The organism is Nocardia sp. NPDC050793 (assembly GCF_040654065.1).
In the GTDB taxonomy this organism is placed as follows: domain Bacteria; phylum Actinomycetota; class Actinomycetes; order Mycobacteriales; family Mycobacteriaceae; genus Nocardia.
Genome location: NZ_JBFAHG010000002.1, coordinates 256,386 through 297,919 on the forward strand (window position 1 = coordinate 256,386; position 41,534 = coordinate 297,919).

The following is a 41,534-nucleotide window of genomic DNA, read 5'->3' on the forward strand; positions in this document are numbered from 1 at the left end:
GATCCGCTGATCTCGGCGGGCCCCGCGCTCGTCTGGACGGTGGTCCTGACTTTCGTCTTCCTGGAATGCGCGTTCATCATCGGGCTGTTCCTGCCCGGTGACTCGATGCTCATCACGGCGGGCATCGTGATGGCCTCGCATGCCAGCGGCGAAGCGCAGGTGTGGGGGCTCTCGGTGGGAGCCATGGTCGCCGCGATCGCAGGCAACCAGGTCGGGTACGTCGTCGGGCAACGTACCGGCCACCGCTTGGTGGCCCGCAAGGACGGCCGATACGTCAACGCCAGGAATTTGCAGCGGGTCTCCGAGCTGTTGCAGCGGCACGGCTTCCTCGCGGTGCTGGTGGCCCGATGGATTCCGTGGGTGCGGACGTTGTGCCCGATGGTCGCGGGCGCCGCGCAGATGGATCACCGCAAATACACCGTCGCGAGCACCATCGGCGCCATCGTCTGGGCCCCGGTGCTGCTGCTCATCGGCTTCTACGCGGGCAGTTTCCTGGAGCGCGTGCCGTGGCTGATGCCGGGCGTGATCTGCACTCTGGTGCTCGGGCTGATCATCGGCACCGTGCTCGGGGTCCGGCACTACCGACTGGAGATGTCGAAGCCCGCGGAGGAGTTCGACGTGGACGTCGACGCGCCGACCGTGGTGCTTCCCCGGGTCGAGTACTGAGAACCTGAGGCGCTCGGCAGCGCGGCCGGATCAGAGCCCGGCCGCGCTGACCTGGTAGGCGGCCTCCATCAGCAGCCAGCCGGACAGCTGCACCGAGAGGTCGCGCTCGGGCACCTTCGAAGAGGTCACCGAGCCGCCCGTGGTGAAGTAACCCGCACCGGCCGTGCCGCCGGGCAGCTGGGCGGGCTTGCTCCAGTCGGCGCCGAACAGCGGCTCGCCCTCGACCTCGAGACGATTCGCCCAGGCCGCCGTGGCCGAGGCACGCACGATCGCCGCCGCGGCCTGCCGGTCGGCGACCTGCTGGCGGCCGTCTCCCGGCAGCATCATCGCGACCACCGCGAGATAGCGGGCGAGGATGCCGTTGAACAGTCCGCCGTCGCCGCCACCGCCGCCCTTGATGACGCCGCCCGCGGTCATGTGGTCCTCCACGGCGACCAGCAGCCGGTGCACCCGCTCCAGGTGACGCTCCTCGCCGGTATGCATCGCCAGCTCGGCCTCGACGCCGAGCACTACACCCTGGCAGTAGGTGAACGTCGGGCGCTCGATCACCCCCGAAGGCAGGTGGATGCCGTCCAGGATCAGGCCGGTACCGGGATCGCGCAGGGTCGCGTCCAGCCAGTCCGCCATCTCCTGCGCGCGGGTGTGACGGCCGAGACGGTTGAGCGCGATGGCCGCGGGACCGTTGGCTGGCGCGTTGTAGTAGTCGGCGCGGACCCGCCACGGGATGCCGCCGCCGACTTCCGGATTCCACGCCTCGTACAGCTTCTTCTCCAGCGCGACCAGCGCGCCGCGCGCCTCGGTGAGGCCCTGAGTCCGCTCGGCCCGCTCCAAAGCGATGGCGAGCCAGGCCATGTCGTCGTAGTAGTTGTTGGTCCAGCCGGTGATGTTGCGAATGCGGTGCGAACGTACGAGTTCGCCGATCCGCTTGCGCCGCACCGATGTCGGCGCGCGGTTTGCCGCGTCCACCGCACAGTCGATCAGGTGCGCCTGCCACCAGTAGTGCCAGGAAACGAAGGCGCGCTCACGCTTGGTGGCGGGCCAGCCGACCACGCCGAGTTCCGTTCCGGGACAAGCCCACAGGGCCCGCAGGTGCCGAGAGACGATCGCGGATTCCGCCATATCCGCCCGCTCCGACCAAAGCGCGGGCGTTGGTGCAGCATCCTGCCCAGTCCGTGGGCTCCGCGAGGTCATAGCTCAATGGTGCCAGTTGGAAGCCGATTCTCGCCGCCGAATTGTTACCCGGCCGACGCCGAATCGTGCACGCCACAAGATCGTTCACCATGCCGTCGCGAGGTCGGCGTGCTGGCGGATCCAGGCGTGCATGGCGATCCCGGCGGCCACACCGGCGTTGATGCTGCGGGTGGAACCGAATTGAGCGATCGAGACCGTCATCGCCGCCGCGTCTTTCGCGTGCGCGGTGACGCCGGGACCTTCCTGGCCGAACAGCAGCAGACAGTCGCGCGGCAACCGCGCGGTCTCCAGCGGCACCGAGCCGGGGACGTTGTCCACGGCGACCACCGTGAGACCAGTGCGCTCGGCGAAGGCGAGCAGTTCGGCTATGTCGGTGTGGTGCTCGATGTGCTGGTAGCGGTCGGTGACCATGGCGCCGCGGCGGTTCCACCGCCGTCTGCCGACGATGTGCACCGCCGCGGCGGCGAAGGCGTTGGCGGTGCGCACCACGGTGCCGATGTTCGCGTCGTGCCCGAAGTTCTCGATGGCGACGTGGAACGGGTGCCTGCGCGCGTCGATGTCGGCGACGATCGCGTCGCGCGACCAGTATCGGTAGGCGTCGACCACATTGCGCCGGTCGCCGTGCGCCAGCAGCTCGGGATCAAGTCGCGGGTCGTCGGGCGGCGGGGCGCCGTGCTCGTCGAGCCACGGACCGACGCCGTGCGGATGCTCGCCCCACTCGGTGGGGCCTGGAAGCTGCTCCCCCGGGGAAAGGCGCGCGGTGTCCGACGACGAGTGACTCACGCCGACGATGCTAGTTCCGGCGCTCCGGCGCCTGTGCTGCGGATATGTGCGGCGAGGACGAGCTTCGCCCGCCCACTCAGTACGACGAGTTGTTCGCGGCGACGATCGAGATCACGATGGCGGCGATGATGCCGACCAGGTAGACGAGCATGATGACCGTGCCGACGATGCCGCAGACGTAGCCCGCCTTGACGTTGCCGCGTCCGCCGATCGCGCCGCCCGACGCATCGATCTCGTCGAGCGCCCGCTTGCCCATCACCCACGCGAACGGCGCGCAGAGCTGGCACAGCACCAGCCCGAGAATGCCGAGCACAAGGACCGTGGTGGACTGTGGGTGGTCCGGCGGCGGACCGTACGGATTACCGTAGGGCTGCTGCGGATAGCCGTACGGCGGTGGGTAAGTCATGCGGGTGATGCTAGTTCCCAAACCCGGCGAGCGGCCCGGGCAACCGCACCGGACACCCCGTCGCGCCGCTGACGGTCGCGCCATGGTGTAGCTGGCCACACCCTCGATTCGGCGGTCAGCTCCATCGAGAACGCCGCCCCCGGCGAGAAACATGGAGCTCATGACCGAGACGCAAACCGAACCCACCCTCGTGCTCGACAGGCAGGCCGCACCGCCCAGCCGGACCGGCGGCGCGGCTCTGTCGGCCGTCCTGCGCGCACCGATCCAAGCCAGGACCTGGAAGGAGCTCGCCTATCTGATCACCGCGTTCGCGCTCGGCTGCCTCGCCGTCTGCTATCTGTTCTTCGGTTTCGGCGGCGGGCTCTACGCATCGATCTTCCTGGTCGGCATCCCGCTGCTCGCGCTCGTGCTGCTCGGCGGACGCGTCTGGGGACGGATCTACCGTGCGCTGTGCCGCGTCCTGCTCGATACTCCGGTGGAAGCGCCGCCTGCGTTCACCCCGCAGCGCGGGCTGTTCGGGTTCCTGAAGAGCGCGTTCACCGACCGGGCGAGCTGGCGGGCGACGCTGTTCCTGCTCGCGCAGTTCGTGCTCGGGGTGGTGATCGGTTATCTGGTGCTGGTCGTCGTGGCGATGGTGATGTTCATCGCGATCTCGCCGATTCCGTGGGCGCTGTTCGATCCGGTCAACGTCGACGAGAACGGGGTCGAACACCATTCGCTCATGCAGTTCGGTTCCTTCTACGTCGACTCGTGGCCGCGGGTGCTCGGCTTCGCCGCGCTCGGCGTCGTCGGCTGCTTCGCGCTGCCCTGGCTGGTGCGCGGCGTCTGCCACCTGCACCGGCTGCTCACCGTCTGGCTGCTCGCGGCCACCGTGCGCGACCGTCAGCTGGTCGAGCTGCGGGCCAGCAGGCGCGCCGCCGTCGAGGACGCGGCCGCCACACTGCGGCGCGTGGAGCGCGACCTGCACGACGGCACCCAGGCCCGGCTCGTCACCATCGCCATGGCGCTCGGCAGGGCCGAGGAGCGCATCGCGGCGGGCGGCGATGCCACCGACCTGATCGCCGACGCGCACGCCAGCTCCAAGGATGCGCTGACCGAACTGCGCGAGCTGGTGCGCGGCATCCATCCGCCCGCGCTGGAACTCGGCCTCGGCCCCGCGCTGGAGACGCTGGCCGCTCGCAGCGCGGTGCCCGTCGAGCTGCGGGTGCACCTGCCGCAGCGGCCGAGCCCGGCCATCGAGGCCATCGCCTACTTCTCCGTCGCCGAACTGCTCACCAACGTGGTCAAGCACGCGCACGCCGACCGGGCATGGGTCTCGGTGCTGCCCGACAGCCTGCGCACCATCGCGGTCACGGTGCGGGACAACGGAATCGGCGGCGTGCCTGCACCGGCCGAAGGCGCACAGGCCGGCGGCAGCGGCCTCGCGGGCCTCGCGGCGCGGGCGCGCGCGGTGGACGGCACCCTCACCGTGCACAGCCCCACCGGCGGGCCCACCGTGGTGACCATCCTGCTGCCGAAGGGAGGCCCGCAGTGAGCGCGCCGCTGCGCATTGTCATCGCCGAGGACAGCGCCATCCTGCGCGACGGCCTGGCGGGCCTGCTCGTGGAGCGCGGCCACGAGGTGGTCGCGATGGTCGGCGACGCGAGCACGCTGAGCGATGTGGTCGGGGAACACAACCCCGACGTGGCGGTGGTGGACGTGCGCATGCCGCCTTCGTTCACCGACGAAGGCTTGCTCGCCGCCATCGAACTGCGCAGGAAGTACCCGATGACGGGCGTGCTCGTCTTCTCGCAGTGGATCGAAACCCGTTACGCCACCGAGCTTCTCGCCGGTGGTGCCAGCGGTGTCGGCTACCTGCTCAAGGACCGCGTCGCCGACGTGCGCGATTTCGTCGACGCCCTCTACCGTGTCGCCACCGGCGGCACCGCCCTCGACCCCGAGGTGGTGAGTCAGCTGATGGGCGCTTCCCGCCAACAGGATTCGCTCGCCAGACTCACCCCGCGCGAACGCGAGGTGCTCGAACTGATGGCACAGGGCCTGTCCAACAACGCCATCGCCGACACCCTCACCGTCACCGAGCGAGCCGTCGAAAAGCACATCGGCAACATCTTCGCCAAACTCGATCTGCCGCCTTCTGATACGCACCATCGGCGCGTGCTGGCGGTGCTGCGGTTGAAGGGTTAGACGCGGCGATCACGGCCCGCGCGGCTACCGCGCCATCGTGCAGGCTGCGGCGATTTCCTTCGTATCCCAGTAGAACGGGCGGATTTCCGCGATACGCCCATCTTCGACGCGAAGGGTCTGCAGGATCGGGAAGCGCAGCTCGCGGCCGGTCGCGCGGGCCCGGCCCCGCACCTCGGTGCGGACGACGGCCGTCTCCCCGGTTGCCAGGAACTCCTGTTCGACCATCTCGAACGACTCCCACACCGCGGCCATCGCCACGAAGAACCGCTCCAGCCCGGCGTGGCCTCGCCAGATGCCGCCGTACGGCATCCCGTCGGCCTGGTACAGCACCACGTCCTCGGCGAAGAACGGAGCCAGGGTGGTCGCGAAGGGGGCGCGGCCTGGGCCGCCCGCGGCGAAGTACGCGGCCTCCGCGGCGTACATTCCGGTCAGGACGTCGGTGGTGGTTGCGATCGGCATGGGAACAGCGTGGCGTGCGGGCGGGGCAGGCGCTGGCGGAGATCGGACGGAACGATCGGGTCCGGCGGGCTCGCGGACGGGACGGCCGTCGTCGCTACGAAACCGATATTCGCAAGGAACCGGATCCGAGCACGGTGGCCGCTTATGCTTGAAGTACGAGGTCAGGAGGGGTGTTGACCGACTGGCACGGCTGGACGAGTCCGTTCGAAGTCCGTCCAGAGATGGCACAGCCGGAAGACGTCCGTCCACGGACCGCACACAGCCGAACGAAGTTCCCACAGACCGCGCACGGCCGGAGCGAAGGCGGGAGGCACGCATGGATCACGCACGGATTCTGCGTACGGTGCTCGGCGTCACCGCCGCGTACCTGATCGTTCTGTGCTTCTGGCTCGGTTGGCTCGTGCACCGCACGCCGCCAGGCACCATCCCGTTCCAGGTCGTCGCCCTGGTCGGTGTCTTCGGCTCCTGCGTCGGCATCGGCATGTTGCTGGCCGCGCGCCCCTCCCGCGCCGACCGCCACCTCTGGCGCCACGGCCTCGAAGGCTGGGCCACCGTCGAAGGCGTGCACCCGCTCGAGCGCACCGACCATTACAGCGAACTCACCGAAATCGACCTCGAGCTCACCGTTCCAGGCTCCGAAACCTACCGTGGCTCCATCGTTTTCGACGTCATGCCTGCCGACAAACCGAAACTGAGCCTCGGCGAGACGATTTCGATCCGCGTCGACCCGGCGAACCGGGACCGCATCATCCTCGTGTTGTGAGGGCGGTGGTCGCCCCGCACAGCCGTGCTCAGTAGGTGGAGATTCGGCGGAGAGCCGTTCGGTTTCACTCGACCACGCCGGGTGCCGCGGATTCCCCTACGAACGGTCGAGCGGCGAGCGGGCGTGGGCTCGGGGGTCGGCCAAAAGGTATTGGGCCGCAGCGTAAGTGGCGAGGATGACGCCCTCGGTAGCACGACGTGAGCGGGAAGTGCGGGCGAAGAGGCGGCGCAAGACGATGAGTCCGTCGGAGAGGGTGAACAGGAGGGCGCCGAGGCCGAGGCGGCTGCGCGGGTCGGCGTCGGGGATGTTCAGGCCCGCAACGTTTTTCGCGCCGGGCGCGAGCCGCGGGTCGGAGGCGAGGACGGCGGCCGTGCCGAGGGTGGCGCCGTAGGCGGTGAGCGGAGCCGCGACGGTCGGAGCCTTGGCGCGCAGCAGGCTGGCGGCGCCGAGCCAGGCGGCGGCCCGGGTCACGGCGATCGGGGCGAGGGGACGCGCGCCGCGCCGCCACCACAGCGTCGAGTAGCCGGCCTGCATGACCGCGAACGACGACGCGCCCGCGATGAGACGCCGATCGTCGTCGGGTTCGATGAGCAGGATGTCGCCGACGGTCGCGGCGCCGAGCGAGCCGAGCAGGATGGTGCGCTCGGTGGGGTCCACGTCGACGCCGCTGGTCGCCACATCGGCGGCGAGCAGCGGCATCATCAGAGGTTTGGCGAGCCATTGAAGCCGGTCGCGGCCGGTGACCGCCCCGAAGACGGTCACGGCGGCGGCGGCGAGGAAACCCGCGCGAAACGGCCGCCCCGAGCCGGGGAACGCCGGAGCTCCAGAGGAATTCATGTCAGAAGCTCGCCTCGGTCGGCGCGGGCGGCAGCGTGACGACCTGGCCCGCGTAGCTCAGACCTGCGCCGAAACCGAGCAGCAGCGCCAGCTGGCCGCCCTTGGCCTTCCCTGTCACCAGCATTTCTTCCATGGCCAACGGGATCGAGGCGGCGGAGGTGTTGCCGGTGTTCTCGATGTCGTTGGCCATCGGGATCTCGTCGGCCAGGCCGAGGTTCTTCTTCATCAGGTCGTTGATGCGGGCGTTGGCCTGGTGCGGGATGAAGACCTCGATGTCTTCCTTGGCCACCCCGGAGGCCTCCAGCGCATCGGACAGCGCGCGTGGCAGCGTGACGGCGGCCCAGCGGAACACCCGCGGACCCTCCATGCGCAGCGACATCCGGCCGACCGGCTCGATCGCGGGATCGGTGCCCTGCAAGGCCTGGGCCTTGTTCATGAACTCCAGGAAATCGACGTCCTGGGCGATCGCCTCGGCGTTCTCGCCGTCGCTGCCCCACACCGTCGGGGAGATGCCGTTCTCCTCGCTCGGGCCGACGACGACCGCGCCAGCGCCGTCGCCGAAGATCATCGCGGTGCCGCGGTCGGTCGGGTCGAGTCCGACGGTCATCGTCTCGGCGCCGATCACCAGCACGTAGTCGGCCGAGCCTGCCCGGATCAGGTCGGCGGCGACGCCGAGGCCGTAGCCGAATCCGCCGCAGCCGGAGGTGAGGTCGAAGGCGGGGATGCCGTTGATGCCGAGATCGGCGGCGACGGTCGGGGCGCCGTGCGGGGTGAGCTTCAACCAGCTGGACGTACAGAGGATGAGCGCGCCGATCTTGGACCGGTCGATGCCGGTGTTCACCAGCGCGCGTTCACCCGCGGCCGCCGCGATCGACCGCAGCGTCTCGTCACCGCTGATCCAGCGCCGGTTGCGAATGCCCGTGCGCTCGTAGATCCACTGGTCGGTCGAATCGAGAACCTCGCACACCTCGTCATTGCTGACGATGCGCTGCGGTCGGTAAGCACCGATTCCGAGCATCGCAACATTTTCGCGACTCTTGTTTACTGCAATGCTCACCACTGGTGACTCACACGTCCCTCAACTGTCGGACAAACTTAACCCGGGTCCAGGCTAACCCAGGGCAAGATCCTTGAGGCCGAGGATCGACCGATACTCCAGCCCCTCGGCCGCGATCACCTGGTCGGCCCCCGTCTCCCGGTCGACAACGGTGGCGACGCCGACCACGGTCGCGCCCGCCTCGCGCAGTGCGCGCACCGCTGTGAGCGGAGAGTTTCCGGTGGTCGTCGTGTCCTCGACGACCAGCACCCGCTTGCCGACGATGTCGGGCCCTTCGATCTGGCGCTGCATGCCATGGCTCTTGGCGACCTTGCGCACCACGAACGCGTCGATCGGGCGGCCCGGCGCGTGCAGTACCGCCAGCGCGACCGGGTCGGCGCCCATGGTCAGCCCGCCGACGGCGTCGAAATCCCAGTCCGCGACGAGCTCGCGGAGCAGTTTGCCGATCAGCGGTCCCGCGCGATGGTGCAGGGTCGCCCGGCGCAGGTCGACGTAATAATCGGCCTCCTTGCCGGAGGAAAGCGTCACCTTGCCGTGCACGACGGCGAGCTCGCGCACCAGCGCGGCCAATTTCTCGCGGTCGGCGCCGAGCGCTGAGTCGTTGGTTGTCGCCTCGTCGATCATGTCTAAGTCCTTCCGCGTGAATTGAACAGGCCCCGATTCATTCGGACCTGCAGGGTTCGCGGGATGAGTCCGACCGCCGCGGTGATCGCCTTGTACTGCGCACCGGGCACGCTGATCACCCGGTCCTTGTCCAGATCACTCAGCGAGCCCGCGACGACCTGCTCTACGGAAAGCCACAGCGGTTTCGGCAGCGAGGACATCTCGATACCGGCTCGCTCGTGGAATTCGGTGTGGACGAACCCGGGGCACAACGCCTGGATCCGGACCCCGGTTCCAGCGAGTCCGCCCGCCAACCCTTCTGTGAAGGATACGACGTAGGACTTGGAGGCCGAGTAGGTCGATCCCCGACCAGGCACCAGACCCGCGACGCTGGCCACGTTCACGATCGACCCCTTGGCCTTGGCGATCATCGGCGGCAGCGCCGCGTGGGTGAGCTGGAGCACGGAGGTGACGTTGACGTCGAGCTGCGCCTGCAACTGCTCGTAGGGCAGCGTCCAGAACTCCCCCGAGTGCGCGAAACCCGCGTTGTTGACCAGGAATTCGATGCCGTCGGCGGCGCGCGCGGCGACCCGCTCCCGGTCGGCGGCCTGCGCGAGATCGGCGACGAGCACCTCGGAGCGGGTGGCGTACTTGCGCTCCAGCTCGGCGGCCAGCGCCTCGAGCCGCTCGGCGTCCCTGGCGACGAGCACCATGTCGTAGCCGAGCGAAGCCAGCCGTAGCGCGAACCCGTGACCGATGCCGGACGTCGGTCCGGTGATCAGCGCGATGGGGCGGGTGGCGCCGGGCAGGCGCGCGGGAACAGAGCTGTCGGTCATCGCGGCACCAATCGAATCGAGCGGGTCACTGCGGCACGGGGCCCTGATACGGACGGAACCCGGGGTGGAAGGGGCCGCCGGGGCGGTCGGCCTCGTCGGCGCGGTCCGCGGAGCGCGGTTCCTCGTCCCAGTCGTCGGCGCGGCCCGGTTCCGGTCGCCAGTCGTCCTCGGGGTCGTCGTCGGACCAGCGTTCCTCGCGCGCCCGGCCCTTGGCGTCGGGGACCACGGCCAGCGAGGGACGGCGCGGCTGGTCGGCCGCCTGCTCGTCCTCGTCGTCGTAGCGGGGCCCGTCGAGGTCGCTGTCGTCGAACTCGCGATCGTCGTAGCCGCGGTCGTCCTCGTCGGCGGAGGGCGGAAGGACGCGGGAGGCTCCGCGGGCAGCGGCTGGTTCCTCGGCGCGACCGCGGGCCTTCGGGCGGCCCGGATCGTGCTCGGCGTTGTCGGCGCCGCGCGAGTCGCTGACCGGCGGCAGCACGTGCAGCAGACCGGACAAGCGCAGCACCGAGTCGATGGCCGACTCCCAATCCTTCGACGCCGTACCGACATTCAGCATGCCGAGGGTCCAGTTGCCCTCGCTCCAGAGCATCTGCACGGTGTCGGGCAGCGTCTCGATGAACGCGACCATCCGCTGATCGACCGCGTGCCTGGCGATCTCCGGGTTCGTCGCGAAGACGACCCGGCCGCCGATGGCGCCGAGCAACTCCAGATCCGCGTCCTTCGGCGGGGACGCGGTCTTGAGCCGCATGTCGACATCGATGTCCGAACCGATCTGGCGGCGCACCGCGACCAGCGTCGCGGCGTCCTCCAGATCGAACAGAACGAACTTCTCGCCCTTGCGGATACCGGAAACCACGTCGACCGCCGACAGATAGCCGAGTTTGGCCAGCGCGCCGCGCCGCCAAGTCGACGGGAGTGCCGGTTCCACCGACACATAGGTGTACCCCTGGGCCTTTGCCCACACCTGGCGCGCGTGACCGGTCCGCCGCCGCTGGACCCGATCGAAATACAGCAGCACGATCGCGCCCACAAGCGCGATCGCCGCCAACCCGAACCACATAGCCGTCATCGCGGTCTACCCTAATAGGCCCGGCCGGTGAAGGGCCTTCTTTGGTGCCGCGCCGGGCCGCACGTCTTGTGCCGGAGCACGATCTCCGGCCGCGCCGCTCATCTTCCGCCGCCGGGCAGCGCGGTGCTGATGATGATCTTGGCGCGGATCGATCCGTCCGATCCTTTGTCGCCCTGCACCATGACCATGTCGCCGACGGGCAGGTCGGCGGGCTTGGCGCCGGACAGCGAGATCACCTGGGTGAGTTCGTCGGTCCGGACGGCGACGCTGTTGCCGGAGACGGTGTCGATGGTGAGCTGGCCGCCGTTGTTTGCGCTGATGGTGCCCATGGTCGCGCCGATGCCGTCGAGGCCAGGCAGGCCGGGCAGGCCGCTCGGCGATGGCTGGCGGGGGTTCTGTGTCGGGAAAGCTCCGCCGGTCGGGAAGGTCGCGGTGGTGGTGCCGCCCGCCGTGGTCGGTGCCGAGTCAGGGCCGCCGAGCACCAGCCCGGCGACCACTCCGGCCACCGCGACGAGCGCGAGGACGCCGACAGCGAGCGCGATCCACAGTCCCGTATTGCGTTTGGGCGGTGGCTCATCCGTCGGCGGGCCGCCCGGCGGTACCGCACCGGGCGGCACGGCCGCGTGGTGTGGATCCGGCATGCCGGGGTACTGGTGGCCGTAGCCGCTTTCGTAAGCGCCCCACTGGCTCTCCATCGGCGGGAACTGTTTGGTGGCGTTCGCGGGCGGCGGGCCCCACCCGAACTGCTCGGTCGAGGGGTATCGGGTGGTGTCCCCGGACGGGTCGTGGCCGGACGCGCCCGGCGGACCGAGGTGTTCGGTCGGCGCATCCTCCGGCCGCTGCCCCCAGTGATCCTTCGGGTTCGTCATGCCTCCAGCGTAGGCGTACCTCCGCCTTCGCTCCGGCCATGCGCGGAGTCAATGGCGGACTTCGTCCGACAGCGCCTACCGTGCGTACTTCGCCTTCGCTCCGGCCATGCGCGGGGTCAATGGCGGACTTCGTCCGACAGCGCTCACCGTGCGTACTTCGCCTTCGCTCCGGCCATGCGCGGAGTCAATGACGGACTTCGTCCGACAGCGCCCACGGTGCGTACTTCGACTTCGGTCCGCCGTGCGCGGGGCCAATCGACTGACTTCGTGCAACAGCAACCGGCGGGGGCCATGTCGAGCCGAACCGATTCGGCGGCCGCAGCGGATACGCGAACGCCCCCGACCCGAGCGGGGGCGTTCCACACTTTTCAGCGGCCGACGATCAGGCCATCACCGTCCTTGCTCACACTGACCGTGCCGCCGTCAGCAACCTCCCGACCAATCAGTCGAAGAGCTGCTCGACGTCGGTGATCGTCACCGCCCGCCGCAGCCACTCGCTCAGCTGGTCCAGATCGGTGCACGAAGTGATCGTGCGCCGAGCCTCCTCGGAGACGGGCAACGTCCGCGCCTCGAGAATCAGGAGCAGCGCGTTGGCTTCACCCTCGGCCTTGCCCTCGGCTTTGCCCTCGGCCTTGCCCTCGGCGATCAGGTTCTTGAAGAACGGGTTCTTGTACTCGTGGTAGGCCGTTTCCACGGCGTCGGCTCTTTTCACCTCCGGATCCCGCACGACGTTCGTCGCGTCCTCGGACGCGACGACCGCCAATGAGTACTCCGGAATCTGAACATCCAGGTAGCGGCGTAGCACGATCGCCGCCAAGTCCGGATTCTGCCGGAAGAGGTCGGTAAGGAATTCATGCTCGAGTGTGTTGGCCACCGCGCGAAGGTACGCGAACAACCGTCCACCAGAAGGCTTTTCGAGCGTGTCGGCGCTCCGCACGGCGTGCCGACCGACGACACGCGGAATTGCCTGGGAACCAGGCAAATTGGGAGGTTCCCGCCAGAAACACGGACGCCTCGGCCCGCGCGGGGCCGAGGCGTCCTGAGCACTCAGTTGCCGACGATCAATCCGTCTCCGTCCGGACTCACGCCGACCTTCACGGTGTCGCCGTCGGTGACCTCACCGGCGAGCAGTTCCTTGGCGAGGGTGTCGCCGATGGACTGCTGGATCAGCCTGCGCAGCGGGCGGGCGCCGTAGGCCGGGTCGTAGCCGCGGACCGCGAGCCAGAACCTGGCCGAATCGCTGACGTCCAGCTTCAGCCTGCGCTGCGACAGCCGCTTCTGCAGCTGGTCGAGCTGGATGTCGACGATCTGCTCGAGCTGTTCCTCGTCGAGCGCGTGGAACATGACCACGTCGTCGAGCCGGTTGAGGAACTCGGGTTTGAACGCCGAGCGCACCGCGTTCATGACGAACTCCTTGTCACCGCCCGCACCCAGGTTAGAGGTGAGGATGAGGATGGTGTTGCGGAAGTCCACCGTGCGGCCTTGGCCGTCGGTGAGCCGTCCCTCGTCGAGCACGGCGAGCAGGATGTCGAACACATCCGGGTGCGCCTTCTCGATCTCGTCGAACAGCACCACGGTGTACGGCCTGCGCCGCACCGCCTCGGTGAGCTGACCGCCCTGGTCGTAGCCGACATAGCCGGGCGGTGCGCCGACGAGGCGGGCCACCGAGTGCTTCTCGCTGTACTCGCTCATGTCGATACGCACCATGGCGCGTTCGTCGTCGAACAGGAAGTCCGCCAACGCCTTCGCCAGTTCGGTCTTGCCGACGCCGGTGGGGCCGATGAACATGAACGAGCCGGTCGGGCGGTTCGGGTCGGCGACGCCAGCGCGCGCCCTGCGCACCGCGTCGGAGACGGCTTGCACGGCCTCCTTCTGTCCGACGACGCGACGCCCGAGCTCGTCCTCCATGCGGAGCAGCTTCTGCGTCTCGCCCTCCATCAGCCTGCCCACCGGGATGCCGGTCCACGCGGACACCACCTCGGCGATGTCGTCCGGGCCGACCTCCTCCTTGAGCATCACCTCGCCGTCGGGCGCGGCTCCGTTCGCCTTCTCGGCCTTGGCCAGCTCCTTCTCCAGCGTGGGGATCCGGCCGTAGCGCAACTCGGCGGCCTTGCCCAGATCGCCGTCGCGCTCGGCGCGCTCCGACTCGCCGCGCAGGCTCTCCAACTGCTCCTTGAGGCTGCGGACCTGATCGATGGCCTTCTTCTCGTTCTGCCACCGGGTGGTCAGCTGGTTGAGCTTCTCCCGGTCGTCGGCGAGTTCCTGACGCAGCTTCTCCAGGCGCTGTTTGGAGGCCTCGTCGGTCTCCTTGGTCAGCGCCACCTCTTCGATCTCGAGGCGGCGCACCGCGCGCTCGACCTCGTCGATCTCCACCGGGCGCGAGTCGATCTCCATGCGCAGGCGCGAGGCCGACTCGTCGACCAGGTCGATCGCCTTGTCCGGCAGGAACCGCGAGGTGATGTAGCGATCCGAGAGGGAGGCCGCGGCCACCAGCGCGGAGTCGGTGATGCGCACGCCGTGGTGCACCTCGTAGCGCTCTTTGATGCCGCGCAGGATGCCGACGGTGTCCTCCACCGAGGGCTCGCCGACCAGCACCTGCTGGAAGCGCCGCTCCAAGGCGGCGTCCTTCTCGATGTGCTTGCGGTACTCGTCCAGCGTGGTCGCGCCGACCAGGCGCAGTTCGCCGCGGGCCAGCATCGGCTTGATCATGTTGCCCGCGTCCATCGCCGATTCGCCGGTCGCGCCGGCGCCGACGATGGTGTGCAACTCATCGATGAAGGTGATGATCTGTCCCGCGCTGTTCTTGATCTCCTCGAGCACGGCCTTGAGCCGCTCCTCGAATTCGCCGCGGTACTTCGCGCCCGCCACCATCGCGCCGAGATCCAGAGCGACGACGGACTTTCCGCGCAGTGATTCCGGGACGTCGCCCGCCACGATGCGCTGGGCGAGCCCCTCGACGATCGCGGTCTTGCCGACACCTGGCTCGCCGATCAGCACCGGGTTGTTCTTGGTGCGGCGGCTCAGCACCTGGACAACGCGCCGGATCTCGGTGTCGCGCCCGATGACCGGGTCGAGCTTGCCGGAGCGCGCGGCCGCGGTGAGGTCGGTGGAGTACTTCTCCAGCGCCTGGTAGCTGCCCTCGGGGTCGGGGTTGGTCACTCGGGCGCTGCCGCGCACCGTGGTGAACGCCTCGCGCAGCGCGTCGGCCGTCGCGCCGTGCTTGGTGAGCAGCATGGTGACGTCCGAGTCACCGTCGGCGAGGCCGACGACGACGTGCTCGGTGGAGACGTATTCGTCGCCGAGTTCGGTGGCCAGCCGCTGGGCCGCGGTGATGGCGCCGAGCGCCTCGCGTCCGAGGTTCGGCGCCGTGGTCGCGCCGGTCGCCCGCGGCAGCCGGTCGACGATGTCCTGCGCCTCGCGCCGGACCGTCGCCGGGTCGACGCCGACGGCCTTCAGCAAGGGGGCGGCGATGCCGTCGGTCTGATCGAGCAACGCCACCAGCAAGTGCGCCGGACGAATCTCCGGGTTGCCCGCGGCCGACGCCGCCTGCAGGGCCGCGGTCAGCGCCGCCTGGGTCTTGGTGGTGGGATTGAACGAGTCCACAAGTCACCTTCCTATCGGTCGATTCCCCAGCATCGAGTGCCCTTCCCGCGCGCGATGACGCGCGGCTCGTGCTGTTCCTATCGGTCTCAACGTGGGAGAGGTTGAGTCTGTTCCGCTCAAGTTCGAGAATTTTCCGACAGCCCGCCGTCCGGCCGATTCGGCGGCTCAACGCTACGCCGCGCCATCGGCGAATGCGGTGAATCGCGACGCCGGTGGTGTAGGGATGCATACAAGCACCAAGACGGTTAGTTGATGCATCCCCCTTCAGCCGAACCGAGGAGCGAAACCGATGCGCGCGATCGTGGTACGGAAGTTCGGAGATCCCGTCGAGCTGGCCGAGATGCCGGTGCCCGAGCCCGGCGCGCAGGCCGTCAAGGTGCAGCTCGACGCCGCGGGCGTCAACCCCTTCGACCTGAAGATGGCCAAGGGCATCCTGGAAGGCAAACTGCCGCACGACTTTCCGGCGATCCTCGGGGTGGACGGCGCAGGCAGCATCGCGGCGGTCGGCCCCGGCGTGACGAAGTTCGCGGTGGGCGACCGCGTCGTCGGCAAGTTCCTCGTCCCGCCCGCGGGCCACGGCAGCTTCGCCGAATATTCGGTGCTGCCGCAGGACGCGACGCTGGTGGCGATTCCGGAATCGATCACCACACTGGCCGCCGCGGCCCTGCCGACCGCGGGCGTCACCGCGCAGGACCTGGTCGACGCGGCCCGGATCCGGCCAGGGCAGACGGTGCTGATCGTCGGCGCGACGGGCGGCGTCGGCTCCTTTCTTGTGCAGCTGGCCAATATCGCGGGCGCGCACGTCATCGCGACCGCACGCGGCGACACCGCCGATCGAATGACCAGGCTCGGCGCGGCCGAGACAGTGGACTACAGCCAGGCGCCCGTCGCCGATTCGGTGCGCCTCACCAATCCCGGCGGTGTCGACGTGCTCTTCGACCTGGTCAGCTCACCCGAAGCACTCGCGCCGCTGACCGAACTCGTGCGCGAGGGTGGCGCGGTGTACTCCACCGTCTTCTCGGCCGACGAGGCCGCACTGCGCGAGCGCGGGCTGCGCGGCGGCAACTTCGAATCCAAGGGCCGCGCACCGGAGCTGGACCGCCTGCTGGCCCGCGTCGCGGCGGGCGACGTGGTGGTGCCGATCGACGCGACCGTCCCGCTGGAGGAGGCGCCCGCCGTCCTCGGCGCCGCAGGCGCGCGCGGCAAGACCGTGCTGGCCATCTGAGCGGGCGCGATGACCACCCGTCCTGTCGAGTTCGGCCTGTTCCTGATCCCCGACGCCGACGACTACCGTCAGCTCACCGAGCTGACCGCCTACGCCGAATCCGCCCAGCTCGACCTGATCGGCATCCAGGACCACCCCTACCAGCGCCGTTTCCTGGACACCTGGACCCTGATCACCGCGCTCGCGGTGCGGACCGAGCGGCTCACCTTCTTTCCCGACGTCGCGAACCTGCCGCTGCGCAATCCGGCGGTGCTCGCCAAATCCGTTGCCTCGCTGGACATCATGACCGGCGGCCGGATCCAGCTCGGGCTCGGCGCAGGCGCGTTCTGGGACGCCATCGCGGCGATGGGCGGCGAACGGCTGAGCAAGGTCGAGTCGGTGCGGGCGCTGGCCGAGGCGATCCACGTCATCCGCGCGATGTGGAGCGACGAGCGCGCGGTCCGGGTGCCCGGCGCGTTCCACCACCTCGCGGGCGCCCACCCCGGTCCGCGGCCGCGGCACGACCCCGGCATCTGGCTCGGCGCGATGGGGCCGCGCATGCTGACCCTCACCGGCACGCTGGCCGACGGCTGGCTGCCCTCGGCGGCCTGGGCGCCGCCCGAGTTCCTCGCCGAAGCGGGCAAGCGTATCGATGACGCCGCCGCGAACGCGGACCGGGACCCGCTCGCGATACGCCGGGTCTACAACGTCTCGGGCACCATCACCGGCAACGGCGTCGACCGCGGTTTCCTGGAGGGTCCGGTGGGCCGGTGGGTGGACGACCTGACAGCGCTGCACGCCGACCAGCGCATCGACGGCTTCGTCTTCTGGCCGACCGAGGGCGATCCGGCGGAGCAGGTCCGCCGCTATGCCGAGCAGGTCGCGCCCGCCGTTCGCGCCGCCGTTGCCGGGCCATCCTGACATCGGGTCACCAGTGAGGCGGTCAACTTGTGCGTAGACGGCGCGCGAGCGGGCCCTGTCCTCCCGTTGCAGGTACCCATCCAGAGAACCACACCGTGAGCAGGTTCACCTGCCCCCGCTATCCTGGTCGGTGGCCCAACCATGGGGCCGAGCGCAGCGAGGCAGCAGCGGGCGCATGAGCGCCGCGAGCCAGCCGGGCCGACATCCCGAGCTGCCGATTCAGCCGAGAGGTAACTCGGAGCGGTCGAGAGCATGCTGCGCATACCCACACGACCACGGACTTTTCGGGGATACTTGTCCGCGAAGGACCGCCGGTTACGGGCATGTCCCTGCGCAGCAGTCGATAGCGGATGCGCAGCTATAAGCGGGAAGAAAGGAAATCTCGTCGTGGATGCGCGTTCGGCAGCGCTGGTCCGCGCCAACTTCCGTTCGGTGACCGAGTCACCTGGCGGATCCGAGCGGTTGATCAGTGCGTTCTATGGTCATCTGTTCGCCGAGAATCCACGCCTGCGCGAGCTGTTCCCACCCGCGATGGACATGCAACCGAAGCGGTTGTCCACGGCCATCCAGTTCGTGCTCGACCACCTGGAAGACTGGGATCGCGCGCAGAGGTTTCTCGAGCAGCTGGCGCGCGACCATCGAAAGTACGGCGTCGAGGCCGCCCACTACGACCAGGCGGGCCGCGCGCTGCTCGCCGCCATCCGCGTGTACAACAGCGCGGCATGGAACCGTCAGCTCGAAGAGGGCTGGCGCGACATCATGATCTTGATCTCGGCTTCGATGGCGATCGGCGCCAACTCCGACAAGTCCCAGCCGTACTGGGAGGCGACGGTGGTCGGCCACCGCAGGGTGCTCGAAGACCTGGCCATCGTGCGCTTGCAGTCCGACAGTCCGGTGCCCTACCAGGCCGGGCAGTACGTCCCGGTCGCCGTGCCGCAGCGGCCAAAGATGTGGCGCTACTTCTCCCCGGCGATTCCGTCGAATCCCTACGGCGAGATGGAATTCCACGTGCGCAAGATCCGCGGCGGCTGGGTCAGCCCGGCCATCGTCAACGAGACGCAGGTGGGCGATCGCTGGATGATCGGCGGCCCGCTCGGCGGACTGCACGTGGAACGCGACACCGGACGCGACGTGCTGCTCATCGGCGCGGGCACCGGCATCGCCCCGCTGCGCGCCCAGCTCATCGAGATGAGCCAGCGCGGCATCAACCCGCGCGTGCACTTCTTCATCGGCGGCCGCTACCCGTGCGAGCTATACGACGTGGAGAACATGTGGCAGCTCTCGCAGAGCAATCCGTGGCTCACCGTGGTCCCGGTCTGCGAGCAGAAGACCAATCCGTGGTGGTACCCGCACCCGGCCACCGACGCACCGTACGGCATGCACCGCACGCTGGTCGGCAATCTGGGCGCGGTGGTGGCCAGCTTCGGCGCGTGGGCCGACCGGCAGATCCAGATCGCAGGCTCGGCGCGAATGATCGCCGACACCCGAAGGGCGCTCATCGCGGTGGGCACGCCGGAACACGTCATCAGCTGCGATCCCGTCTGATCCACCGCGGCCACCCGCCGCGATACCGAACAACAGCAGAGGAGTTCACATGACGGAGCCGGGCGCGCTCGGCAACGAAGTCGCGCAGCAGGAGTGGACCTCGACCGTCGTCGGCCACCACCGTTTGCGCCACGACGTGGCGGTGATCCGCCTGATCGGCGAGTTCGTGCCGTTCGTCGCGGGTCAGTCCGTCGAGATCCGGGTGCCGCAGCAGCCCGGTGTGCGCCGCAGGCTTTCCCCCGCGCTACCGCCTTCGCTGGACGGCAAGCTGGAATTCCACGTGCGCACCGTGCCGGGCGGCTGGCTCAGCGGCTCGTTGGTCGCCGACACCCAGCAGGGCGACGAGTGGCGCATCTCCGCGCCGCAGGGCGCGTTCACCGTCGATCCGGAGGGCGACGAGGTGGTGATGATCGCGGGCGGCACCGGTCTCGCGCCGATGCGCGCGCAGATCCTGGAGCTGGCCAGGCTGCCCGAGCCGCCGCGCACCTATCTGTTCGTCGGCGGCCGCTCCCCGCGCGACCTGTACGCCTCCGACATGCTCGTGCTGCTCGCCGAGGAGCTGGACTGGCTCACCGTGGTCCCGGTGGTGGAGAACCTGGAGGACCCGAGCTGGGAAGACGAGTGGTACGAGCACACTCGCGTCGACATCGGATTCTCCGCCGACGAACTGCTGCAAGGCACCCTGGCCGATGTCATCGGCTCGCACGGCGCGTTCGACGATCACCAGGTGCTCGTCTGCGGCTCGCCCGCGATGACGCGCGCCACGGTGGACCGGCTCGTCGAGACCGGCACGCCCGCCGAACGCATTCAGTACGAAGGACTTTGACCGTCATCGTTCCGGCGAAGGCAGGGATCCAGTCGCAGACTCGCGGATAGTCGTCACCCGCTTGGATCCCGGCCTTCGCCGGAACGACGAAGACCTCAGAACAGCGGATCGTGGCGGATGCTCTTGGTCTGGGTACCCGCCGCCATCAAGCGGAACTTGGTGGTCTGCACCATCGAGGGCGAACCGACGATCTGCACGTCACGATCGGTCCACGAGCCGTAGCTGGCGACGACCTTGCCGATCTGGCCCGTCATGCGCGGCTCCAGGCCCGGCCATATGCGCTCGACCACCCCGGATTCGTCGTACCACCACGGGTTTTCGTCGCTCTCACTGACCGGTGTCACGGTCAGCCAGCGGTTGGCGACGGCCAGGTTGCTCAGCGTCTCCAGATCGTAGAGATCGCACGGGTGATGCCCGCCCACGAAAAGGTGCACCTTCGGATTGCTTCGCCGCAACGCCATCTGCATGAGCTGGGCCCGCAGCGGCGCGATGCCGGTGCCGCAGCCCACCATGAGCATCTTGCGTTTGGTGTTGCGCGGCACGCCGAGCCCGCCGAGCGGCGAGCCGATCAGCCACTGGTCCCCCACTTGCGTCTGGCCGACGATGGCCGGGCTGACCCAGCCGCCCATGACGCCGCGCACGTGGAATTCGATCTCGCCGTTGGCATTCGCGGGCACGGCGGGCGAGAGGTAGCGCCACATCCTCGGCCGCGAGGGAATCTGCACGCTCATGTATTGACCCGCGGCGTACCGCATCGGCTGGTCCAGTTGTAATCGCACGATCGCCAGATTGCGCAGGACGAGCCGGTTCTCCAGTACCCTGCCGGACCAGGCGGCGGGCGTGGCCTCCTTCTCGGCGGCGCCCATCATCGTGTTGCCGATGACGGCCAACCCCTCGTCCCATGCCTTCTCGACCTCGTCGGTCCACATCTCGGTGCCCGCGAAGCGGCGCATCGCGGTCTTCAGCGCGGTGGCCACCGCGACGTAGTGTTCGGCCTGCACACCGTATTTGCGGTGGTCGCGGCCGAGCTGGGCGAGGAACGGCAACAACTTGTCGGGCTCCTCGAGCCGATCCAAGGCGTAGCCGATGGCCTTGACGAGGCGGTCGCGCTGTGAATCCATCGCAGCGGGGAAGAAATCACGGACTTGCGGGTAGTCCGTGAAAAGGATCGCGTAGAACGACCTGGAGAGCCTTTCCGGCCCGCCGTCTTCCGCAGCAACCGCCTTGAACGTTGTTCTGATCAAAGCGACAGTCCGCGAATCCATTTGTGTCACAACCCCATTTCGCACTAGAACGCAGAGCGCGCCGGCGAGTGAAGTGCTGCGGGACACTCGACAGCAGCCGATGCCAAGGAGTGTAGGCGAGGTTTGCCAGCAACGGAACGCAACGATTAAACATCACGCTTGGAATTCCGCAGAAACAAGAAACGGAAGCGAAAAACACGCAAGTAACAGACCGAAAGACCGTACTGGAGTGGTGGATTCGGTCTCGCACTCACCGAATTCGCGCGGCCCGGTTTGCAAGACTCGTCCAGTTGACACGGGCGGAGCGATCTTGTGGCAACACCCTGATCAGAGCCGAGAGTTGCTGCGGGGCAATCTTCTCGCATCGCACCCGGACAAGAAAAGCAGACCGGTCGGTTCCGGCTGTGCCCGGAGGCGACCAACGGAATCCACTGCGCCCCAGCAAACTCGGATAGTCGCATAGCAAACTCCGACCCATCGGTAACAACGCTCGGCTTTCCGCGCAATAAGAAAGAGCCCCGCCGCGGACCCGAAAACGAGTCGGCGGCGAGGCCCGAATTACTCTCGGCTCAGCGCTGATTGCGTGGCTTCCACACCACCAACGCCGTACTGCGTTGCGGCGGGGTGAGATCCGGGCGATAACCCGCCCGAAGCCGCTCCACCTCCGCGCGTGTCTCGGCGAGCTGCTCCCGCAATTCCTCGACCTGATTGGTGAGTTCGATGATGCGTTTGATGCCCGCCAGGTTCACGCCCTCGTCCTGGGACAGCCGCTGCACCTCGCGCAGCAGCTCGACGTCCCGCGCCGAATAACGTCGCCCGCCGCCCGAAGTGCGTTGCGGCGTCACCAGTCCCAGCCGGTCATAGGTGCGCAGGGTCTGCGCATGCATGCCGGCCAGCTGGGCCGCCACCGAGATCATGAAGAACTCGGCTCGCGACCCACCGGACGCCTTCTTCGGATCAGTGGACATCACGCACCTGCCCATCCCGCACGAGGATCGAACCCGCTGGACCGCTCCGCCTCCTGATAGCGCTTCAGCGCGTCGGCGGCATCGCTGTCCAGTTTCTGTGGCACCGCGACCTTGACGGTGACCAGCAGGTCACCGGCGCCGCCGCCGCGCTTGGGGACACCGCGGCCACGCACCCGCAGGATCCGCCCGTCGGCGGTGCCCGGCGGTACCTTGACGCCGACGCGCCCTTCCAACGTCGGCACGGAGACCGTTGTGCCGAGCACCAACTCAGCGTAACTGACCGGCAGCACCAGGGTCAGGTCGTCGCCGTTGCGGCCGAAGACCTTGTCCTGGCTGACGTGCACGGTGACGAACAGGTCGCCCGAGGGCGCACCGCGCAGTCCCGCCTCGCCCTGTCCGGCCAACCGGATCCGCTGACCGTCGCTGACGCCAGGCGGAATCCGCACCGTGATGGTGCGGGTGCGGTTCTGGATTCCGTTGCCGTGGCAGTCGACACACGGGTCGTCGATGATCGAGCCGGAACCACGGCACTCGTCGCACGGTTCGCTGAATCCGAACGCACCCTGATTGCGGCTGACCACCCCGGTTCCGTTGCAGAGGGGGCAGACTCGGGGACTGGTCCCCGGCTTGGCGCCGCTGCCGTGACACGTGGTGCACGGCGACGGACTGGTCATCCGCAGCGGAACGGTCACGCCCTGCGCGGCCTCGCGGAAGCCGAGCGTCGTCTCGGTCTCCACGTCGGACCCGCGCCGCGGACGGCTCGTGGTGCGAGCGCCGCCCCGGTTGAACAAGCCGCCGAGCAGGTCGCCGAGCCCGCCGTCGCCCGTGGCGCCGCCGCCGAAGATGTCGCCGATGTTGAATTCCTGCGAGAAGCCGCCCGCGCCGCCGGGGGTGAACCCGCCGCGCGGATAACCACCGCCCGCGAAGAGCTTTCGCGTGTCGTCGTACTCCTTGCGCTTGGCCGGATCCGACAGCACGGCATGCGCCTCGCTGACGGCCTTGAAGCGCTCCTCGGCCTTGGTGTCACCCGGATTGGCATCCGGGTGCAGGTCGCGGGCGAGCTTGCGGTAGGCCTTCTTGACCTCGTCCTGCGAGGCGCTGGAGGAGATACCCAGCTCCTTGTAGAAGTCCTTTTCGATCCACTCCCGTTGGCTCACCGGGTATCTCCTCCTCTCGCTGTGTCAATTGTCGTCGGCATTGGCATCTGCGTCCGATGCCTCGTCCTCGGCCAGATCGGCCACGCCATCGGTTACCCCGACGAGCGCGTGCCGAAGCACCCGATCGCCGAACCGATAGCCCTTGCGCATGACGACACCGAGCACCGGATCCGCGCCGGAACCCTCGTGCTGCACGGCCTCGTGCAGGGTCGGGTCGAAAGGCTCGCCCTCCGTGCCGAACTCCTCGAGGCCTTGCTTGCGCAGCGCGTCGACCAGCTTGTCCGCCACCGACTTCAGCGGTCCGGACTCGAGGTCGCCGTGGGCCCTCGCGCGATCCAGATCGTCGAGCACGCCGAGCAGTTCGGTGACCACGGCCGCCTTGGCGCCGTCGATGGCGGCCTTGCGGTCGCGCTCGACGCGGCGGCGGTAGTTGGCGTATTCCGCGGTCAGCCGCTGTAGGTCGGCGGTACGCTCGGCGAGCTCGACACCGATCACGTCGGCCAGCGCTTCGGCTCCCTCGGGAGTCAGCACGCCATTGCCTTCCGCACCGTTGCCGCCCTCGGGGCCGGGCCCGGCCGCGGTATCCACGACCGGTTCCCGAACCTCACCGGTGGCCGGGTCGACCTTGCGCTTGTCGACGAAGGTGATCGGTTCCTGTGCCGAATCGCCCTGGTTGCCCTCTGTCACTTCTTCTCCGTGTCGACCGGCTCGTCAACGACCTCGGCATCCACGACCTGATCGTCGTTCGCGGAGCTGGACGCGCCGTCGCCGGACGCGGCCTGCTCGGCGGCGGAGGCCTCGTAGATGGCCTGGCCGAGCGCCTGCGACTCGGTGGCGAGCTTCTCCACCGCGGACTTCACGGCCGCGATGTCGGTGCCCTTCAGCGCCTCGTTGGCGTCGGCGATGGCCGCCTCGACCTTGGACTTCACGTCCGCGGGCACCTTGTCCTCGTTCTCCTTGATGAACTTCTCGGTCTGGTGCACCAGCGACTCGGCCTGGTTGCGGGTCTCCGCCTCCTCGCGACGCGCCTTGTCCTCGGCCGCGTGCGCCTCGGCGTCCTTCACCATCCGGTCGATCTCCTCCTTGGACAGGCCGGAGCCGTCCTGGATCTTGATCGTGTTCTCCTTGCCGGTGCCCTTGTCCTTGGCGGTGACGTGCACGATGCCGTTGGCGTCGATGTCGAAGGTAACTTCGATCTGCGGCACGCCGCGCGGGGCGGGCGGGATGCCGGTCAGCTCGAAGGAGCCGAGCAGCTTGTTGTGCGAGGCGATCTCGCGCTCACCCTGGAACACCTGGATCTGCACCGACGGCTGGTTGTCGTCGGCCGTGGTGAAGGTCTCCGAACGCTTGGTCGGGATCGTGGTGTTGCGCTCGATGAGCTTGGTCATCACGCCGCCCTTGGTCTCGATACCCAGCGACAGCGGGGTCACATCGAGCAGCAGGACGTCCTTGACCTCACCCTTGAGCACACCGGCCTGCAGGGCGGCGCCGACGGCGACGACCTCGTCCGGGTTCACGCCCTTGTTGGGCTCCTTGCCGCCGGTCAGCTCGCGCACCAGGTCCGAGACGGCGGGCATACGGGTCGAGCCGCCCACGAGGACAACGTGGTCGATGTCGGCGACGTTGATGCCCGCGTCCTTGATCACGGACTGGAACGGAGCGCGAGTGCGGTCCAGCAGGTCCGAGGTGATCTTCTGGAACTCGGCGCGGGTCAGCTGCTCGTCGAGGAACAGCGGGTTCTTGTCCGCGTCGACGGTGATGTAGGGCAGGTTGATCGAGGTCGACTGCGACGAGGACAGCTCGATCTTGGCCTTCTCGGAAGCCTCGCGCAGACGCTGCATGGCCATCTTGTCCTTGGTGAGGTCGATGCCCGAGGTGCCCTTGAACTTGTCGACCAGCCACTGGACGACCCGCTCGTCCCAGTCGTCGCCACCGAGGTGGTTGTCACCGGAGGTGGCGCGGACCTCGACGACGCCCTCGCCGATTTCCAGCAGCGAGACGTCGAAGGTGCCGCCACCGAGGTCGAAGACCAGGATGGTCTGTTCCTTGTCGCCCTTGTCCAGGCCGTACGCGAGCGCGGCCGCGGTGGGCTCGTTGACGATGCGCAGCACGTTCAGACCGGCGATCTGACCGGCCTCCTTGGTGGCCTGGCGCTGCGAGTCCTCGAAGTACGCGGGCACGGTGATGACGGCGTCGGTGATCTCCTCACCGAGGTAGGCCTCCGCGTCGCGCTTGAGCTTCATCAGCACGCGCGCGCTGATCTCCTGCGCGGTGTACTTCTTGTCGTCGATGCCGACGGACCAGTCCGTGCCGATGTGGCGCTTGACGGAGCGGATGGTGCGGTCGACGTTCGTGACGGCCTGGTTCTTCGCAGGCTGACCGACCAGTACCTCGCCGTTCTTCGCGAACGCGACGATCGACGGGGTGGTGCGCGATCCTTCCGAGTTGGCGACGACGACCGGCTCGCCGCCTTCGAGAACGGCGACGACCGAGTTCGTGGTCCCGAGGTCGATTCCGACCGCACGAGCCATGTTTGTTCCTCCTAGTTGACGTACTTATGTGTCGGTGCCTGGCGAGACAGCTCGCCCTGCGGCGTGTTCTGCACCGCCGCGAGACCTCGCCCCCAGCACCTCACGGAGCACGGTCCCAGCAACGCTGAGCGTGGTCGGCTCAATCCTGCACCCAATCCCTACCGGGCGTCAACTGAAACTTGAGTCCGACTCGCTCAATGTTGTCGAAAACCTCAACCGGCGACCCCCCGTGCGATATTCCCGAGGACTCGAAATTGACCTTCAGGTATAAAACGGTGCTAGGCTCGCAGCCGTGGGCAGGCCGAAACAGTTCGATCCGGACACCGCCGTCGCGCAGGCGACCGAGGTGTTCTGGCGCAAGGGGTACGCCGACACCACCCCGCAGGATCTGATCGACGCGCTCGGCATCGGAAAAGGCAGCCTGTACAACACTTTCGGCAGCAAGCGGGCGCTGTTCGAACGGGCGCTCGAGCACTATCGAGACAACCAGGCCGCAGCGCTCACCGGACTGCTGGACCGGCCGGGGCCGGCGAAAGAGCGGCTGCGCACCGCGCTGCGCCTGGCCGCGGAGGCCAATCTCGCCGATCCCGATCGGCGCGGCTGCTTCGCGGTGAACACCGCCGCGGCGCTCGGCGGCGCGGATGCGGAAGCCACCGCATCGGTCCGGCGCATGTTCGACCGCACCGAGTCGGCGTTCGAGGCCGTCATCGAGGAAGGGCAGCGCGCGGGCGAAATCGACCGCGGCCGCGATCCGAAGGCGACGGCGAGCATGCTGCTCAGCACGTTGATCGGAATGCAGGTGCTTTCCAAGACCGCCGAAGGGTCGGAACGGTCGATGCGCACGATCGACGCGGTGATCGACTCGCTCTGAACGATCCTTTTCCGGGGGAGCGCTTTCGCGTACCCGCATTTTGTACCTCTAGTTAAAGAATGGAAGGCAACATGGATCTCCAGCTCAACGGCAAGACCGCGGTCGTCACCGGGGCCAGTCGCGGCATCGGACTTGCGACGGTGCGTCGGCTGACCGCCGAGGGCGTGCGGGTCGTCGGCGCGGCGCGCAAACCCACCGCCGAACTCGAGGCGACGGGTGCGACGGCCGTTGCGGTCGACCTCGCCGCGGCGGAGAGTGCGGACGAACTGGTGGCGCGCGCAACGGCCGAACTCGGCGGCATCGACCTGCTGGTGAACAACGTCGGCGGCGGCGACGCGGTGGACATCGGCGGATTCGCGACGATCGACGACGCGCACTGGCGCGAGGTGTTCGACCTCAATCTCTTCGCGGCAGTGCGGGTCACCAGGGCGGCGCTGCCGTTCCTGACGGTGGGTGGCGGCGCGATCGTCAACGTGTCCTCGATCGGCGCGCGCCGTCCGGCCGGACCACCGCTGGCCTACAACGTCGCCAAGGCCGCGCTCACCGCGTTCGGCAAGGGACTCGCCGAAGAACTGGGCCCACACGGCGTCCGGGTCGCGACCGTCTCCCCCGGACCGGTGCGCACCGACATCTGGGAAGCGCCTGACGGTTTCGGCGGAAAGCTGGCCGCGGCCGTCGCCGTCGACCACACCGAATTCCTCACCCACGTGCCCGCACGGATGGGCATGGTCACCGGACGACTCACCGAACCCGACGAGGTCGCGGCGCTGATCACCTTTCTGCTCTCGGACGTGGCGGGCAGCATCACCGGCTCCGATCATCTGATCGACGGCGGGATCGTCAAGTCGGTGTGAGACAGCTGGAACGCTTCCGGCCGCAAGATATTTCGTGCGCCTGAGCGCCTCCCGCAGTAGGACGAGCGGCGGCGCGACCCTTCGCGCCGCCGTGTCCGCTCCCCGAAACCGGTTCGCAGTGGGTCCGAGTCAAGGCGCCACGGTCCATGGACCGGAGCACCGACCCTGCCCCCAGACAGGTAGACCTGAAGTAGGTCGGCTGACCGTTGCACCAATCCCGGGAGGGGAGTGGTCATTCGGCCCATTCAACAGGGCACACCCCCAAGAGAAGGCGGGACGCACCCGACAATAGTCGAACGTACGAGCGAATCAAGTGCCCGGCAACGATATTCGCGGCACGATCGGAATCAGTTGACATGGAGCCAGCGGTCTCCGCGCCGCCGCGGGATGGCGCTGCTGACATGACCTCCCAGAGCTACAGCACAGCCGACGACCACCTCGCACACACTGCGACCTATGCGGGTGTCGAAATGCTCTGCGCGGCAACCGCTCCACACCGAAGGTGAGAAACCAGGGGTTTCACACGGACCGGAGCCGGGTTATCGCGGCGTGGTTGGCACGCGGGTCCAAGGTGATCGCGGCCGCCCAGGCGTGTGCGGCGGGTGCGCGGCGGTCGAACAGGTCGATCCAGGTGTCGGTGGCTTCGCGGGTGTCGTGCACGCGAGTGTCCGTCTGCCCGGGTTCCGGTAGGTGCAGGTAGCTCAGCGCAGTGTAGGCGCGGGCGCGGGCATCGAAAATTGTTGCGGTGCAGAGGTATGCGAGCTCGACATCCGACCCGCACTCGGCCGGGCTCGATGGTGCACCGGTTCCGGCGACGAGTTCACCGCTCGTCCGGTGCGCCAGCCCGAATGCCCACAGCCGCCCGGCGAATCGGCGCAGTAACCATTCGGCGGATTCGAGGATCGGCGACCGCGCGGCATCGGGATCGAGGGTGACAGCGGTGTGCGCCATGTCGTGGGTGGCGGGGTCGGCGGCGCGGGCGAAACCCCAGAAGTGGACCGTGCCAGAACTGGACGCGGCCGGTTCGGCGCGAAATTCGGTCAGCATGGCCCCGAGCATCGCGTCGATCACGGCGCGCGGTGGGTAGCGCAGGGCGGGGACGGTCGCGGACGGCGTCAACGGAGATTTCGGCTTTGGCCGCAGCCGATTTCGTCGAGTGGGCATGTTGTTCCTTCGGTAGGTCGCTCGTACCGGGGAGTGGGTCAAAGGAATTCAGTTGGCGGACGACGAGTCAGCCGAGGGGGCGCAACTCGTCTTCGCGGGCCTTCTCGGCCGTCGTCGCCGCGCCCGCTATCGCCTCACCGCCTTTTCGCGCGGTGCGGCGAGGACGTCTCCGCGTTCCGCGCGCCGCCCGCCCACAGCGACATCGCCCAGAACTCGGCGCGTACCGCGTCCCACAGCCGGTGGTGCCGCGGAAACCAGTCCCGCGCCTGCGCCAGATCCGGCAACGCACGCTCGTCGAACAGCACGAACCCGCACTGCCCCAGCGGAATCGGCACGGATTTCCCGGCGGGCCCGCGCCGGTAGGCCGGCGTGGCATCGCAAGCATCCTGAAGGAACAGGATTTCGATGCGATGCCCCGCGATACGCCAACCCGTGTGGGCGGCTCCGACCACGGTCCGACGCATGGTCACTCCCGCGACGACCGCGGAGATGTGGCCGATTCCGACAGCCGGGCCAGCACCTCGCGCAATACTTCCCCGTCCGGGACCGTCCCCGGGTACGCCGGTGCGCCGACCCGCGCCCACGTGCTCGGCGGGCACACCGTCTCCAGGTCGAAGTCCTCGCAGATCCGCGCGGGCCGGTCATCGACGTGGGCCAGGTCGTGGACCACGATCGCGGCGATCCCCACCCCCGCCGCGAGACCGAGCACGAGCCCGACCGGATCGGCGCAATCGTCGGGCGGCCGCACCGTAAACATGTATCGATAGCCCAGCGCTCGCGCATGCCGCAGCACCGCCGCCTCGTGCCGGGAGGCGGCCTGCCCCGAGACCTCACCCCGCACGAACCCCAACGCCGTCGGCCCGGCGGCCGAACCAGGTTGCGCCGCTGACGAGATCGCACCGGTGAGCAGTTGTGTTCCCTGTCGTTGTGTCATGGGGCCATGCTGAACAGCGCGCACATAGAGAAAGGTCCGAAACACTCGACTCCCGGCAATCGATCGATATCACCAGGGCGATTCCCGACTCGACGGCCCGGGAATGCTCTCCGTGGGAACCCGTCGCGCACATCGTGGGAGAGCAGGGACGGACGACTCCGGAGCTTCGCGCAGACGATCTCCCAGCCGGTCCGTGGGGGTCCGACGACACCGAAATGGCCTGCACCGTGGTTCCCGAACTATCCAGGGCGTCAGGGGAATATGCTGCGTAGCGTGCTCCATTCGGTGGGGTCGGCGACGGCGCGGGTCCGGGTTCGGCGCAGCGCCTCGCGGGCCTTCCGCGTCGGGCGCGCAACGATTCTCGCTGTGGTAACCATCGATCGCACCGTGGGAGCAGGGGAGGACGCAGGATGGTGAGCGCGAAGGAGGGCGCGGGCAGGACGACGACACTGCCGCGCCGCCAGCTGGGCCGAGCGCTGCGCGACGCGCGCCAGGCCAACGGGTACACCCTCGAACAGGTCGCCGAAGTACTGGAGATCAGCCGCTCCTCGCTGGGGCGGCTGGAACTCGGGCAGAACGAACGGGTGAAGGTTCGGGACGTCGAGTTCATCTGCGAGTATTACGGGCTGCCGGAGGAGCGGACGGAGTATCTGAAGCTCCTTGCAGCACAGGGCAATACGCGCTTCTGGTGGGAAGACTTCAGGGATTTGATCCGACCTGGATTCAACACGTATCTCCAGCTGGAAGCGGCGGCAACCGGACTCCACTTCTTTCAATCGCTGGTCGTACCGGGCCTGTTGCAGACTGCCGACTACGCGCGCGTCACCGAGGAAGCCTTCCTACCGACTGACACACCGGCGGAGATCGACCGCCGGGTTTCTTTGCGAATGCAACGAACGACCCTGATTACACGCAGGTACAGGCCGGTTCGAGTCGAGTTCATACTGCACGAAACGGCCCTGTGCACCGTCGTCGGTTCTAACCGAATCATGGCCGTACAGCTACATCATCTTGCCGACATCGGCACGCGCGACAACATTTCAATCCGAATCGTCCCTTGCCGGGCCGGTCTCCCCACCGGGGGCGCGGTACCGCCGTACATCATCATCGACTTCCCGCACAACGAGCCGTCCGTTGTCTACACCGAGGGCGCGATAGGAACGATGATTTTCGAGAAGGACGAAGACGTGACGCGCTTCCTGTCGATTCACGACAAGATCCGATGTGCCGCATTGGAAGAAGACCCATCGCGAGACCTGCTGAGAGTCATGGCAAGGAGATACGGACAGTGAAAATCGACCTATCCGGCGCACAGTGGTTCAAGTCGAGCTACAGCCAGGGTGGTGAGGCGTGTGTCGAGATCGCTTGGCTCGATGTCGGTCAGGTCGGTGTTCGTGATTCGAAGGACCCAAACGGTCCGGCGCTGGTCTTCACGCCGGAGGAGTGGAACGCTTTCACCATAGGTGTGTTGGACGGCGAATTCACCGGCCCGCCTGACCGGGTGGCCCAGCGGGCAGCGGACGACAACCCACCTTTGGCCTACGAGGTCCGAGACCAGGGTCGTCACCGTCCACCGAGCGCAGGTGGCGTAGCAAGTGAGGCCGGTCCGCTATCTGCTACGGTTGACGAAGCCTGAATCTTACGGGTTGAGAGGGTGGGGATGGGCCGTCGAATCACATTGGTACTGCTTGGGGCCTTGCTCGCATCCGGCGCGGTCGGGTGCGTGGATACCACGAGCGGGTCGCCTACCACTACCAGAACAAGTGGTGCCGCAGCCCTGTTCAATCCGTGCTCGGGGATTCCCGATGATGCGTTGCGCGGGGCCGGGGTCGATCCAGCAACCGAGGAGCCTGGCATTGCTGGCGTGCCCCAAGCCGGCTGGGAGATCTGCACTTGGAAGAGTCGTGGGTACCACCTGAGCGTCTTCTCGACCGGACGGTCCGTATCGGAATTCGAGGCCAAGCCTGGAAATGTGGAGTTTCGGGACGTCACAATCGCTGGCCGCGCAGGACGAGAATTTCGCGTTGAGGGCGCATCAAAGCAGTTGGACTGCGATGTCGTCTTTCCCGCAGCGCAGGGTGTCGTACAGATTCGAATTCTGAATAACGCAGCTCTGAACAATCTTGAAGATCCGTGCGCGATCCTTTCCAAGGCTGGCAAGTCAATCGTGCCGGTATTGCCGACCTAAAATGGGGGATAGAGTTGAGCAATGAGCAGTTAGCCCAATGGCAACAAATTGCAGATAAGGCGCGCGCCGGTGATCTATACCTCGATGATCAGGCAGCGGCTCAACAGTGCTTTGCCGCCTGCGATCAGCGTCTGGCAGAGCTCGCCGAGTTGCGTACGTATGTGAGCAACGCCAAGGCAGTCTCCGGTTTCGGCGACTTCAACATGGGCAACGACCTGGTCCAGAAATTCCTGAAACAGGCCACCGGCGAAGACAACTCGATCGACAAGGTCATCCTCGAGCACATCGAGACCGTAACGAACATGCGCGAGGTCATGGCGATCTCCTTCAAACGCATCACCGGCCAAGACGTCGAGAACGCCGCCCCGATCACCAACGCCACCGAGCAGGTCGGCTGATGGGTAATCCGTTCGCCAGTCTGCAGATCTTCGAGGGCCAGTTGGGGTCGACCATCCTCCGCAACGTCACCAACGTCATCTCCGGTGAGGAGTTGCAGCCCGACGTCGATCCGTACTCGGTGCAGGACAAGTACAACCGCCAGCGCGCCAATGTGCGCGACGGCGTAGACGACATCGGCTTCCAGGGCGCATACCGGCCCAAGGAGGTGCGCGGCCCCGACGAGTTCGACCGCGACGATCTCGCCACGCTGCGCCGCAAGGTCGATCAGATCAGCATCGAGTCCGTCAGCAGCTTGGCCACCACCTGGAAGACGATCGCCCAACGGCATCAGACCTCGCTGGACACCTTCTCCCAGGCGATGGCCAAGGCCACCGACGACAGCGTGTGGAAGGGATCGGCGCGCGACGCGGCGCTCGGCGCTGTCAACGCCTACACGGCCGAGGCCGCTCAGGTCACCAACGCGGCGAAGCTGACCGGTAACAAGCTCTCGGAATTGCAGACCGGGCTGGAGCCGACCAAGCAACTGGTGCCGCATCCGCCGGAGCATCGCAGCGGCGTCGACAATGCCCGCGCCTGGATCGTCGGGCGCGGCTGGCGCAACGACGATGTCGCCGCATACAACGCCAGGACCGAGGCGCTGCGGGTGCTGAAAACCGTGTACGCCCCCGTGGTGCTGGAGACCGACACCAACGTGCCACAGATCCCCCGCCCGGCGCAGACCACCAAGCCGGGCGACGGCAAGGTCGGCCCCGGTGACGGCGGCGGTGGCGGCGGTACCGGAACCGGCAACCCGAATCAGGGCGGCAACAACACCGGCGACCAGAAACCCACGGGCACTGAGAATCCCGAACAGAATTCGCCCGTCGAGGAGAACCCGGACGAGTCGGCCAACCCGTCGAGCACCGACAACCCCACCTCGACGCCGCAGTCCACCGACACGTCGCCCGCGTCCACCACGCCCGCCTCCACCCAGACGCCGACCACACCCGGCCCCGGCACACCGGGCAGCCCGGGCGGCCCCGGCGGCGGCCCCGGACCCGGCAACCCGAACGCGGTGCCGCCGGGCCCCGGCCGCTCGATTCCCGGTACGCCCGCCACCGGCGCGCCTGGCGCTCCGGCCGCCGCGAGGTCCAGCGCCCCGGGCGCCGGGCGCGCCGGCATGCCAGGCATGGGTGGCCTGGGCGGTGCGCGCCCCGGCGGCAAGGACGACGAATCCAGCAAGGGCATCCCCGACTACCTCATCAACCAGGAGAACGGCGAAGCCCTCACCGGACTGGACTCGATCAGCAAGACCGTGCCGCCGGTGATCGGCGAATAACCGGACGGACAGGGACATTTCGATGCTCGAGCTACGGAGCTGGCGGTTCACCGCGCTCGAATTCCGGACGCTGTGGGAATCCACCGGCCGTGACGTACTGCCCTACCCGCTGCGACACCAGCACACCACCGAATTCGCGGAAGACACCATGCGGCTGCGGCAGGCGGCGGCCCGCTCGCTGCACCCGCAGCTCGATGACGACCTGGTGCGCGCGGTGGAAGTGTTGCTTGCCCCGCAAGCGCGGGTGGAACTCGCCGGATTCGCAGGCCCGCGCCGGGAACGAAAGCTGCGCGCCCACGCCGGAGTTCATGACGGACACGGCGCGATCGCCGTCCAGGAGCCGGGGCAGGACCAGGACCATGGCGGCGACGTGGCGCTGCGGCTGCTGCCCGCCGGTGAGGTCGCGCGCGCCGTGGTAGACGCACTCCCCGACCGCGGCCCCGGACGCGGCCGACAGCTCCAGGTCACCGCGACCGAACTCGAGCAGCCCTGCCCGCACGTCCGCGACGCCTGGAAACCCACTCCGCGCGAAGAATTCGAGAAATTCTTCACCAACGCCATGACCCTCGTCGCCCACGTCGGGGTCTACGCGATGGGCAGCCCCGACAACCGGCACGTACACGGTCGCAAGGACTTCCAGATCAACGACGTCGAAAATGACGGCCGCTACGTCACTTTCGGCACGGACCAGCTCACCGTCAAACCCAGCACCGCCGACCGCATCACCGCCACCCTGCGACAGATGATCGCCCGCACCGTCGACGAAGTACGCGACGGGGTCCACCTCCCGTTCTGAGCGTCGCCGCCGCTGCCCGCCATCGACGCATCGCCGCCGCGCTCGCCGGTGTAGGGCTGCTGGACGTTCCGCCCTGGTCCTGGCCGATGATATTGCCAATGTGGTACTTGGAGGCGTTCGACATTCAGGTCGGCTTCTATCGGGACTAGCTCGAGTCGAGGCGTCTCGACCGTGGCGGTATCGCTCCGTGGTGGGTGGAGCGGTGATAGGTTCGGCGCGGGGTGTCCGAGAGGAGTTCCGGTATGCGAGCCGCTGTCGTGACGAATACCAAATTCCAGGTCGAGGAGCTGCCGACGCCGCGTCCGGGGCGCGGGCAGGTGTTGATCAATGTGGTGCGGTGCGGGATCTGCGGATCCGATCTGCACGCTCGCTCCCATGCCGACGAGATGGCCGAGCTGGCGAGCGCGACCGGGTACGACGGGTTCATGCGGGCCGAGCAGAGCGTGGTGCTCGGGCACGAATTCAGCGGGGAGATCGTCGAATACGGTCCCGGGTGCCGGAAGCGGTGGAAGCCGGGGACGAAAGTGGTTGCGTTGCCGATAATTCGGCATGACGGTCAGCCGCACCTGACCGGACTGTCGACGGCCGCGCCGGGCGGCTACGCCGAGCAGGTGGTAGTGCAGGAATCCATGACCATGCCGGTGCCGAATGGGCTCTCGGCCGAGCTCGCCGCGCTCACCGAACCGATGGCGGTGGCCTGGCACGCGGTACGCAAAGGTCGGGTCGACAAGGGGCGCACCGCGTTCGTGATCGGTTGCGGACCCATCGGTTTGGCGGTGATCAGCATGCTGAAAGCGGCTGGCGTCCGCACGGTGATCGCGAGCGATTTCTCCCCGCGCCGCCGCGAGCTCGCCGTCGCGTGCGGCGCCGACGTGGTGGTGGATCCGGCGGCCGAATCGCCTTGGGAGGCGGCGCCCAAGAAGGGAATCGGCAGCGTCACGGAGCTGCTCGGGCTCGGCTTCGACACCATGCAGCGACTGCGCCGGGTCCCGAATCTGCCGTGGTGGTATGTCTTTCGGCTCGCGCACACGTTCGACGCGGGACCCGCCGGGCCGGTGATCTTCGAATGCGTCGGTGTGCCGGGCATCATCGATCAGATACTCACCGCGGCTCCCCCGCTGTCCCGGGTCGTCGTGGTCGGCGTGTGCATGGAGACCGATCGCTTCCACCCGGCGATGGCGATCAACAAAGAGATCGAGCTGCGCTTCGTGCTCGGCTACGACCCCGGCGAGTTCCGCGACACGCTGCACATGATCGCCGACGGCAAGGTCGACCCGGCGCCGCTGGTCACCGGCACCGTGGGGCTGGACGGCATCGACAACGCGTTCACCGCGCTGGGCAACCCGGAACGCCACGCCAAGATCCTCATCGACCCGTCCAGCGCCGCGGTCGCGCCCTGAGACCATCGGCCCGACTTTCGTCGATTCCGTCGTGCATCAACGCAGCGGGCCGGGGTACGCGTTCGGTAGCCGAGCGAGGAGGGTGTGATGGGTGATCGTGAGGTCGTGCGGGCCCTGCTGGATCGCGCGGGCACGGGGTACGCCGCCGAGGCGGGCATCAAGCTCGCGGACAAACCCGCGCCGCTGTTCCAACTGCTGATGCTCGCCGAGCTCATGAGCGCCAGGATCTCCGCGGACATCGCGGTGGCCGCCACCAAGGAACTGGCCGACAGCGGCTACCGGACACCGCAGAAGGTGGCCGACGCCGACTGGCAGGATCTCGTCGACGCCCTCGGCCGCGCCCACTACAAGCGCTACGACGAGAGCACCGCGACCCGGCTCGGCGAGAACGCCACCCGCGTCATCGAGCAGTACCACGGTGACCTGCGCGAACTGGCCGCCGCGGCGGACGGCGATCCAGACCGAGCAGCCGACCTGCTCCAGGAATTCAACGGCATCGGCCCCACCGGCAGCGACATCTTCCTCCGCGAGGTCCAGGACACCTGGTCCTGGGCGCGCCCGCACTTCGACGACCGCGCCCTGCGCGGCGCCCGTCGCGTCGGCCTACCCGCCAAGCCGGACAAGCTGGCCGATCTGGCTCCCAAGGATCGCACCGCCGACCTGGCCGCGGCGCTCGTTCGCGTCACCATCGACGACAAGGTGGCCGAGGACTTGCCGAGCTGACGGGCCGCGTACGCGCAAGGCTTGGGAGCCGAGCAGCAGCGCCCGGGTCCAGCCACTGCGGGCCGCGACGCAGTATCGGGGTTTAGCGATCGGACGGGGATGGGCCGGGGTGGTCAGTGACGACCCATGCGCATCTCTGGCGTCGGGGGCAGCAGGCTCAAAGTTCCCTCGGCGCTGCGGGCCGCGGTCAGGCAGGCGAGGGTGGTGAGCTGGTCGGCCAGCGGGTGTCGGGCGCGTTCGCGCCATTTGCGCACCGCGGCGACGGCCTGCGCTCGCTGCGCCTCGGGGCCCGCCTCCGCCGGGAGGCCGAGACGCAGGTGCGGTGCGATGCCCGATCCGCCGATCAAGCGGTGCAGTTCGGCGAGATCGGCTGGTGGCAGAGTCAATTCGTCGGTGCGAAGGCGGCCGAGCAGACGCAGTTCGGCGAAACCGTGCACGTCGGCGAGCAGAGTGCGGACCCGCGGCAGCAGTTGGTCGGCCGGGGTGCCCGGATAAACGGTCAGGACCCTGGCCAGTGCGGTCAGCGCAGAATGCGCCTTGAGCTGGTCGGCGCGCTGGCCGAACTGCACGTCGAGCACCGAGCGCAGCTCGTCCACCCCGCTACGGCTGGTCAATTCCGCGGCGAGCGTGGCGGAATCGCGGACGCCGAGCCGAATCAGGGTGACCGCCATGCGGATACCGAACATGCCGAAGCGCTCGGCCAGCTGGGCGCGCAGTTCCGGTGGGACGGGCAGCGGAATGTCGGAGCGCGCGAAGCGGTCCGCCGACAACATCGCCGCGGTCAGCTCGTCGACCGGAACGCCGGCCAACGCCTGGAAGGCGGTGAACTCCTGCTGACGCAGTGTCGCCGCGGCGAAGGCAAGCAGTCCCGCGACGGGAATCACGGCCTGGCACAACCCCGTTCGCTCCAGCTCGGTGGCGAAGCGGGACGCCACGTCGCGCGCCGAATGCAGCGCGTCGATGCGTCCAGCGCCGATCTCGTCGGCCCGCGAAACCACGCCGACCACCCCCAGCGGACCGGCAAGTCCCGAACCGCCCTGTCGCGCACCGGTTCCCGCGCCGATCCGCTCGAGGAAGCGGATGTCGGTGGCGTCCAGCCTGCGCAGCAGGTAGACGACCGCGTCGGCGCCGGGGACGGAGACGTGCTCGGCGGCCGCGGCGTCCTCGTCGTCGGGCGTCAGCAGGCGGGCGGTGCGACGGGACACCTCGCGGGACAGCGATGACGTGCCGGGGGTGTCGATGATGGTGGTGTGCGCCAGCGCGGCCGCGGGCCATTCGACCTCGAGGTGGTCGACTTCGCGGGAGCCGGGCGCGTTCCAGTTCAGCCGTTGCAGGTCGAACGTCAGTCCATGCGCGCCGCCGCCGCGACGCACCACCACATTCGCGGCGGCGCCGTCGGGGGCGTAGGCGGTGACGCTCGGGGTCGGGCCGTTCCGGTACCAGGTGACCACCCGGGTGCACTCGGTCGCGTCGGTGGGCGCGATGTCCTGGCCGACCAGCGAGTTCAGCAATGTGGACTTGCCCGCCTTCAGCGAACCCGCCAGCGCGACACGCAATGGCTGATCAAGCCTGCGCGCGCAGTCCGCGAGCAGGGCCCTCGGCCGCGGCTCGCGCGCGAACGCCTGTCTGGCCGCGTCCACCAGCCGGTGCGCCTCGACGACGATGCCGGGCGCGACCCTCGTGGTCACCGGCGCCCCGCGGCGTGCACGCCGGTTCGGGCCGCGACGGTGCACCGGAAAGAGGCGGCGCCCCTGGTCGAGCGCGAGTGGGGTGTCGTGATCACCCAGATACCGTACCGAGAGCTCTCGGCACGGGCGCGGCGATGGGCTGTTGCATCGCGTCGGCGTAGCGGCGCAGCTCCGCGACGAGGCGCAGCTGCCGTTCCAGCACGGCGCACCGCTCGGTGCGGCGCGCGGTCTCCATGTTGGCCGCGTCCTGCGCGGCGCGCAGCGAATCCTCGATGGACCGCAGGCCGCGCTCGGCGACACCGCTGTAGTGGTCGCGCAGGGCGCGGTGGATGCTGTGCAGGCGGTCCTTGGATTCTTTGCCCGCCTGGAACGCGACGTCGTCGACGAAGCGGCGCACCGCGTTCTTGGCCTCCGCGCGACGGCGGGCAAGGCGAGCTTGTTTGTCGTCACGGAATGCCTTGCCGCCCACGATGATTCCCGCGCCGATGGAGATCGGGTTGAGCATGGCCAGTCCGGCGAAGGTACTGGCGAGACCGACCATCAGCACGCCGCCGTAGGAGCCGCGCATGCCGACGAGCAGCTTGCTTGCGAAACCGATATCCGGTTCCAGATCGGCGAGAGTGCCGCAACCGGAGAGGCTTTCCTCGGAGTTCAGCCCGCTCTTCACATCGGGCAGCTCCACCGCACCGATATGGGTGAAGTGTTCGGCGACGCGCTCGGCCAACTGGATCGCACGCTTGTGGGTCCACAGCAGGTTGTCGCCGAGCGCGCTGTCGACGGTGCCGGTGAGCCATTCGGCGATAGCGTCCCAGTGCCTGCCCGGATCGTGCTCGTCGATCCACTCTTCGCCGGTTCGGGTGAGGCCGCGCAGGCGATCTCGCAGATCGTGGTCGACATCACCTGCCAGGTCGGTGATTCCGTCGGTGAGCGTCTGCTGCCAGGCCGCGGTGCGCCGATGCAATTCTTCCGCAGCGGTTTTCGCGGCCCGGAGCTCACGGATCGCCGCCGCACCCTGATTCGGGTCGCGCAGCGCGACGAGTTCGCTGCCCAACGCGAGCGCCAGATGCTCCGCGGCGGACTGGATGTCGCGTGCGACGGCGGCGCGGGTCGCGGCTTGATCGCGAGCCACCACCTGCTCGCGCAGGAACTGATACAGCACACCGAAACCCGACTCCATCCCGAGCTGCGCGTCCTGTAAACGCATGGCGTGCTCGCGCAGCAGCGCCGAGACCGGGATGATCGGCACGTCCAACCCGGCGCGGTGCAGATGGCCGAGATTCGCTTCGTGGACCCGCCGCCAATGCGGGTACAGGTCGGTCTTGGTGAGCAACAGCGCGACCGTCGGGCACAGTTCGCGCACCTGGCGCAGGAAGACCAACTCCGGTTCGGTGATCTCGGTGGAGGCGTCGGAGAGCACGAACACCGCGTCGGCGGCCGGGATCATGCCGAGAACGGTTGTGGCGCCAGCATTTCCGTGCCCGCCGACGCCTGGGGTGTCGACCAGGACGATACCGTCGGCGAGCAGCGGATTCGGCAGCTGGATCTCCATCCGCAGCACCCGCCTGCCATCGGCGAGCGGGAGACGTGCGTCGATCTCGGGGAGCTGTTCGATCGGCACCGGAATCCGGGTTTCGCCGCCGCCGTACGGATCGGTGAGCAGCAGCTCCGCGTTCGCCTGATCGCCGTGCACGAGCGCGGCGGGGACGGCGGTGGTCGCGTCGTCGCCGACCGGACAGATGTCGACGTTCAGCAGCGCGTTCACGAAACGGCTCTTGCCCTGGCCGAGCTGACCCGCGATCACGATGCGACGCCGCGGGTCGCGGACCCGGTCGGCCGCCGTCTCCAGGCGGCCGACCAGGTCGGAACGACCCGCGGCGCGCGCCGCGGCGATGGTTTCACCCAGTACCGACAGCAGCGGTACCGCGGGCGCGGAAGCGGATGCGGGTGTCCCCATCGCGATGTCGACCTCTCTCAGTGCAGGAACGCATCACCCGACAGGTCCGTCGACCCGCCGATCTCGGCGCTCGACGCGCCCTCGGCGAACAGCGAGGTCTCGCCGGTCGCGCCGAGGCCGCCGTCGAAGCCGCTGCCGAATGCGCTCGAAACGTCCAGCGAGGACCAGGTGTTCGCGGTGGTCTCCGCCGTGGATCCGATGCTGCCACCCAGGTCCGCGCCGCCGCCGAGCGCACCCTGTGCTCCAGCGCCGGAGTGCGTCGCGTCCGCGCCGCCGTGGAACGTGCCGGAGGCTCCGGTGGACAGGCCACTGCTCGCCGTGCCACCGAGGCCGGAGTCCAGGCCACCGCCGACGCCGGTCTCCAAACCACTGCTCAGACCAGCACCCGCGTTAGCCGCACCGCCGATACCCGTCTCCAAACCACTGCTCAGACCAGCACCCGCGCTGGCCGCACCGCCGATACCCGTCTCCAAACCACTGCTCAGACCAGCACCCGCGTTAGCCGCACCGCCAATGCCCGTCTCGAGACCACTGCTCAGACCCGCGCCCGCATTCCCCGCTGCGCCGAGACCGGCCTCGAGTCCACTGTGCAGACCCGCGCCCGCGTTCCCTGCGGCGCCGAGTCCGGCCGACAGGCCCGATTCCAGTCCTGCCCCGGCCTGACCAGCCGCGCCGATGGCACCGTTGAGCCCGGCCGTGAGACCGGCACCCGCTTGGCCTGCCGCGTCGAGGCCCGCCGACAGGCCCGCCTCGATTCCGGACGCCGCCTGGCCGCCCGCCCCGAGCGCACCGCCGAGACCGCCCGTCAGATCCGTGCCCGCCGCAGCGCCGGTTTCGAGACCGCCGGAAAGGCCGGTCTCCAACCCGGTTCCGAACTCGCCGCCCGCCTCGACGGCGGCATCCGCACCGCCGGACGCACCGCCGCCGAACCCGGTCACGCCACCGACCAGACCCTGCAAGCCGCCGCCCAGTTCGGCGCCGCCTTGCGCGCCGCTGGCGAGCACGCCGCCGAGTTCACTGTTCAGCCCGCCACCGATCTCGTGTTCCGCGCCGAGCACGCTGCCGAGGCCCGCCGACACGCTCGACTCCAGACCGGTGACCGTCTGAGCACCCGCGTTCGCCCCGCCGGACACACCGGACCCGACGCCGGTGGAAGCCTCGACCACGCCCTGCAAGCCGCTCTCCAGCCCGGCCCCGGCATCGACGGCCCCGCCGATGCCACCGGCGAACTCCCCACCGAACTCCGCCCCTGCGCTCGCCGCGGTCCCGAGCCCGGCCGCCAACCCGGCACCGGCCGCGGCGCCCGCGTCGACCGCGCCTTCGACGCCGCCCTCCAGACCGGCACCCGCTTCGAACGCACCGCCCACAGCGCTTTCCAGCCCACCGGCCAGATCGCCGCCGAGGTTCGCACCCGCATCGACGGCCCCGCCGAGACCGGTCTCCAAACCAGCGGACAGACCGCCACCCAGGCTCGCACCCGCATCAACTGCTCCGCCAAGACCGGTCTCCAAACCAGCGGACAGACC

General features: G+C 68.5%; 40 protein-coding genes and 1 pseudogene (1 of these 41 only partly in view). 18 read left to right on the forward strand and 23 right to left on the reverse strand.

The window, feature by feature from the left end:
- A protein-coding gene (locus tag AB0H50_RS06685) for a DedA family protein (RefSeq protein ID WP_357449335.1) crosses the window boundary here: on the forward strand, positions 1-666 show its 3' portion. 12 nt of this gene lie to the left of the window's left edge; the window shows 666 of its 678 coding nt (coding positions 13-678); the start codon falls outside the window, past its left edge; its stop codon occupies positions 664-666.
- Between the two features lie 30 nt (positions 667-696).
- Here the strand turns inward: AB0H50_RS06685 and AB0H50_RS06690 are convergent, their stop codons facing one another.
- From AB0H50_RS06690 to AB0H50_RS06700, 3 genes are all read right to left on the reverse strand, one after another.
- Positions 697-1,785, reverse strand: coding sequence for a glycoside hydrolase family 76 protein (locus AB0H50_RS06690; RefSeq protein WP_357447973.1), 1,089 nt, complete (start codon positions 1,783-1,785; stop codon positions 697-699).
- A 156-nt stretch (positions 1,786-1,941) separates the two neighbouring features.
- A complete protein-coding gene (locus tag AB0H50_RS06695) occupies positions 1,942-2,640 on the reverse strand; it encodes a TrmH family RNA methyltransferase (RefSeq protein WP_357447976.1) in 699 nt (232 codons plus the stop codon).
- Positions 2,641-2,716: 76 nt separating this feature from the next.
- On the reverse strand, positions 2,717-3,046 hold the full coding sequence (locus AB0H50_RS06700) for a DUF4190 domain-containing protein (RefSeq protein WP_357447979.1): 330 nt from the start codon (positions 3,044-3,046) through the stop codon (positions 2,717-2,719).
- A gap of 160 nt (positions 3,047-3,206) precedes the next feature.
- On the opposite strand from AB0H50_RS06700, the gene AB0H50_RS06705 reads away from it, so the two are divergent.
- Positions 3,207-4,580, forward strand: a complete 1,374-nt coding sequence (locus AB0H50_RS06705; protein ID WP_357447982.1) for a sensor domain-containing protein — start codon at positions 3,207-3,209, stop codon at positions 4,578-4,580.
- A gap of 8 nt (positions 4,581-4,588) precedes the next feature.
- On the forward strand, positions 4,589-5,230 hold the full coding sequence (locus AB0H50_RS06710) for a response regulator transcription factor (RefSeq protein WP_357449337.1): 642 nt from the start codon (positions 4,589-4,591) through the stop codon (positions 5,228-5,230).
- A 24-nt stretch (positions 5,231-5,254) separates the two neighbouring features.
- Here AB0H50_RS06710 and AB0H50_RS06715 read toward each other — a convergent pair whose 3' ends face one another.
- Positions 5,255-5,689 (reverse strand): nuclear transport factor 2 family protein, encoded by a 435-nt coding sequence (locus tag AB0H50_RS06715; protein WP_357447984.1) that lies wholly within the window; start codon positions 5,687-5,689, stop codon positions 5,255-5,257.
- 316 nt (positions 5,690-6,005) lie between these two features.
- On the opposite strand from AB0H50_RS06715, the gene AB0H50_RS06720 reads away from it, so the two are divergent.
- Positions 6,006-6,452, forward strand: coding sequence for a hypothetical protein (locus AB0H50_RS06720; protein WP_357447986.1), 447 nt, complete (start codon positions 6,006-6,008; stop codon positions 6,450-6,452).
- Between the two features lie 96 nt (positions 6,453-6,548).
- Here AB0H50_RS06720 and AB0H50_RS06725 read toward each other — a convergent pair whose 3' ends face one another.
- From AB0H50_RS06725 to clpB, 8 genes are all read right to left on the reverse strand, one after another.
- Positions 6,549-7,289, reverse strand: coding sequence for a lysoplasmalogenase (locus tag AB0H50_RS06725; protein WP_357447989.1), 741 nt, complete (start codon positions 7,287-7,289; stop codon positions 6,549-6,551).
- Position 7,290: 1 nt separating this feature from the next.
- Positions 7,291-8,349: a beta-ketoacyl-ACP synthase 3 gene (locus AB0H50_RS06730; RefSeq protein ID WP_068064302.1), complete on the reverse strand. Its 1,059-nt coding sequence runs from the start codon at positions 8,347-8,349 to the stop codon at positions 7,291-7,293.
- Between the two features lie 51 nt (positions 8,350-8,400).
- Positions 8,401-8,970, reverse strand: a complete 570-nt coding sequence (gene pyrE, locus AB0H50_RS06735) for an orotate phosphoribosyltransferase (protein ID WP_357447992.1) — start codon at positions 8,968-8,970, stop codon at positions 8,401-8,403.
- A 2-nt stretch (positions 8,971-8,972) separates the two neighbouring features.
- Entirely contained in the window at positions 8,973-9,785 is an 813-nt protein-coding gene (locus tag AB0H50_RS06740) for an SDR family NAD(P)-dependent oxidoreductase (RefSeq protein WP_357447995.1), read from the reverse strand.
- A 25-nt stretch (positions 9,786-9,810) separates the two neighbouring features.
- Positions 9,811-10,851 carry a hypothetical protein gene (locus tag AB0H50_RS06745; protein ID WP_357447998.1) on the reverse strand — a complete coding sequence of 347 codons (1,041 nt, stop codon included), beginning with the start codon at positions 10,849-10,851 and terminating at the stop codon, positions 9,811-9,813.
- Positions 10,852-10,949: 98 nt separating this feature from the next.
- A complete protein-coding gene (locus AB0H50_RS06750) occupies positions 10,950-11,720 on the reverse strand; it encodes a DUF5666 domain-containing protein (protein WP_357448000.1) in 771 nt (256 codons plus the stop codon).
- Between the two features lie 442 nt (positions 11,721-12,162).
- Positions 12,163-12,594 (reverse strand): hypothetical protein, encoded by a 432-nt coding sequence (locus tag AB0H50_RS06755; RefSeq protein ID WP_357448002.1) that lies wholly within the window; start codon positions 12,592-12,594, stop codon positions 12,163-12,165.
- A gap of 173 nt (positions 12,595-12,767) precedes the next feature.
- Positions 12,768-15,323 carry an ATP-dependent chaperone ClpB gene (gene clpB, locus AB0H50_RS06760; protein WP_357448004.1) on the reverse strand — a complete coding sequence of 852 codons (2,556 nt, stop codon included), beginning with the start codon at positions 15,321-15,323 and terminating at the stop codon, positions 12,768-12,770.
- A 289-nt stretch (positions 15,324-15,612) separates the two neighbouring features.
- On the opposite strand from clpB, the gene AB0H50_RS06765 reads away from it, so the two are divergent.
- The 4 genes from AB0H50_RS06765 to AB0H50_RS06780 all read left to right on the forward strand — a co-directional run bounded on the left by AB0H50_RS06765 (position 15,613) and on the right by AB0H50_RS06780 (position 19,819).
- Positions 15,613-16,548: an NADP-dependent oxidoreductase gene (locus AB0H50_RS06765; protein WP_357448006.1), complete on the forward strand. Its 936-nt coding sequence runs from the start codon at positions 15,613-15,615 to the stop codon at positions 16,546-16,548.
- A gap of 9 nt (positions 16,549-16,557) precedes the next feature.
- The gene (locus AB0H50_RS06770) at positions 16,558-17,448 is read left to right on the forward strand and encodes an LLM class flavin-dependent oxidoreductase (RefSeq protein ID WP_357448008.1); all 891 of its coding nucleotides are present in this window, start codon (positions 16,558-16,560) and stop codon (positions 17,446-17,448) included.
- A 387-nt stretch (positions 17,449-17,835) separates the two neighbouring features.
- The gene (locus tag AB0H50_RS06775; RefSeq protein ID WP_357448010.1) at positions 17,836-18,993 is read left to right on the forward strand and encodes an FAD-binding oxidoreductase; all 1,158 of its coding nucleotides are present in this window, start codon (positions 17,836-17,838) and stop codon (positions 18,991-18,993) included.
- Positions 18,994-19,042: 49 nt separating this feature from the next.
- Positions 19,043-19,819 carry an FAD-binding oxidoreductase gene (locus AB0H50_RS06780; RefSeq protein ID WP_357448012.1) on the forward strand — a complete coding sequence of 259 codons (777 nt, stop codon included), beginning with the start codon at positions 19,043-19,045 and terminating at the stop codon, positions 19,817-19,819.
- Between the two features lie 95 nt (positions 19,820-19,914).
- Here the strand turns inward: AB0H50_RS06780 and AB0H50_RS06785 are convergent, their stop codons facing one another.
- The 5 genes from AB0H50_RS06785 to dnaK all read right to left on the reverse strand — a co-directional run bounded on the left by AB0H50_RS06785 (position 19,915) and on the right by dnaK (position 25,719).
- Complete coding sequence (locus AB0H50_RS06785) at positions 19,915-21,084, reverse strand: globin domain-containing protein (RefSeq protein WP_357448014.1); 1,170 nt, start codon at positions 21,082-21,084, stop codon at positions 19,915-19,917.
- A 548-nt stretch (positions 21,085-21,632) separates the two neighbouring features.
- Positions 21,633-22,031, reverse strand: a complete 399-nt coding sequence (locus AB0H50_RS06790; RefSeq protein ID WP_357448016.1) for a helix-turn-helix transcriptional regulator — start codon at positions 22,029-22,031, stop codon at positions 21,633-21,635.
- The gene (gene dnaJ / locus AB0H50_RS06795; RefSeq protein ID WP_357448018.1) at positions 22,031-23,188 is read right to left on the reverse strand and encodes a molecular chaperone DnaJ; all 1,158 of its coding nucleotides are present in this window, start codon (positions 23,186-23,188) and stop codon (positions 22,031-22,033) included. Before dnaJ ends, AB0H50_RS06790 begins: the two co-directional genes overlap by 1 nt.
- 24 nt (positions 23,189-23,212) lie before the next feature.
- The gene (gene grpE, locus AB0H50_RS06800; protein ID WP_357448020.1) at positions 23,213-23,875 is read right to left on the reverse strand and encodes a nucleotide exchange factor GrpE; all 663 of its coding nucleotides are present in this window, start codon (positions 23,873-23,875) and stop codon (positions 23,213-23,215) included.
- A complete protein-coding gene (gene dnaK, locus AB0H50_RS06805) occupies positions 23,872-25,719 on the reverse strand; it encodes a molecular chaperone DnaK (RefSeq protein WP_357448022.1) in 1,848 nt (615 codons plus the stop codon). The genes grpE and dnaK overlap by 4 nt, the downstream gene beginning before the upstream one ends.
- Before the next feature lie 292 nt (positions 25,720-26,011).
- On the opposite strand from dnaK, the gene AB0H50_RS06810 reads away from it, so the two are divergent.
- Together AB0H50_RS06810 and AB0H50_RS06815 are read left to right on the forward strand one after the other, a co-directional pair.
- Complete coding sequence (locus tag AB0H50_RS06810; protein ID WP_357448024.1) at positions 26,012-26,590, forward strand: TetR/AcrR family transcriptional regulator; 579 nt, start codon at positions 26,012-26,014, stop codon at positions 26,588-26,590.
- A gap of 59 nt (positions 26,591-26,649) precedes the next feature.
- Positions 26,650-27,444, forward strand: a complete 795-nt coding sequence (locus AB0H50_RS06815; protein WP_357448026.1) for an oxidoreductase — start codon at positions 26,650-26,652, stop codon at positions 27,442-27,444.
- A gap of 519 nt (positions 27,445-27,963) precedes the next feature.
- Here the strand turns inward: AB0H50_RS06815 and AB0H50_RS06820 are convergent.
- The 3 genes from AB0H50_RS06820 to AB0H50_RS06830 form a co-directional block, all read right to left on the reverse strand.
- Positions 27,964-28,608 (reverse strand): hypothetical protein, encoded by a 645-nt coding sequence (locus AB0H50_RS06820; RefSeq protein WP_357448028.1) that lies wholly within the window; start codon positions 28,606-28,608, stop codon positions 27,964-27,966.
- A 134-nt stretch (positions 28,609-28,742) separates the two neighbouring features.
- Positions 28,743-29,072, reverse strand: a complete 330-nt coding sequence (locus AB0H50_RS06825; RefSeq protein ID WP_357448030.1) for a hypothetical protein — start codon at positions 29,070-29,072, stop codon at positions 28,743-28,745.
- A gap of 2 nt (positions 29,073-29,074) precedes the next feature.
- Positions 29,075-29,542: a hypothetical protein gene (locus tag AB0H50_RS06830; RefSeq protein WP_357448032.1), complete on the reverse strand. Its 468-nt coding sequence runs from the start codon at positions 29,540-29,542 to the stop codon at positions 29,075-29,077.
- Positions 29,543-29,952: 410 nt separating this feature from the next.
- Here AB0H50_RS06830 and AB0H50_RS06835 point away from each other — a divergent pair, with 410 nt between their 5' ends.
- From AB0H50_RS06835 to AB0H50_RS06870, 8 genes are all read left to right on the forward strand, one after another.
- A complete protein-coding gene (locus AB0H50_RS06835; RefSeq protein ID WP_357448034.1) occupies positions 29,953-30,834 on the forward strand; it encodes a helix-turn-helix transcriptional regulator in 882 nt (293 codons plus the stop codon).
- Positions 30,831-31,178, forward strand: a complete 348-nt coding sequence (locus tag AB0H50_RS06840; protein ID WP_357448036.1) for a DUF397 domain-containing protein — start codon at positions 30,831-30,833, stop codon at positions 31,176-31,178. Before AB0H50_RS06835 ends, AB0H50_RS06840 begins: the two co-directional genes overlap by 4 nt.
- Before the next feature lie 24 nt (positions 31,179-31,202).
- Positions 31,203-31,730 carry a DUF3558 domain-containing protein gene (locus AB0H50_RS06845; RefSeq protein WP_357448038.1) on the forward strand — a complete coding sequence of 176 codons (528 nt, stop codon included), beginning with the start codon at positions 31,203-31,205 and terminating at the stop codon, positions 31,728-31,730.
- Positions 31,676-32,128 carry a hypothetical protein gene (locus AB0H50_RS06850; RefSeq protein ID WP_357449451.1) on the forward strand — a complete coding sequence of 151 codons (453 nt, stop codon included), beginning with the start codon at positions 31,676-31,678 and terminating at the stop codon, positions 32,126-32,128. Before AB0H50_RS06845 ends, AB0H50_RS06850 begins: the two co-directional genes overlap by 55 nt.
- Positions 32,128-33,447, forward strand: a complete 1,320-nt coding sequence (locus AB0H50_RS06855) for a hypothetical protein (protein WP_357448040.1) — start codon at positions 32,128-32,130, stop codon at positions 33,445-33,447. The genes AB0H50_RS06850 and AB0H50_RS06855 overlap by 1 nt, the downstream gene beginning before the upstream one ends.
- Positions 33,448-33,469: 22 nt before the next feature.
- Positions 33,470-34,243 carry an ESX secretion-associated protein EspG gene (locus AB0H50_RS06860; protein ID WP_357448042.1) on the forward strand — a complete coding sequence of 258 codons (774 nt, stop codon included), beginning with the start codon at positions 33,470-33,472 and terminating at the stop codon, positions 34,241-34,243.
- A gap of 242 nt (positions 34,244-34,485) precedes the next feature.
- Positions 34,486-35,643 carry a zinc-binding dehydrogenase gene (locus AB0H50_RS06865; protein ID WP_357448044.1) on the forward strand — a complete coding sequence of 386 codons (1,158 nt, stop codon included), beginning with the start codon at positions 34,486-34,488 and terminating at the stop codon, positions 35,641-35,643.
- 87 nt (positions 35,644-35,730) lie between these two features.
- On the forward strand, positions 35,731-36,366 hold the full coding sequence (locus tag AB0H50_RS06870; protein ID WP_357448046.1) for an endonuclease: 636 nt from the start codon (positions 35,731-35,733) through the stop codon (positions 36,364-36,366).
- Between the two features lie 113 nt (positions 36,367-36,479).
- Here AB0H50_RS06870 and AB0H50_RS06875 read toward each other — a convergent pair whose 3' ends face one another.
- From AB0H50_RS06875 to AB0H50_RS06885, 3 genes and pseudogenes are all read right to left on the reverse strand, one after another.
- Positions 36,480-38,054: a dynamin family protein gene (locus AB0H50_RS06875; protein WP_357448048.1), complete on the reverse strand. Its 1,575-nt coding sequence runs from the start codon at positions 38,052-38,054 to the stop codon at positions 36,480-36,482.
- A 91-nt stretch (positions 38,055-38,145) separates the two neighbouring features.
- Positions 38,146-40,008, reverse strand: a complete 1,863-nt coding sequence (locus AB0H50_RS06880; protein WP_357448049.1) for a dynamin family protein — start codon at positions 40,006-40,008, stop codon at positions 38,146-38,148.
- A gap of 17 nt (positions 40,009-40,025) precedes the next feature.
- Positions 40,026-41,534, reverse strand: a pseudogene (locus AB0H50_RS06885) (hypothetical protein); the annotation flags it as partial.

Excerpts from the sequence above, each read along its gene's own strand:
- AB0H50_RS06845 (WP_357448038.1), top strand. The coding sequence starts at position 31,203 with ATGGGCCGTCGAATCACATTGGTACTGCTTGGGGCCTTGCTCGCATCC.
- AB0H50_RS06740 (WP_357447995.1), bottom strand. The coding sequence starts at position 9,785 with ATGACCGACAGCTCTGTTCCCGCGCGCCTGCCCGGCGCCACCCGCCCC.
- AB0H50_RS06790 (WP_357448016.1), bottom strand. The coding sequence starts at position 22,031 with ATGTCCACTGATCCGAAGAAGGCGTCCGGTGGGTCGCGAGCCGAGTTC.
- pyrE (WP_357447992.1), bottom strand. The coding sequence starts at position 8,970 with ATGATCGACGAGGCGACAACCAACGACTCAGCGCTCGGCGCCGACCGC.
- AB0H50_RS06750 (WP_357448000.1), bottom strand. The coding sequence starts at position 11,720 with ATGACGAACCCGAAGGATCACTGGGGGCAGCGGCCGGAGGATGCGCCG.
- AB0H50_RS06855 (WP_357448040.1), top strand. The coding sequence starts at position 32,128 with ATGGGTAATCCGTTCGCCAGTCTGCAGATCTTCGAGGGCCAGTTGGGG.
- AB0H50_RS06870 (WP_357448046.1), top strand. The coding sequence starts at position 35,731 with ATGGGTGATCGTGAGGTCGTGCGGGCCCTGCTGGATCGCGCGGGCACG.
- AB0H50_RS06770 (WP_357448008.1), top strand. The coding sequence starts at position 16,558 with ATGACCACCCGTCCTGTCGAGTTCGGCCTGTTCCTGATCCCCGACGCC.
- AB0H50_RS06880 (WP_357448049.1), bottom strand. The coding sequence starts at position 40,008 with ATGGGGACACCCGCATCCGCTTCCGCGCCCGCGGTACCGCTGCTGTCG.
- AB0H50_RS06830 (WP_357448032.1), bottom strand. The coding sequence starts at position 29,542 with ATGACACAACGACAGGGAACACAACTGCTCACCGGTGCGATCTCGTCA.
- AB0H50_RS06700 (WP_357447979.1), bottom strand. The coding sequence starts at position 3,046 with ATGACTTACCCACCGCCGTACGGCTATCCGCAGCAGCCCTACGGTAAT.
- AB0H50_RS06860 (WP_357448042.1), top strand. The coding sequence starts at position 33,470 with ATGCTCGAGCTACGGAGCTGGCGGTTCACCGCGCTCGAATTCCGGACG.
- AB0H50_RS06780 (WP_357448012.1), top strand. The coding sequence starts at position 19,043 with ATGACGGAGCCGGGCGCGCTCGGCAACGAAGTCGCGCAGCAGGAGTGG.
- AB0H50_RS06815 (WP_357448026.1), top strand. The coding sequence starts at position 26,650 with ATGGAAGGCAACATGGATCTCCAGCTCAACGGCAAGACCGCGGTCGTC.
- AB0H50_RS06825 (WP_357448030.1), bottom strand. The coding sequence starts at position 29,072 with ATGCGTCGGACCGTGGTCGGAGCCGCCCACACGGGTTGGCGTATCGCG.
- AB0H50_RS06690 (WP_357447973.1), bottom strand. The coding sequence starts at position 1,785 with ATGGCGGAATCCGCGATCGTCTCTCGGCACCTGCGGGCCCTGTGGGCT.
- AB0H50_RS06705 (WP_357447982.1), top strand. The coding sequence starts at position 3,207 with ATGACCGAGACGCAAACCGAACCCACCCTCGTGCTCGACAGGCAGGCC.
- AB0H50_RS06720 (WP_357447986.1), top strand. The coding sequence starts at position 6,006 with ATGGATCACGCACGGATTCTGCGTACGGTGCTCGGCGTCACCGCCGCG.
- AB0H50_RS06715 (WP_357447984.1), bottom strand. The coding sequence starts at position 5,689 with ATGCCGATCGCAACCACCACCGACGTCCTGACCGGAATGTACGCCGCG.
- AB0H50_RS06725 (WP_357447989.1), bottom strand. The coding sequence starts at position 7,289 with ATGAATTCCTCTGGAGCTCCGGCGTTCCCCGGCTCGGGGCGGCCGTTT.
- AB0H50_RS06835 (WP_357448034.1), top strand. The coding sequence starts at position 29,953 with ATGGTGAGCGCGAAGGAGGGCGCGGGCAGGACGACGACACTGCCGCGC.
- AB0H50_RS06820 (WP_357448028.1), bottom strand. The coding sequence starts at position 28,608 with ATGCCCACTCGACGAAATCGGCTGCGGCCAAAGCCGAAATCTCCGTTG.
- AB0H50_RS06785 (WP_357448014.1), bottom strand. The coding sequence starts at position 21,084 with ATGGATTCGCGGACTGTCGCTTTGATCAGAACAACGTTCAAGGCGGTT.
- dnaK (WP_357448022.1), bottom strand. The coding sequence starts at position 25,719 with ATGGCTCGTGCGGTCGGAATCGACCTCGGGACCACGAACTCGGTCGTC.
- AB0H50_RS06865 (WP_357448044.1), top strand. The coding sequence starts at position 34,486 with ATGCGAGCCGCTGTCGTGACGAATACCAAATTCCAGGTCGAGGAGCTG.
- AB0H50_RS06765 (WP_357448006.1), top strand. The coding sequence starts at position 15,613 with ATGCGCGCGATCGTGGTACGGAAGTTCGGAGATCCCGTCGAGCTGGCC.
- AB0H50_RS06745 (WP_357447998.1), bottom strand. The coding sequence starts at position 10,851 with ATGACGGCTATGTGGTTCGGGTTGGCGGCGATCGCGCTTGTGGGCGCG.